We start from the raw sequence: 45,517 nt of genomic DNA on the forward strand, positions 1-45,517 counted from the left end.
ACAATGATAATATTGTTCAGCTTTAATTTATAAATTTAATCCTTTAATAATCTGTATCGGTTATTTAGGACTAGACATATTGATTAGGTTAAACTTTAAAATGCGAATTTAACAAATGTACTTTCATAGCTTTTCTAGATAACAGAACCCCAATAAATAGTGAAATAAAAGCACCCACCCAAACACCAGGGATAAAGTTTATAAATAAGAAAAAGTCGTATGCCCCATGAAATAGAACGGCAAGGAATAATCCTGCTAAATTCAATACTATTTTATGGTTCGAAAATTTGGCTTTTCCCATAAAGTAACCCATTAAAACACCAAACGTCGCATGGGCTGGTACCGCGGTAAAGGCTCTTAAAACTGCAGTTTCCACGCCACCTTCCAGTACATAAAAAATATTTTCGGTAGCCGCAAAACCCATCGATACCATAACGGCGTACACAATGCCATCAAAAGGCTCGTTGAATTCTTTATGTTTTTGCGAATAATAGCGCACAATAAGGTATTTGCTTAATTCTTCGGAAAAACCAACAACAAAAAAAGCTTTTATAAATTGTTGTGCTATACTGGTTTTATTGGTTAAAGGAAGTACAATATCAAACACAAAATACATGATGGTGGTTATAAGGATACTAACTACCGCTCCCAAAAAAAAGTTGAGCAGCAACAAGCGCTTCGGTTCTTTTTCATATTTATCCTTAAAATAAATATAAAGCATGACAATAAGTATGGGAGCAATAGCAAAAAGGAGTAGATTCATTGTTTGAAGTTAAGCTATATGTTTTAGGATATTTTTATAAATTACCTCGTAGTAGGCTTTGTTTGAAGGTACAAAATGATTGCCTATACCTGCGTTTTTAATAAGGTATGCAAGTTCGTGAAAGGATACCAATTTCAAGGCCTCTACTTCTTCTTCTTGTACTTTTAATGTAGAGAGCGGTACTTTAAGTTCGGCTATAAAGGTGTTATGGAATTCATTATCAACTATGCCATTTTCATAGGATTGGAAACATTCAAAAATACCAATGGGCTGTAAATCGTTTTCTGAAATACTTAACCCAATTTCTTCACTGGTTTCCCTGATGGCTGCTTGTTTTGCAGTTTCACCTGCGTCGATATGGCCCGCCACCGAAACATCCCACATAAGCGGACAAATGCTCTTTTTTGCTGAACGTTGCGACAGTAATACATCACCATTTTTTGTATAAAACCAAACATGGGTGGTATGATGGTAATAACCTTTTTGATGGATTACCGATTTTAATTCCGATGTTCCTGTAGGGTTGCCGTGTTTGTCTACGATATCTATGTATTCGTCCATATTTATTGTGAAGTGTTCATTTTAATTAAAGTAGCCTTGCGTTAGGGATTGAAGTGGCATCCTTTTTTGCCATTAAAAGCAAAAAAGATATAGCGGAAAGCCTGACCCTTGTGGTAACGCCCAACTGATTAATATTTAATATCTTTTTTGTCATGAAAAGAGATTCCCGCTTTCGCGGGAATGACAAAGTATTATTTAAAATAACTAAACGTTTCGCCTTCTTTTATGTTAAGCAAACTTTCGTAAATAAGTCTTATAACGTTTTCTACATCTTCTCTATGTACCATTTCTACCGTCGTGTGCATGTAGCGCAGTGGCAATGAAATAAGTGCCGATGCTACACCACCATTACTGTATGCAAACGCATCGGTATCGGTACCTGTAGCACGCGATAGGGCGTTGCGTTGGAATGGTATTTTTTTAGCTTCGGCCGTATCGGTAATTAAATCACGTAACTTTTGTTGTACCGCTGGTGCGTATGCAATTACGGGGCCTTTGCCCAATTCTAAATCGCCTTGGGTTTTCTTTTCAATCATAGGCGTGGTGGTATCGTGCGTTACATCGGTAACAATAGCCACATTTGGTTTTATGGTTTGGGTAATCATTTCGGCACCGCGTAAACCAATTTCTTCCTGTACAGCGTTTACAATGTACAATCCAAAAGGCAAGGTTTTTTTGTTTTCTTTTAGTAAACGCGCTACTTCAGCAATCATAAAACCACCCATGCGGTTATCTAAAGCGCGACATACAAATTTGTCGCCGTTTAAAATATGGAATTCATCTGGGTAGGTGATAACGCAGCCCACATGTACCCCTAATTTTTCAACATCGGCCTTGGTTTTGCAGCCACAATCAATAAAAATATTATCTGGTTTTGGCGCTTCTTCTTTCGATTTATCGCGCGTATGGATAGCTGGCCAGCCAAAAACACCTTTTACAATGCCGTTTTTAGTATGAATATTTACAACTTTACTTGGTGCTATTTGGTGGTCGCTTCCGCCATTTCTAATTACGTAAATCAATCCGTCATCAGAAATGTAATTTACGTACCAAGAAATTTCATCGGCATGTCCTTCAATTACAACTTTGTATTTAGCTTTGGGGTTTATAATACCTACCGCAGTTCCATAGGTATCGGTAATAAATTCATCTACATAAGGTTTTAAATAATCCATCCACAGTTTTTGTCCTGTCCATTCATAGCCTGTTGGCGCTGCATTATTCAAATATGACTCTAAAAAGTCCATAGACTTTTTGTTTAAAATGCTCTTCATCGTTTTGTGTTAAAGTTTTGCACTAAATTAATAATATAAATACAAAAAAAATGTTTTAGACATTGTAATTTGTTAATTTTGAAAGATTATTGCTCCAATAGTTTATGAAGAATTTTATAATATATCTATTTGTACTTATTCCTGTGGTGTTCTATGCTCAAATAAAAGATGAGGAAGAAGATGATTTGGAATATGATTATATATTTGTTGAAGGTGATTCTATACCCCAAAAGGTGGTAAATCTTAACACGATTTATATCCTTAGCGATATGAAGTTTGCCAGTAAGGAAGATAGAATTAGGTATCTGATTTTACGCCGAAAAACGCTTAAAGTATACCCATATGCCAAATTGGCTTCAGAAAGATTGGATTCTTTAAACGCCCGATTGGAATCTATGAAGAAGGCTAGCGATAAGCGTAAATACACCAAAATAATCCAAAAATATATTGAAGGTGAGTTTTCAGATGAATTAAAAAAATTAACACGCACCGAAGGACAAATTCTGGTAAAATTGATACATAGGCAAACCGGTAAAACCACATTTGGTTTGGTAAAAGAACTCCGTAGTGGTTGGCGTGCGTTTTGGTACAATACTACAGCAAGTATGTTTGATATATCGTTAAAGAAACCTTTCGACCCTAAAAACGTGTACGAAGATTATTTAATTGAAGATATTTTACAACGTAGTTTTAAAAGCGGATTGTTGGTAAGACAAAAAGCAGCCGAAGAATATAACTTTTACGATTTAACAGATATCTGGATAGATAAACAGAAAAAAAAGTAAGTTGTCAGTTTATAAACAAACACCATTACAAGAACGATTAAATGCCATTTCGCATACCATTGGTACTATTTTTGGTGTTTTAGGATTGACTACTCTCATTATTTTCGATAGTAATAAAACCGATTGGAGCCTTTTTAGTGTAATTGTGTACGGGATTTCTATTATAACTTTATTTACAGCGTCAGCACTATACCATTCGGTAAATGACGAGGTTAAAAAGCATTATTTCCGTATTATAGACCATATTAGCATTTACTTTCTTATTGCAGGAACATATACCCCGGTATTGTTAATTACATTACATGATAGTTTAGGTTGGACCCTTTTTTACGTTGTTTGGAGCATAGCGGCTTTTGGTGTGATTTTAAAACTATTTTTTACAGGTAGGTTCGAAATATTTTCAATCCTATTGTATTTGGTAATGGGTTGGCTTATTGTTTTCGATTTTACCAACCTATCTAAGTTAATGGATAGTAATGGCATATTGTTGCTATTTTTTGGTGGACTAGCCTATACTGTGGGGATTCTATTTTACGCTATAAAAAAGATACCCTACAACCACGTTATTTGGCATGTATTTGTACTGGCAGGAGCTGTTTTTCACTTTTTTATGATATTTTTTTATGTGATTTAACCTTTTGTCATTCCTGTGGAAACAGGAATCTCATGAATGTAAACTAGGCTTATGATAAAAATTATTCCAGCAACTAAAATTATTGATTTTCAATGTATTTCTAACTTAGCCAATACTATTTGGCACGAACATTACATTACAATAATTAGCTTGGAACAAATTGAATATATGCTTGATAAGTTTAATTCTGTTCAGGCATTAAAAGATCAAGTGCATCAAGGTTATTCGTTTTTTTACATCACTTATGAAACCACTCCAGTTGGCTATATTGGAGTTAAAAAAGAAGCTGATTATTTATTCCTCAGTAAACTGTACGTACTGAAAGATTATAGAGGGAAGAAAATAGGAAAAGCTGCCATGCAACATGTTTTTGATTTAGCCAGTTTTTATCAGTTGAAAAAAGTAAAACTGAATGTAAATAAATTTAATACCAATTCCATTTTAGCTTATGAAAAGTTGGGTTTTGTAAAAACTAAACCCCTTGTTACAGAAATAGGAAAAGGTTTTATAATGGACGATTACGAAATGGAGAAACAATTGACAATTGACAATTAACAATTCAAAATCGTTAATCGTCATTCAAAAATCGTAAATCATTTAATCCTCGATCACATCCTTATATTCTTCAAAAAATGCTTCAAATAAGCTCATTTTTTCATTAAAGAATTCCATCACATCGCGCCATGTGTTTTTATTGTGAATGGATACTTTTTGCTCTAAAGGCACGTAAATTCTAGATATTTCTTTTTCATTTTCAAGTAGGTATGCTTCTTCAAAAATAGCATCCGGTAAAAAATCATCTAAAAGAATCGATTTTAGGGCAGTTAGTTTTTCCCAATATTTAATTCTGAACTCCAAATCGTCTTCCAAATCTAGCGCTACTAAAGCCGACTTGGTATCAAAATGAAATTTAAAACTAAAGCCCTTCAGCTTGGTATCATACAAAATCCATTTCCGTGGAAACGATTTCCCATAACTCGTCCAAAATTCTTGTCGTAATAATCTAGATTCTTCTTTTGAAAACATAAATTAGATATTAGAAAAGAGACAATAGACAAAAGACCTTAAAGGAACAATCTCTATTCTAGCTTCTTTTTTCTTTAATCTCTTTTAAATCATATAAGCCACCGCTACGCCTAATACAATGGATATAAACTTGGATAAATTAAATTTATGTCCTTCTGCACTTTCAAATAAAATGGTGGTCGAAATATGGAAAAAGATACCAATAACAAAGGCATTAATAATTTGCGAATAATCGGCAAGGGCTTCCCAAGTATTACCTATAAAAGTTCCTAAAGGCGTCATAAAAGCAAAAACCAACAAAAATCCAGCAATTTGTGTTTTACTGTATTTAGATTGGAATAAAAACATAGTAATTAACGTTGCAATAGGAATTTTATGTACCAAAACCCCGTAGACCATATCGTTGTGGTCGTGTATAGAAAACCCTTCTAAAAAACTATGGATGCACAAACTAATAAATAACGACCACGGAAATGCCGTTTCATGCTTGTGTATATGCATATGCCCATGTTCGGCACCTTTAGAGAACAACTCCAACACAATTTGAAGCATGATACCGCACATTATGAACAATCCAGAACGTTTCGCATCTAAATGCTCATAAACTTCGGGGAGCAATTCAAAAAGTGTTAATGCTAATAAAAACGAACCACTAAAAGAAAGTAGTAGTTTGGTGTTCCACGATTTTTGATTTTTGGTAATGGTAGCTAAAAAAAAGCCAAGAATAACAGCCAGTATAGGAAACAGAAATTTGTTCATTTAAAAAATAACCTACTTAAAATATAATTAATACTATTTAAAAATCATTACTAAACGCTCCGAAGTTTTCGCACTAAACTTACGCAATTTATAATCGCCAAAAATATCCAATAAATATACACCTGCTTCTTCAAAAAGCGCTTCAAAATCGGCTAAAGTAAAGGCTCTAACGCGCTCTTGAAATTTGTAATCTTCACCATCGGCAGTAAAGCTAATATCTTTTATGATATAACCATCTTCAACATAACGTTTTAGGTTAAAATCTATCCCTTCTACCGTTTTTACTTCTTCGGGCACTAAATTATCAATAACAAATTCACTGTTCATAAAATCAATCACCCCAAAACCTACGTCGTTCAAATCGGTTTTTATAGCCTTAATGGTGTTCAAATTATCTTCATCCTTATCAAAATACCCAAAACTGGTAAACAAGTTAAAAATGGCATCAAACGGTTTATTGAAGGGCTTACACATATCGTGAACCTCAAAATGCAAGGTATCGTTTTCAAACTGTTTGGCGTAACTAATGCTGTTTTCGCTCAAATCGGCACCCGTAACATCAAACCCCAATGAGTTTAAATACACGGCATGTCGCCCACGCCCACAAGCCAAATCCAAAATTTTTCCACCTTCCGGAATATTCAAATAGCCCGTAAGGGTGTCCATAAAATGTTGCGCCTCAGTATCGTCTCTATCTTTGTATAAAATATGGTAAAATGGTGTGTCAAACCAAGAAGTAAACCAAGTAGTTGTGTCTTTATTCATATCAATTTCCTGCGTAGGCAGGAATCTTTTTTTTATTTTTTGGGGTTACCCTGATCCCGATAACTATCGGGAGGGTCAGGCTTTCTGCTATATCTTTTATTTTATCACCTTGAGCGCAGTCGAAAGGTCTTTTTTATACAAAACAAAAGGATAAGTTTATCCTGAGCGCAGTCGAAGGACTGCAATCCTTAACCCATTATCAGCAATTGCTGGTTAATTAACCGCAAAATTACGTTATTTTTGCAATCTATTCGAGATAAAAAATGGAAGAAAATTTTAATATGTTAGCCAAAACCCTATTTGGTTTTGAAGAATTATTAGCAAATGAACTCACACAACTAGGAGCACAAGACGTGAAAACAGGCGTAAGAAGCGTATCGTTTTCGGGCGATAAAGGCTTTATGTACAAGGCCAATTTGGGTTTGCGTACCGCTATAAAAATATTAAAACCCATACAAACATTTACCGTAAATAACGAGCAGGATTTATACAACAAACTGTACCAAATGCCTTGGGAACAGTATGTAAAACCATCGGGAACCATTGCGGTAGATGCTACCATACATTCCGAATTATTTACAAACTCACTATACATAGCACAAAAAACCAAAGATGCGATAGTAGATAAATTTCGCGATACCACAGGCGAACGCCCCAATGTAGATTTAAAATTCCCCGACCTAAAGGTAAATGTGCATGTAGATAGGCACCAATGTACCATTTCGCTAGACTCTTCGGGAGATTCTTTGCATAAACGTGGCTATAAATTAGCCACCAATATTGCACCCATAAATGAAGTGTTGGCAGCTGGATTAATCATGCTTTCGGGTTGGGACGGACAAACCGATTTTATGGATCCCATGTGTGGTTCTGGCACCATGCTTATTGAAGCTGCTATGATAGCCTGCAACATACCACCAAACCTAATGCGTAAAGAATTCGCGTTTGAGCGTTGGAACGATTGGGATGTAGATTTGTTTGAAAAAATAGAAGAATCACTTTTAAATAAAACCCGTGATTTCCATCATAAAATTATAGGTTATGATAAAGCACCAAGTGCCGTAGCCAAAGCCATAGAAAATGTAAAAAATGCCCAATTAGACGATTTTATAGAAGTTAAGCACGAAGATTTCTTTAAAACCCAAAAAGGTGGCGACGAAAAGCTACATATGGTATTTAACCCACCGTACGGCGAGCGTTTAAATATAGATATGCAAGAATTTTACAAAAACATCGGCGATACCTTAAAGCAAAGTTACCCAGGTACCGATGCTTGGTTTATTACCTCTAACCTAGATGCTTTAAAATTTGTTGGTTTACGCCCATCAAGAAAAATACATTTATTTAATGCCAAACTGGAAGCACGTTTGGTTAAATATGTGATGTATGAAGGTAGTAAGAAGGGGAAGTATATGAAGTGATTGCTGCCAGTGTTTGGCACTTAATTTATTCGTTTCTGACGGTGAAATCTGATGTTGCTTTAAGAATGAACTCATTGAATGTGTTTTCAAGGACTTGAAATTCTGGAGTAGTTATAAACGTTTGCCAACAAATATTTAATGCTTGACTTTCATCCGCAGCTAAACCTTCATTGACCATTGCTAGGAATAATGTATGATGATCACTTATATTGAGGCTTGTTTGAATTCTTTGATTTGGATTAGCCTTTAAATAAGCATTTATCAAAAACTTTTCAGGCGCCATATAAGGAAACAAAAACATGCTATGTTCATTCGGATTCTTATGAAATTGAGAATAATAAGGGTCATTTTTATAATCGCCGTCAAAAACACACGCATATCCTATTTTAAGACGCATTTGTTCAAAGTTTCTTTTGTGACGTTCGTAATCATTTTTAACCATATTTGCGGGGCCAGACTCAATTACATTAACTAGTCTATCGAAATATTTATAGGTTTGGTTGAGCTTTATTAATAGATTTTTAAGAATGAAATTGGCAATGTTATCTTCACAATAAAGATGTAAAAGCGGATAAGCCTTAGAGTCCATTTTGGAAAATGCGGCATTTACAGATATTCTGTTTATACATTTTGTATTCCCATCATTTTGAGGTTCAATAAATTTTCTAGATTTAGAGTTAAATGCAGATATTAATGTGGGAGAGTGTGTTGTAATTACAAATTGCTTTTTGTCCCTCCAGCTAACATAATTAATAACATCTGCTATCTTTCGTTGTATAAATGGATGAAATCCTGCTTCAATTTCATCTATTATAATGAACGAATTTTTTGGGCTTTCTATTATCTCCTCTAAAATGTTAAGAACAGATTCTTCGCCAGAAGCTGCATTAAAACTTGAATAATGGTCTCCAGTTGTTTTAAGTAGAAATGCTTTTTTATTTACATGAGAACCTATATCATAAATCTCAATTCCATCAGAGATAGAGAAAATATAACAAAAGGCTTTTTCGATATCACAATTTACTCTTGTTTGTGCACTATGTGATATTTTGCGCAAAAGACTATTTGATATATTCCGAGCAGGAAGTATTCGTTCCAAATCAATAAAGGGAACCTCTCTTTCTTTTATTTGAGCATTTTTTCTTTTTGGATCCTTTGATGCTTTTCCAACCCCACTCCAAGAACGGCTCGTATGAAGTCTTCTTGAATTTCCATTTCTTGGATCGTTGCCAACCCTCCAATCTAAGTGATATTCATAATCTTTGGTTGTATTCTCGTATGAAGTGAATTGCAATACATCTTTCCATGTATGTCTACGTAATGTGCTTGTCGGTTTTGTTGAGTCTACTCTTAAAAAATTGTAATGACTGCAAGCAAGTAATAAAAGAATGCTTGTTTTACCGATTTTATTGGTTCCACTTATAACAGTTACTGGATGCTCGAATAATATTTCAAGCTCTTTTATATGTCTAAATTCTTTAATATACAACCTACTAATAAAGTGAGTAAAGCTATTTTCAGCATTACTAAAAACTGTTGGATCATGGAAGTCCAATTTGTTTTTTATGCTTTTTATGTTTTGTAATTCCATGTAGCTTTTAATTGTGCCTTAATTTATGATATGAATCTATTTCAAAAATTTATATTCACCGATAAGCGAAGTTAGATTTTTCTTACCAAAGTAACAATAAGCAGTTATAAGTAATTATCAACATTTTTCTGTTATAGCGAAGAAGCATGACTAATCTATCTGTTTATATTTTCAATCGATTTGATTTTAGATAAAAATATGTCATCTAAAAAATTAAAATTAAAACAAGATGTTTTAGTTGTTAATTGTGTTTTTGTGAATTCTATATTGGTTTTTTTTTGTTAAGTACATACATAAAGAGTTAATTGATTTACCGATATTTGAAAATCAAATTTTTAAAAGACACTTGTTTTAGTAATTACCAATAAAATTATTTTACATGAAATTAATCAGAATTTTTGCTTTAGTTATAACAGTTACTTTATGTCCACACCAAAATTACTCACAAACTTTAGAGTTTAATAATCCTATTGCGGAACAACGTGCCGACCCATGGGTATATAAAACAGACGATGGGGTGTATTATTTAACTGCAACAGTTCCAGAATATAATCAAATTGTAATAAGAAAATCCAATAGTATAAATGGTTTAAAAGAGGCTCAGGAAAAAGTAGTTTGGCATAAGCACAAACAAGGCGTTATGGGACATCATATTTGGGCGCCAGAATTGCATTGGATAGATGGAAAATGGTATATCTATTTTGCTGCAGGTGGGGCTGAAAATATATGGAATATAAGAATGTGGGCTTTATCGAATTCGTCAAAAGACCCAATGGAAGGTGAATGGACAGAAGAAGGGCAAATAATAACACAAAGAGAGTCCTTCTCATTAGATGCTACTACTTTTCAGCATAAAGGTAAAAGGTACTTAATATGGGCGCAAAATGTAAGGGGAGGAAAACACGGCACCGCTTTAGTTTTATCAGAAATGAAAACTCCAACTAGCTTAACAGGACCTGAAGTAATTTTAACCGAACCAGAATTTAGTTGGGAAAAAATAAAATACCATGTTAATGAAGGTCCAGCTGTAATAAAAAATAATGGAAGAATATTTGTAACCTATTCGGCTAGTGCTACCAATCATAATTATTGTGTTGGTTTGTTATGGATTGATGAAAAAGCAGATTTGTTAGACGCATCAAATTGGCATAAATCACCTGGACCTGTTTTTTATACAGATGAGGATTTACAAAGGTATGGTCCAGGGCATAATTCGTTTACAACTTCAGAAGAAGGAAAAACTACGATAATGATTTACCATGCCCGCGATTATAAGGAAATACTAGGGCATGAGTTATCCGATAAAAACCGTGCTACACGTGCCCGTGTTGTAGAATGGACAGAACGTGGTTTTCCTGATTTTATGCAAAAAAATGCCGATTGACATTAAATTGGACATGAGCTTCAATACCTATACTGTTATGTCATAAATTAGCAATAACCAACTAAAAAATAAATTAAAGAGTAATTAAGAATGATAAAGTTTAAATATTTCCTGTTCATATTATTTATCCTCTCACAAGTTTCTTTTTCTCAAGTAAGAAATGTTAGAGAATTAGATGTTAATTGGAAGTTTCAAAAAGGAGATGTTGAGAATGCCCAACAAGAAAATTTTAACGATTCGAAATGGGAAAAGGTAAACGTTCCTCACGATTGGGCTATTTATGGGCCTTTCGACAAAGAAGTTGATAAACAAACTGTAGCCATTGTACAGAATGGTGAAGAAGAAGCTACCGAAAAAACAGGGAGAACAGGCGCTTTACCACATGTTGGAACTGCCTGGTATAGAAACAACTTTACTATTTCTGAAGAAGATTTAACAAAAAAAACAATCATTCTATTTGAAGGTGCCATGAGCGAACCTCAGGTGTATTTAAATGGAGAAAAAATAGGAAAATGGGCCTACGGTTACAGCTATTTCTATTTTGATATTTCTAAATTTCTTAAAAAAGGGGAGAATACTTTAGCGGTAAAATTAACGAATGAAGCATTTGCTTCTCGTTGGTATCCCGGAGCAGGTTTGTACAGAAATGTGAGTTTGATTACCAAAAACAAAGAGAACATTAATCAATGGGGCACTTTTATCACCACGCCTTTTATTAGTAAAGAAGAAGCCAAAGTAAATGTCAAAACAAAAGTATCTGTCGCAAACGGATCTTTGGTAACTACTATTTTTGATGCTGATGGTAAAACAGTAAGTGTTGATAAAACTACTTTAGAATTTGGGAACGAATTCGATCAAAATATAAAGGTTAAAAATCCATCTTTATGGAGCCCAGAAAATCCTTATTTATACACAGCAGTCACTCAGTTTTTTGTGGGAGAAGATTTAAAAGATGAAGTAACTACTCGTTTTGGAATTAGAGAAATTAAGTACGAAGCTAACAAAGGATTTAGCTTGAACGGAAAAGTAACCAAGTTTAAAGGAGTTTGTTTGCACCACGATTTAGGTCCTTTAGGAACGGCTATTAACAAAGCTGCTTTAAGACGTCAATTGACTATTTTAAAAGAAATGGGATGCAATGCCATTCGTAGTTCTCACAATATGCCTTCTTTTGAGCAATTAGAGTTGTGTGATGAAATGGGATTCATGTTCTTAGCAGAAAGTTTTGATGAATGGGCAAAGGCAAAAGTAAAAAATGGATATCACCGTTTTTTTGATGAATATGCTGAAAAAGATATTGTTAACTTGGTACAGGCTACTAGAAACCATCCATCTATTGTCATGTGGAGCTCAGGAAATGAAGTACCAGATCAACATGGAGAAGCAGGGGTGAAACGTGCTAAATGGTTGCAAGATATTTTTCATAGAGAAGACCCAACTAGACCAGTAACCGTAGGAATGGATCAGGTAAATTCTGTTATGAAATCAGGGTTTGGTGCTTTGTTGGATGTTCCTGGGTTAAATTATAGAGTACATCTATATGAAGAAGCAAATAATAGATTTCCACAAGGATTTATTTTAGGTTCTGAAACAGCATCAACCGTAAGTTCAAGAGGGGTTTATAAGTTTCCTGTTAAACAAGGAAAAAATGTTGAATATGATGATTTTCAATCTTCTTCTTATGATTTAGAAGCTTGTAGTTGGTCTAATGTTCCGGATGAAGATTTTGTATTGCAAGATGATAAAGATTGGGTTATTGGAGAATTTGTTTGGACAGGTTTTGATTATTTAGGAGAACCAACACCGTATGATACAAGTTGGCCGTCACGCAGTTCTTATTTTGGAATTAATGATTTGGCAGGTTTACCAAAAGATAGATATTATTTGTACAGAAGTCGTTGGAATAAAAATGCTGAGACTTTACATATTTTACCTCATTGGAATTGGGAAGGTAGAGAAGGAGAAGTAACGCCTGTTTTTGTATATACCAATTACGATAGTGCTGAACTTTTTATCAATGGAAAAAATATGGGAGTTCAAAAAAAAAATAATAAGACCCCACAAAATAGATATCGTTTGATGTGGATGGATGTTAAATATGAACCAGGAACCGTAAAAGTTGTTGCGTATGATAAAGATGGAAAAGCAGTAGCCGAAAAGGAAATTAAAACAGCAGGCAAGCCCTATCAATTGGTTTTAAATCCGGATAGAAAAACTATCAAAGCGGACGGAAAAGATTTGTCTTATGTTACCGTTTCTGTTGTAGATAAAAACGGAATTCCTTGTCCAACGGCAACCAATCAGCTAAAGTTTAAAGTAAAAGGAAAAGGAACCTACAGAGCAGCTTGTAATGGAGATGCTACTTCTTTAGAACAGTTTCATTTACCAACAATGAAGTTGTTTAGTGGAAAATTAGTAGTCTTGGTACAATCTGAAAAAGAAGCCGGAGAGATAGAATTAACAGTTACTGGAAAAGGACTCAAAAGTGAAAATTTAAAATTAAATTCAATAAATTAAACTTTACACACTCAATGAGATACCACCATTATGTATTTTTTTTCATTTAAAACCATAAAAAACCACTTTGTTTTTTACAAAGTGGTTTTGATTTTTTATAAAATACTGAAGCTGTTTCAGTATAAAATTATATTTGGTTTTTTCTAGACTGTCTATAAATCTAAGCAGTCTAAAAATCTATTTAATCATCTCGTAACTACGTTTAATGAATTTGGTAAGTTCTTCACCTTTTAACAACCCTTGAGATAAACGTGCTAAATCTAAACTTTGGTTGATTAAACGTTCTTGTTTAGGTTTTGTTTTGGTTTCTAAAATCTCGCCAACTAATTTTGAGTTTGTATTTACTACCAAATTGTACATTTCTGGCATACTGCCAAACATACTCATACCGCCACCGCCAGTAGCTTGCATTTCCTTCATACGGCGCATAAATTCTGGTTGTGTAATGATAAATGGCGAAGCATCACTATCCATAGATTCTAATTGTACCATGAATTTTTCAGAAGGAATTACTTCTTTTAAAAGTGTTTCTAATTCTGTTTTTTGTTCTTCGGTCAATTTAGAAATTTTGGTTTCTTCCTTCTTGATTAAATTATCAATATGATCACCATCAACACGAGCAAACGTAATATTTTCTTTAGAAGTTTCTAATTTTTGAATTAAATGTGAAACTATTGGTGAATCTAATAATAATACTTCATACCCTTTTGCCTTGGCTGTTTCTATATAGGCATGTTGCGCATCATTATTTGAGGCATATAAAATAACCAACTTACCATCTTTGTCAGTTTGATTTGCTTTTATTTTGTTGAATAATTCCTCATAGGTATAGTAAGTGCCATCCACAGTTGGGTATAACGCAAAATCATCTGCTTTTTCAAAGAATTTTTCTTCAGAAAGCATACCATATTCAATCACAATTTTAATATCGTTCCATTTTGCTTCAAAATCTTCACGGTTATTGTTAAATAACGATTTTAATTTATCAGCAACTTTACGGGTGATGTAAGATGAAATCTTTTTAACTGCACCATCGGCTTGCAAATAACTACGTGATACGTTTAATGGAATGTCTGGAGAATCGATAACGCCACGAAGCATGGTTAAAAATTCAGGAACAATACCTTCTACATTATCGGTAACATATACTTGGTTTTGGTAAAGTTGAATTTTGTCCTTTTGGATGTTCATATCCTGACCCATTTTAGGGAAATACAAAATACCTGTTAGGTTGAACGGATAATCTACGTTTAAATGGATGTTAAATAAAGGCTCTTCAAATTGCATTGGGTACAACTCGCGGTAAAAGTCTTTATAATCTTTGTCTTCTAAATCTGCAGGTTGTTTTGTCCAAGCAGGAGTCGGGTTGTTGATGATGTTATCAACCGTAATTTTACGTTGTGGTTCTTTTGTTTCCTTGCCATCTTTATCAGTAACAGTTGCAGGTTCGTGCTCTGGGTCGTTAATTTCTTTAGTGCCGAATTTAATAGGAATAGGCATGAATTTGTTATATTTTAATAACAATTCTCTAATTCTACTTTCTTCTAAAAATTCAGTAGAATCATCTGCAATGTGAAGGATGATTTCAGTACCTCTATCTTCTTTTGTACCTTCTTCTAAAGTAAATTCCGGTGAACCATCACAAGACCAATGAGCAGCTGGTGCTCCTGTGTGTGATTTGGTAAGAATCTCTACTTTTTCAGCTACCATGAATGCTGAATAGAAACCAAGACCAAAATGTCCAATAATACCTGAATCTTTAGCAGAATCTTTGTATTTATCTAAAAACTCTTCAGCGCCCGAAAATGCTACTTGGTTGATGTATTTTTCTACTTCTTCAGCAGTCATACCTAAACCTTGGTCAATTACATGAAGTTTTTTGCCTTCTTTATCTATTTTAACTTCAATTTTCGGATTACCATATTCTGATTTAGACTCTCCAATACTTGTAAGATGCTTTAGTTTTAAAGTGGCATCTGTACCGTTACTAATAAGCTCACGTAAAAATATTTCGTGGTCGCTATACAAGAATTTTTTAATGAGTGGAAAAATATTTTCTACCGATACATTAATACTTCCTTTTGTCATAATATAATTGTTTTAATTTTTCATTCCTTCATGTGAAGGGAATCAGATTAATTTATAGTTTTAATTTACTACGAAGTGAATAGTCAAAAAAAGTACCAAGAGTAAAAAGGTGACAAACTGACATTAATTATTTATGAATTACGATATACGATTTACAATTTTGGATTTTTTGAAAAACTATTGATTGATTGATTGATTGATTGATTGATTGATTGGAATTTGGAATTTAAAAATATTGGAATTTTGTTCGAGTTGTTGTACTTTGGAATTTCTTAAACTAAGAGGGATATGTACAATTCAAAAATAATAGGATTAGGTAAATATGTGCCAGATAATGTGGTGACTAATGATGATTTATCTAAGATGATGGATACCAATGACGAATGGATACAGGAGCGAACCGGTATTAAAGAAAGGCGATGGATAAAAGAAGGTTCAAATGATACTTCGGCAATTATGGGAGCAAAAGCGGCAAAAATAGCCATTGAACGCTCTGGATTGATTAAAGATGATATCGATTTTATAGTTTTTGCCACCTTAAGCCCCGATTTTTACTTTCCTGGTTGTGGGGTGCAAATTCAAGATTTGTTAGATATGCGAACCGTTGGCGCTTTAGATGTTAGAAACCAATGTTCGGGGTTTGTGTATGCCATATCGGTGGCAGACCAGTTTATAAAAACCGGCATGTATAAAAATATTTTGGTAATAGGGGCAGAATACCACAGTAACGGATTGGATAAAACAACACGAGGTCGTGGTGTAACTGTTATTTTTGGAGATGGAGCAGGGGCTTGCGTGTTAACCAGAGAAGAAGATAATACTAAAGGGATTTTGTCTACCCATTTACATAGTGAGGGTAAATATGCCGATAAGTTAATTGTAGCCTCACCAAGTATTGCCCATTGGGTTCCCGAAATTGTAGAAGCGGGAGAAGAAGACTTATCATATTTCCCATATATGGATGGTACTTTTGTGTTTAAGCATGCTGTAGTGCGCTTTAGTGAAGTTATTGTTGAAGGTTTACAAAAAAACGGACTTCAAAAAGAAGATATTGATATGTTGATTCCGCATCAAGCTAATTTACGAATAGCTCAATATATTCAAAGTAAATTCAAATTAAGGGACGATCAAGTTTTTAATAATATCATGAAATATGGAAATACCACGGCGGCTTCCGTAATTATTGCGCTTACAGAAGCGTGGGAAGAAGGTAAAATAAAAGCAGGTGATCATGTGGTGTTGGCTGCTTTTGGTAGTGGTTTTACGTGGGGAAGTGCTATTATAAAATGGGCTTAAAATTAGAAATAATTTAAAAATGAAAAGCCCAAAACAGTTAAGTTTTGGGCTTTTCCAGCTATTAATCAACTTCAACTAACACTTACTATTGTGAAGAATCTAGTAATTAGACGAAAAACTTATAAAAATATTGCACCTAATACGCTATTTAACTCATTTTTAACACAATAAAAAAAAACTCGAAAAAAAAGAATTTTCGAGTTTTATATGGTAAATATACAAATCTTTACTACGAAATTTTTTATGCGAAGGTGACTAACTCTTATAATAATTATTCTTTCGTTTGGTTAGATTGTACAGTTCAGTAACGTTTTTATCCTGTATATATTGTGCATTACAGTATTTTTTTATGAAATTTCTATAAAATAGGTATTAGAAAGTAAAAACCCAAAATTTAAAATTTTGGGTTTTCTCATTTAACGGCCTAACATAATACTAACCATCAATTATAATGTAGGATGTTAAAAAAAACTTTAGATGAAACCGCCGCTACCGGATTCAATATTATTATCTCTACTTTTTCTGGATTTTGCACGGAATTTTTCACCGCCAAATCTATAAGACAGTCCAATATTCCAAGTATTGCTTTCCCAATTAAATGCGCCATTTTGAACAAAAGGTTTTGTGCCATTAAAAGCAAATTCCATAGTATCGAAAATGTCGTTATAGTTTAAACTAAAGGTTCCTTTTCCTTGAGCAAAACCAATTCGGGCACCAAGATTTACAAAATACATAGGTTTTCTATCAAATTGTAATGATCTGTTTTTTCCTCTGTAAAAACCAAAGGCTGTAAAGCTTACCGTTTTACTTAGGCTAAAGTTGTTGAACATTCTAAAATTCCATGCAACGTTGTCTATTTCGTCAACATTGGTTTCAATATCATTTATAGTGGCGGTTTCTATGGGTGCCGTTAAATTTTCAGCAATACCTTTTTGTACTTGCGAGTATAAATCGAAACTCGAGTTGATGCTCCACCATTTGGTAGGTTTGTAGTTTGATGACAATTCAAAACCATAAGCAGAGGTATTGTCAAAATTATCATGTGTTAAAATAACACGTCCAGAATTAATATCGGTTCTATCAATAAAAAGAGCTCTATTCATGTCATCATTAATAATGCGGTAGAATATGCCTCCGGTTACAGTTCCTTTTCTATCTTTTAAAGTACGAGTATAATTTGCTTCGATGGAATTTGTAAACTGTGGTTTTAAATTGATGTTTCCGTAAGAAGAAATTAATGGAGAACTCCATTCTTTTATAGGGTTTACTTGACCAATGCCAGGTCTGTCAACACGACGACTATAGCTTAATTGATATGAATTTTTTTCTGACGGAGAAAACGTTAAAAATACCGAAGGGTAAAATTCAAAATAATTATTTTTAAAAGTTTGAGTGCTTTCAGCTTCTGATGATAAAGCTATGGCATCTTCCTGTACACTTTCGGTACGTAAGCCCACTTGGTAGCTCCAATTTTCAAATTGTTTATTATAGTTAGCATACGCTGAATAAATATCTCTTGTATAGTCAAAATCGGTATTTGGTGTAGGTCGTAAAACACCAGAGTTATTGTAGGATTGTCCGGTAGAAGCGTAGGCAATATCAGAATTAAACAAACGGGCTTCTAAACCTAGTTCTAATTTAGATTTTTCTGATAATGGGTTTATATAATCTAAATTGATGGTTGTGCTTTTCCTGCTGGTGTTGTTAAAATCTATATAATCCTCATTTGAGCCTAATAAGAATACAAAATCTACAGGCCTATCATCTTCAAAAATATTATAATCGACCTCTAACTCTATGTTGTGACCTTCTTTTGAAAAGTCATGTTTATAATCAAAATTGTATTGTGATGATAAATTATCACTTATGGAGTTAACCACTTGAAATTGATTGAATGAGGCATCGTTGAAGAAAAAAGCTTGTGTTTCACCATAATCGCTACTTTCAGAAGTATTTTGTGTTGTAAAAACTGATAAGGTGTTTTTTTCGTCTAAATAAAAATCAACACCCACTTTATATAAATGAGATTGTCTGTTATCTAAAAACTTAAATACTTGTTCCGAATTGTTTTCAGGTCTTTTAACCAATCCGTTATTTCGGTTTTTTGAAATATTGTTGCTATAGCTACCATAGAAATTGAATTTACCGTTGCGGTAATTCATGTCTAGCGAACTGTTGAATTTTGCCTCTATTTCGTGTGTCAATCCAAGGCTTATATTACCATTAAAGCCTTGCATGGTATTTTTATGAAGTATAATGTTGATAATACCGCTCATTCCTTCAGGATTGTATTTTGCTGAAGGATTGGTGATTAGTTCTATAGATTTTATAGCTGTTGAAGGAATTTGTTTTAATAATTGTGCGGTTGGAATGTTTGATAATTTGCCATCTACCATCACGCGTACATTTTGGTTTCCGCGTAAGCTAATATCGCCTGTTTGAGCATCTACACCTACCGATGGAATACCAACCATCAATTCGGAAGCGCTTCCTGTGGCGGCTAAATCTTTGCCTATAGTAATTACTTTTCTATCAACTTTTTGCTGAATGGTTGAGGTCTCGGCTATTACGGTAACTTCGTCCAAACCTTCGGCTGCTTCTTCTAAAAAAATACTGCCCAAATTTATGTCTAGGTTATTTTTGCCTATGGTAATTTCTTTTCTAACTGTTTTGTAGCCTATGTATTGAATGCTAACAATAAGTTTGCCTTCCTCAATTTTTTCAATTTTAAAAGAGCCGTCTTCTGAAGTAATTCCACCTGTTAAAACTTCTTCTTTAATATTTTTTATTATGATATTTACGTACGGTAAGGGTTGCTTTAAAGTAGCGTCTAATACTTTTCCGGTAATGGTGCCAGTTTTGTCATCAGGTGATTTTGGATTGGCTGCATGAATATTATTTGTTATAGAAAACAACAAAATATATACAATAAATAGTTTTTTCATTTGATTGGTTATTTTTTTGATTGATTATTATGATAGACGACAAGTTTTGTATTATGTTACCATTTTTTATAAATTATTAACATTTTTTAACATTATGAATAAAAAAACATTGGTAATAGGGGCATCTTTAAACCCGAGTAGATATTCGAATTTTGTAATTCAAAAACTGGTAAGTCAAAATATAGAAACGGTGGCTATCGGTTTAAAAGAAGGTGAAGTTGCTGGAGTACCTATTCATGCAGATATCTATCCTTTTGAAGGTGTACATACGGTAACATTGTATCTTAATGCTAAAAACCAAAAGGAGTATTATGATTATATCGTTTCATTAAAACCGAAGCGTGTTATTTTCAATCCTGGAACCGAAAACCCAGAATTATATAGAATTTTAAAAGAAAATCACATTCCTTTTGAATCAGCCTGTTCTTTGGTGTTACTTTCTACGAACCAGTATTAAGCCTAAAAATGTTAGTAGTCCATTTAAAATTAGAATAAAGAATCCGAATTCAAAACCAAACCATTTCAAACTATTTACGCTAATGATATAAGATAGAATAGGAGATAGAATTGCAACCACAGGCACTAATTTGTCCTTCACCTGCCATTTTGTAAAGAGCCCAAAACTATAAAGACCTAAAAGTGGTCCGTAGGTGTATCCCGCAAAAACAAAGAGTTTCGCAATAACACTTTCGTCTTTAATAATATATTTAAAAGCCACAATAACCAATATCAAAGCAAGTGAAATTAGGATATGAATGCGTTTTCTAATGGCAATTTGTTTTGCTTTATCGTGTTTTTTTTCGATATCTAAAATATCAATACTAAAGGATGTTGTTAAGGCAGTTAAAGCGCTATCGGCACTACTATAAGCCGCTGCAATTAAGCCAATGATAAAGAAAATAAAAACACCAATTCCCAAATGGTTTTTAGCCAGTAACGGGAATAATTCATCTTTGTGGGCATCAATCCCAAGTTTTTGTGCATAAACAGTTAAAAGCAAACCTAAACTTAAAAAGATAAAATTAACAATGGTTAAAACAATAGTAAACCAAAACATGTTTTTTTGTGCGTCTTTAAGCGATTTGCAGGTTAAGTTTTTCTGCATCATATCTTGGTCCAATCCCGTCATAACGATGGCTATAAATGTACCCGAAATAAATTGTTTCCAAAAGTAGTTGCCAGATTTAAAATCATCAAAAAAGAAAGTTTTAGATAAATCGCTGTCTAAAACATAGCCCAAAAGATTACCGCCGCTTATACCCAAATCGGTACTTACATAATAAATGGATACTCCTACGGCAATAAGCATAAATAAAGTTTGTAGGGAATCGGTCCAAATAATGGTTTTTATCCCAGACTTGAAGGTGTACAGCCAAATGAGTGCTACAGTAATAGTTACCGTTTGCCAAAACTCGATGCCTAATTCGTCAAAAAGTATGATTTGCAACACATTGGCAACCAAATACAACCTAAAACTAGCACCAACCACACGGGAAATCAGGAAAAATGACGCTCCAGTTTTATACGAATAGTTTCCAAAACGTTCTTCTAAATAGGTGTAAATAGAAGTTAGATTAAGCTTGTAATATAAAGGAAGTAAAACAGTTCCAATAACAAAATATCCCACAATATAGCCTAAAACCACTTGCATATAGCTAAATTGTGAAGCTTCAATCCAACCTGGAACAGAAATAAAAGTAACTCCCGATAAGGAAGCTCCAATCATTCCAAAAGCTACTAAATACCATGGAGCCGATTTGTTTGCTTTAAAAAAAGCGTCGTTTGAATCTTCTTTTCCAGTGAAATACGATATGATTATCAACATTCCAAAATAAGCAGCAATAAGTAGGATGATTTGTGTAGCAGTCATGTCTTTAGTTTATGTAGCCAAAATACAAAATTAGTTTACAGTCTATAAGTTTAGTAAAGAGATTTTATTCTTTCACTCAGTATTCTTCAAGTTGTAGCAAAAAGTATTAAATTCGCAGCTATGGAATTTTCATCTAAGCTTTTAGAACGTGCTGTTAACGAAATGTCGCAATTACCAGGTATAGGTAAGCGTACCGCGTTGCGTTTGGTTTTGCATATGTTGAAACAGCCCAAGGAGCAAACTACGGCGCTGTCGGAAGCTTTACAAATCATGAGAAACGATGTGAAGTTTTGTAAATCCTGCCATAATATTAGTGATGTAGATTTATGTGAAATTTGCTCTAACCCCAACAGGGATGAAACCCTTGTTTGTGTGGTAGAAGATATTCGCGATGTGATGGCTATTGAAAATACCAGTTCCTTTAAAGGTTTGTACCATGTTTTAGGAGGAAAAATTTCACCAATGGATGGTGTGGGCCCTCATGATTTGAATATTCAATCTTTAGTAGATAAAGTAAAGGAAGGTAAAATAAAAGAGCTCATATTCGCATTAAGTTCTACCATGGAAGGCGATACCACCAATTTTTATATTTTCAAGCAAATTCAAGATTATAAGGTGTTTACATCTACCATTGCCAGAGGTATTTCGGTGGGCGATGAATTGGAATACGCCGATGAAATAACCTTGGGAAGAAGCATTATTAACCGCGTACCGTTTGAATCTTCCTTAAAACTATAATTGCTTTTGAAGTTATCCGTTGTCATACTGAACTATAATGTGCGTTACTTTTTGGAACTCTGTTTAAAAAGTGTGCAAGCGGCTATTTCTAACATTGATGCAGAAATTATTGTGGTTGATAATGATTCTGAAGACGATAGTTGCCAAATGGTGAAAGAATTGTTTCCAGAAGTCATTCTCATAGAAAACAAAGAAAATTTCGGTTTTTCAAAAGGAAATAACATAGGTGTTGCTCAAGCTAAAGGAGAATTTTTGTGCATTTTGAACCCAGATACAGTTGTTGCAGAAGATACGTTTACTACACTTTTGAATTTCGCTTCACATAAAGAAAAACTAGGTATTGTAGGCTGTAAGCTTATTGATGGAGTTGGAGTTTTTCTGCCAGAAAGTAAACGCAATATACCGTATGTAGGTGCTGCTTTTAAAAAAATATATGGAAATTCAGAAGCTTATTATGCCAATCATTTAACTAAAAACCAAACGGGTAAAGTAGATATATTGGTAGGTGCTTTTATGTTGATGAAACGAGAGGTGTATGATAAGGTAAATGGTTTTGACGAGGATTACTTTATGTATGGTGAAGACATCGATTTGTCTTATAAAGTATTAAAATCCGGCTATGACAATTATTACTACAGTGCAATTTCGGTGATTCATTATAAAGGAGAAAGTACATTAAGGGATAAACATTATGCACGCCGTTTTTACGGAGCCATGCAAATATTCTATAAAAAGCATTTCAAGAAAAATGTATTGTTCGATATGTTTGTTTGGGTTGGAATACGGCTTGTTTATTTATTAAGAAAACCTTCTGAAAGCAAAAAAAAGCAAGTAAGCGAATATGTTTTTATTTCAGATAAAATGAATGATGCTTTACAAGCAGTTTTGCAAAAAAGAGTAAGGCTTCAGGTAAATTTGAATAACCTAGAAAACAATACAGAAGTTATTTTTGATGCTAATAAGTTTAGTTACAATAAAATTATAGCAATGATGGAAAATGTTGAAAAAGATAAATCTATTACTTACAAGATATTACCACAAAATGCTAATTTTATACTTGGAAGTGATAATACTATAAGCAGAGGTGAAGTTGTGATTTTAAACTAGTTTATTGTAAAAAATTTAAAGAAATCAATGTTTTTTGAGTAATTTTGCAAGCATAAATTAAAAAAGAAGTATTACGTTATTGATATGGCAAAGTTTGAACTAAAATTACCCAAAATGGGAGAAAGTGTTGCTGAGGCAACCATTACATCTTGGTTAAAAGAGGTTGGTGATACTATAGAATTGGACGAGGCGGTATTGGAAATAGCAACCGATAAGGTTGATAGCGAAGTGCCAAGTGAGGTTGATGGTATTCTAGTCGAAAAATTTTTCAATGTAGATGATATCGTTCAAGTTGGGCAAACCATAGCTATTATTGAGACAGAGGGCGATGACAATGATTCTGAAGACAAAACCAATGACCTTATTTCAAACGATGCATCTGTAGAAGAAGAAAAAGCGGCAGAAATAGTTAGTCAAACCATTGCAATTGCAAAGGAAACCGTTGCATCTGTAACTTCAACCGAAGACCGGTTTTACTCACCTTTAGTTAAAAATATAGCCAAAGAAGAGGGGGTGTCTCAACAGGAATTAGATAGTATTGTTGGAACAGGAATCGATAATCGTGTGACTAAAAATGATATTTTAGATTATATTCAAAATAAAGGAAACAATAACGAAGTTACAGCATCTAAAGTAGAAGTTCCAACCATAAAAGCAACCCAACCGGAAAAACCAAAACAAGCTCCTGCACCCGTTGTGGTTAGTGGTGAAGATGAAATTATTGAAATGACCAGAATGGGCAAGCTTATTGCACATCATATGGTAGAATCGGTGCAAACTTCGGCACATGTACAAAGTTTTATTGAGGCTGATGTAACTAAAATCTGGAATTGGAGAAATAAAGTTAAAGATGCTTTTCAGAAGCGAGAAGGTGAAAATTTAACCTTTACACCCATTTTTATGGAAGCTGTAGCCAAAGCACTTCGTGAATTCCCAATGATGAACATTTCGTTACAAGGCGATACCATTGTTAAAAAGAAAAATATCAATTTAGGAATGGCAGCATCACTGGCCGATGGTAATTTAATTGTGCCTGTTATTAAAAATGCAGATCAACTTAATTTGGTAGGTATGACTAAGCAGGTAAACGATTTGGCAAATCGTGCCAGAGCAAATCAACTAAAACCAGACGATATACAAGGAGGAACCTACACCGTTACCAACGTAGGAACCTTTGGTAGCATCATGGGAACGCCTATTATAAACCAACCGCAAGTTGGTATTTTGGCACTCGGTGCCATACGAAAAGTGCCAGCAGTTATTGAAACCAGTGAAGGCGATTTTATAGGCATTCGTTATCGCATGTTCTTATCGCATTCTTACGACCATCGTGTTGTAAATGGTGCGTTAGGAGGCCAATTTGTAAAAGCAGTAAAAGATTATTTGGAAGCTTGGGATAGTAATAGGGAAATATAATATTTATTCACAAAGTAGATTGTAGTCATCAATTAATTCTATAATATTTTGTTCATAGTACAAATCATTATTTAAGTATTTTATAATATTAGCACAGTCTGAGAAATATTTTTTAGCAGCATAAATAAATGATTTTGACAGTGCGTTACTTTTAATTAAGCCAGTTGCATAGTCTTCATTATCTCTAATTACAAAAAACTCACTTTCTGTATCTGTTGTAACCACGCGATTGGGCATGTTAGGCATGTTTGGATTATTAGAAAAACCATTATATGTACTTGAAAATATTTTTTTCGTTCTGGTATATAATTTTACTTTTCCAACAACAATCAATTTCATGATGGTTTTCTTGTTTTTCTTAATGGGAACATATTCATAATAGCCAGTCTTCTCATCTGATAAACCATCAAAGTAGATTTTTTGTATTAAATCTTCGTTAAATTTTTCTGTTTTTGAATTGTAATTTTTTTTATAAAACACCTTTTGTTTTCCTAAATCAAGAGGATGATTAGATTCCATTTGTATTTCGATTAATCCTTTTAATCGAATATTATTGTTTAAGAGAATTTCACCATAACTCCAATCATATTGTCCATAGCAAAATGAAAAGGAAAGAAATATGAAGAAGAAAATAAATTTGTTGAGCATTATAAATCTTTGAAGTCAGTCATTTTAATTCTTATTCTAAAATCATCATAAGAAGCAAATTTAAATAAATATATAAAAGTATATTTGCAAAAATCACTTTTATGAATTTAAATCTCACAAAACCCATTTGTTTTTTCGACCTAGAAACAACAGGTGTCAATATAACAACCGATAGAATAGTTGAAATAGCTATTTTAAAAGTACATCCTAACGGAAAGGAAGAAAGTAAAACATGGTTGGTTAACCCAGAAATGACTATTCCAAAGGAAGTTATTGCCATTCATGGTATAAGCAATGAAGATGTAGCCGATAAGCCAACTTTTAAGGAAGTTGCCAAAGATGTTTATAACATGATTAAGGATTCCGATTTAGGAGGTTTTAACTCTAACAGGTTTGATATTCCTTTATTGGCAGAAGAACTGTTGCGTGCAGAGGTGGATTTCGATATGAAAAACCGCGTTGCGGTTGATGTACAGACTATTTTCCATAAAATGGAACAACGTACTTTAAGCGCCGCTTATAAGTTTTATTGCAATACAGAATTGGAAGGCGCGCATGGAGCAGAAGCAGATACCAGAGCAACTTATGAAGTATTAAAAGCACAAATAGCTAAGTACGACGAAATAGAAAACAACACGAAGTTTTTAGCTGAATTTAGCTCTAGAAAACAATTTGCAGATTTTGCTGGCTTTATTGTTTACAATAAAAAAGGGGAAGAATGTTTTTCTTTCGGAAAGCATAAAGGCAAATTAGTAACCGAAGTTATAGAAAGCGAACCCGGTTATTTTGGATGGTTGCTAAATGCCGATTTTCCATTATACACTAAAAAAGTATTAACGGCCATTAAGCTAAGAAGTTTTAATAATAAATTAGGGTAGTTTGTCATTCCTGCGAAGGCAGGAATCCATAAATAAAAGTAATAATTAAATAGATTCCTGCTTTCGCAGGAATGACAAAAAGAATGAAAATCATCTGCATCGGTAGAAATTACACCGAACACATCAAAGAATTAGAAAACGAAAAACCAACGGATCCGGTCGTGTTTTTAAAACCAGATACGTCTATTCTGCTTAAAAAACAACCGTTTTTCATTCCCGATTTTTCAAACGATGTGCATTATGAAGTTGAGATTTTGGTTAAAATAAATAGGATAGGGAAGCATATCGATAAAAAATTTGCCCATAAATATTATGATGAAATTGGTTTGGGAATCGATTTTACTGCCCGCGATTTGCAAAGCGAATTAAAAGCAAAAGGATTGCCTTGGGAGAAAGCAAAATCGTTTGATGGTGCAGCTGTAGTAGGTAAATGGTTGCCGGTTTCAGACTTTAAAAATGTAAATGCGATTGAATTTTCCTTAAAAAAAAATGATAATATTGTACAATTAGGAAATACAAGCCACATGCTTTGGAAAATTGATGAATTAATAGAATATGTGTCAAAATATTTCACATTAAAGATAGGAGATATTATATTTACGGGAACTCCAGCAGGTGTAGGCAAAGTAAATGTAAATGATAAACTTAAAGGATTTATAGAAGACAGAGAGATGTTTTCAATAACAGTTAAATAAGATGGAACAACATTACAAACTATTTAGAGTACGTGAGTTAGCCGATAATGACGAAGACTTTATCGCAACTTTGGCCGAAGCCTTTTTGGAAGAAGTACCAGAAGATGCTGAACGTCTAAAAAAGGCGGTTGCCGAAAAAGATTATTATAATGCCTACCAAGCGGCTCATAAAATGAAACCAACCATCGATTTATTCGAATTGGGTGTGCTTGATGTTTTAATTGAAGTACAAGATTGGGGTAAATTTGAAAAAAGAGATTTAGATATTTCTTCTCAATTGGAAATTGTGCTTTTAGCGGTTGAAAACACGGTTGCAGAGTTAAAGTCAGATTTTAATTTATAAATGTTAGCAGAAATAATCACTATTGGAGATGAACTTCTTATTGGTCAAGTTATTGATACCAATTCTGCGTTTATAGCAAAGCATCTCAATAAAATTGGGGTATCGGTATATCAAATAACGTCCGTTCAAGACGATAAAGCGCATATACTTAAAGCCTTAAAAGATGCCGAGAGTCATGTAGATATCATCATTCTTACAGGTGGTTTAGGGCCAACAAAAGACGATATTACCAAAAAAACCATTGCCGAATATTTTAATGATGCGCTAGTTCGTGACGATTCTGTATTAAAGAATATCGAAGAACTCTGGAAACATTACACAGGTGGTTTACTCCTTCAGGTGAATAGAGACCAAGCACTTGTGCCTTCAAAGGCAAAAGTACTCATGAACAAATTGGGTACAGCGCCCGGGATGTGGATGGAAAAAGAAAATAAAGTATTTATCTCCCTTCCAGGTGTGCCTTATGAAATGAATGCTTTAATTGAAGAATTGGTTATTCCAAAATTAAAAGAAAAATACAATTGCCCTTATATTTTACATAAAACCTTATTGGTATATGGTATTGGTGAAAGTGCGTTGGCTGAACGTATTGAAGCTTGGGAAGATGCTTTACCAACACACATTAAATTAGCTTATTTACCAAGTTTGGGTATGATGAGGTTGCGTTTGTCGTCAAAAGGACTTAATGTTAAAGAGGTTCAAGATGGCGTTCAAAAAGAAATTAATAAAGTGCTTCCATTAATAAAAGAAGAGTTTGCTGGTTTTGAAGATGAAGAAGGCTCGGTAGAAATTGTTATAGCCAAACAATTAAGTAAACTGGGAAAAACATTAGCAATTGCAGAAAGTTGCACGGGCGGTATGATTGCAGAACAATTTACAACCCATCCAGGCGCTTCAGCTTATTTTAAAGGCGGTGTTGTAACCTATTCAACCGAATCGAAAATAAACGTTTTAGGAGTTTCTAAAACAGATATTGAAGCGTTTTCGGTGGTAAGTTCACAGGTTGTAGAGTCAATGGCTAGTAATGCGATGCGGCTATTTCAATCAGATTACGCTGTTGCAACCACAGGAAATGCAGGTCCAACTAAAGGCGATTCAGAAGCTGAGGTGGGTACCGTTTATATTGCAATTGCTACAAAAAACAGTGTGTATTCCCAAAAATTCATGTTAGGAAATCATCGTATAAAAGTGATAAATAAGGCGGTAAATAAGGCCTTGGAAATGCTTCTGAAAGAAATTTTTAAAAATTGATAAAAAATAGGTTGTTGTAATGCAAAGAATTTGTATATTTGCACCTCGATTTTAAGCAACAAAGAATTTTAAAGTTATAAATAATGTCAAGAGTTTGTGAACTTACAGGTAAGAAGGCAATGGTTGGAAACAACGTGTCTCATGCAATGAATAAAACTAAACGCAAATTTAATGCGAATTTAGTAAAGAAACGTTTTTACATTCCAGAAGAAGACAGCTGGATAACTTTAAAAGTTTCTACATCTGCTTTAAAAACTATCAACAAAATAGGTATTACTGCAGCAATTAAGGATGCAAAATCTAAAGGATTTTTAAAATAATAGCTGTATTTAATAAGTAAAAGAAATGGCAAAGAAAGGTAATAGAATACAAGTAATTTTAGAGTGTACTGAGCACAAAGAGTCTGGACAACCAGGAACTTCACGTTACGTTACTAAAAAAAATAAAAAGAATACGCCAGATAGAATGGAAATTAAAAAATTCAACCCTATCCTTAAGCGTATGACAGTTCATAAAGAGATAAAATAATAAGTCATGGCAAAGAAAACAGTAGCATCGTTACAAACATCTTCTAAAAGATTAACTAAAGCGATTAAAATGGTAAAGTCACCTAAAACAGGTGCTTACATGTTTGTTGAATCAATCATGTCTCCAGAATTTGCAGACGACTTTTTCAACAAAAAGTAAAAAATAGCTTTTTAAAATATACAAAGCTGCTTTCTTTATGGGAAGCAGCTTTTTTATGTTTATATTTGTTTTTAATTAGTTTAGGCGTTTGTTGTACAGTCGTTTAGTTGGTGTACAACTTAACAACATACAACTCAACAACAACCAACATACAACCAAACAATGAGTTTTTTTAAAAAAATATTTTCCTCAGAAAAAAAGGAAACCCTAGATAAAGGTTTAGAAAAAACCAAAACCACTTTTTTTGGTAAATTAAGTAAAGCCGTAGCAGGAAAATCTAAAGTAGATGATGAGGTTTTAGATAATCTTGAAGAAGTTCTAGTGTCTAGTGACGTAGGAGTAAATACTACCCTTAAAATTATCGAGCGCATTGAAGCACGTGTTTCAAAAGATAAATATTTAGGAACCGATGAACTTAATGCCATTTTACGTGAGGAAATTGCAGGTTTATTAAGTGAAACTAATACTGGCAACGATTCTGAATTTACAGTTCCACAAGATAAAAAACCGTATGTAATAATGGTTGTTGGTGTAAATGGCGTTGGTAAAACAACTACCATTGGCAAGTTGGCATATCAATTTAAAAAACAAGGATTGAATGTGGTTTTAGGAGCCGCCGATACCTTTAGAGCCGCAGCCATAGACCAACTACAAGTTTGGGCAGACCGTGTAGGAGTGCCGTTGGTAAAACAATCTATGGGAAGTGATTCAGCATCGGTAGCATTTGATACCTTAAAAAGTGCAGTAACTCAAAATGCCGATGTAGTTATAATCGATACTGCAGGCCGTTTGCACAACAAAGTAAACTTAATGAATGAGCTTACTAAAGTAAAACGCGTGATGCAAAAAGTGGTAGACAATACCCCTAACGATGTATTATTGGTTTTAGATGGCTCAACAGGTCAAAACGCATTTGAGCAAGCCAAACAGTTTACAGCTGCAACCGAGGTTACTTCGTTAGCCGTTACAAAGCTTGATGGAACAGCCAAAGGTGGTGTGGTTATTGGTATTTCAGACCAGTTTAAAATTCCGGTAAAATATATAGGTGTAGGCGAAGGTATCGAAGATTTACAGGTATTTAATAAATTCGAGTTTGTTGATTCGTTTTTTAAGTAAAATTACTGACTTTCAACTTTCGCTCAAGATAAGCTTCGTTAGGAATCTCATTTAAACTTATGTGCTAGAAGAAGAATGGTGTGTTGATTATTGATCAATATATTAATTTACTTCTGGAAGAAATCCAAATAATTGGAGACATTAAATTTTATGGACAATAATTTGGCGGGGATTTTCTTCCATAGAACTCGCAATTCTAAAATCCTAATTCAAAAACCGTAAATCCACAATCATTCCGTATCTTTGCACACTTAAATTTTGGTATGAGAACGAAATCGCTTAAAAAGAATAAAATCAATGTAGTAACCCTTGGTTGCAGTAAAAATGTTTACGACAGTGAGGTGTTAATGGGGCAGCTAAAAGCCAGTGGAAAAGATGTAGTTCATGAAGAAGAAGGCAACATTGTTGTAATTAATACCTGCGGATTTATTAATAACGCCAAAGAAGAAAGCATCAATACCATTTTGGAATTTATGCAGAAAAAGGAAGATGGCGAAGTGGATAAAGTATTTGTTACAGGCTGTTTAAGTGAACGTTACAAGCCAGATTTACAAAAGGAAATTCCGAATGTTGATGAATATTTTGGAACTACGGAATTGCCAGGATTATTAAAAGCTTTAGGAGCCGATTACAAGCACGAGCTAATAGGTGAACGTTTAACCACCACACCAAAAAATTACGCCTATTTAAAAATAGCAGAAGGTTGCGATAGACCTTGTAGTTTTTGTGCCATCCCATTAATGCGTGGAAAACACAAGAGTACACCTATTGAAGATATTATTATTGAAGCGGAAAAATTAGCAGCCAAAGGTGTTAAAGAACTCATTTTAATAGCACAAGATTTAACTTATTACGGACTCGACTTGTACAAAAAACGAAACCTTGCCGAATTATTGGAAGCTTTAGTAAAAGTGGAAGGCATTGAGTGGATTCGTTTGCATTATGCATTCCCAACAGGATTCCCGATGGATGTGTTGGAAGTGATGAACCGCGAACCTAAAATTTGTAATTATTTAGATATTCCATTACAGCATATTTCAGATTCTATTTTGAAAAGTATGCGTCGTGGTACTACCAAAGAAAAAACCACGCAGTTGCTTAAAGATTTTAGAGCTGCTGTACCAAATATGACCATTAGGACCACGTTGATTGTTGGTTATCCTGGAGAGACAGAAGAAGATTACCAAATATTGAAACAGTGGGTTAAAGAGATGCGTTTTGAGCGTTTGGGTTGCTTCACGTATTCGCATGAAGAAAACACGCATGCTTATAATTTAGAGGATGATGTGCCGGAAGAAGTGAAACAAGCACGTGCAAATGAGATTATGGAGATTCAATCGCAGATTTCTTGGGAATTGAACCAGGCAAAAATAGGGGAGACCTTTAAAGTGGTTATCGATAGAAAGGAGGGTAACTATTTTGTGGGACGTACCGAATTTGATTCACCCGATGTTGATAACGAAGTGTTGATTGATGCCAGCAAAACTTATTTAAAAACAGGGGAGTTTGCAACCGTTAAAATTACCGAAGCCGCTGATTTTGATTTATTTGCCGAGGTTGTTGCGTAATTAAATCAGAGTATCATTAGATACCATATCTTGTAACAACGAAAAGTCGTAAATTTTACGGTCCAATAAGTGGGAAGGCGATACATTTTGTAGTGCATTCATCATAACAGAGGTTCTATCTGGGAAATCGGTTTCCCAATGGGCTATCATTTCCTTAACCTTTTTACGTTGTAAATTCTCTTGAGAACCACATAAATTACAAGGTATGATGGGGAAATTCATGTGTTGGGAATATACTTCAATATCTTCTTCTTTGCATAAAGCCAAAGGTCTTAGTATCACTAAATCGCCCGCATCGTTTTTGAACTTAGGAGGCATGGTTTCCAGTTTTCCAGCAAAAAAGAAGTTCAACAAAAACGTTTCTACAATATCGTTTCTATGATGACCCAAAGCGAGCTTGTTGCAATTTAGATTTTTGGCAGCTTCATAAAGAGTGCCACGACGTAACCTAGAGCAAAGGCTACACGTTGTTTTGCCTTCGGGTGTTTTTTCCATCACCACTTTATAGGTGTTCTTTTCTATAATTTTATAGTCAACACCTAATTTACTTAAATAATTTGGCAGAACCTCCACAGGAAAACCGGGTTGTTTTTGATCAAGATTTACAGCAATAATTTCAAATGAAATAGGCGCTACTTTTTGGAAATGTAATAGCATATGAAGCATGGTATAGCTGTCTTTTCCACCAGATAGGCAAACCATAATGCGGTCGCCTGTATCTATCATCGAAAATTGTTCCAACGCTTCTCCTGTAGCCCGATGTAATTTTTTTGTAATCTGTTCTAAACTCTCCATTGGTGCAAAAGTAATATTTTAATGCTTTTCAATGCACACTTTTATAGTGAGTCCGCCAAATTTTTAAGATTTCTTAGACGTAGAAAAGGGTTTTGCGGTTTAGAAGCTGAAAAAAAATGTTGTTTGAACTTATTTTTAATTCATCCACTTCATTAAAAATTGTTGCAAGTTATTAAATTTTGAGTGGTAGAAAGTAAACCAAACTAATATCCAAAACATCAATCCTAAAAAGAAAAACACACCTGCTTGTGTGTCATAAAGAGAGATTAAGAGACTCAAAATAATTCCCAAAGCCAAGTTAAGAAATACGGCATTTTTAATGCTTGAAGGAATGATGCCCGTTAAAAAATTCCAACCTTTTAATTTATTGGTCATTACAACGCTTTCAGGATTGGAAAAATCGACCAAAACCTTCTGGGAAAATTCCATGTCGATAATCAGCGCCTTGTCACGCTTTTCATAATTATAATCAAACTTTTTCAAAAAATCTTCTGCAGTTTCAAGTTTCATAATTTCAAAGTTTTGGTTGTTCAATAAATTTAAAGTTTATTTCAGCCTTAATAATTATTTGAATGTTAACATATTGTAATGATTTTCTAAGGTTTCAATTCATATTTAATAATTTCTTTTAGTGCTTTTTTATATGACGAAATATTAAATCAACTTGCTTATTTTTGATGAAACCCTTTTTACGTGCAGCCAACAAATTTCCCCAATTTTCTCTTAAAGATTAGTAAAACGCCTCTTCGTGTGTTGGATGCTTGTATTCCAAATTCAAGTTATATTGCTTTAGATCTATCGGAAAACAATAAAGAATTGCAAGCTATAGATGTATCTTCATCATCCAAATTAGAAACTTATATTACCAATTACATAAGTAAGCACGATGGTAAAATTGCTTTTGGTGGTTATAATGAAGTACGAACTATTTATAAACGCAGCCATTATTTTAACGAAGAAACGGCTAAAGAACGCAATATTCATATTGGAATGGATTTATGGTGCGATGCAAACACACCAATATTTGCACCATTAGATGCTACGGTGCATAGTTTTAAAAATAACACCAATTTTGGCGATTACGGACCTACCATTATTTTAAAACATCATGTTAAAGATGTTGAATTTTATACACTTTATGGTCATTTAAGTTTGGCCTCAATTGAAAATTTGAAAGTCAATCAGGTTTTTAAACAAGGTGAACCGTTGGGTTTTTTAGGTGATGCTACCGTAAATGGCGATTATCCACCGCATTTGCATTTTCAAATTATAAAAGATTTAGAGGGTTTTAGTGGCGACTATCCCGGAGTTTGTAATAAAGCTGATCTGTATTTTTATTTGAACAATTGCCCTGACCCCAACCTGTTATTAAAGTTGGATTTTTAACGTCTTTTCATTTTTAATTAACCAAGTTAAAACAACTGACTTTTCAAGTAAGTGGTAATTCTATAACACAATTAAAAATTCATGTAATTCCTTTTGTTGTAGTTGGTTGTATCTTGCACCTATATTAATCTTAAATCAAACAAAATGAAAAAAGGAACATTAATACTCGGAAATTTTATAAGTTTTGCCATTTTCGCTACTATAATTTTATTGGCTTTTACAAGCTGTAGAGAAGAGAAATCAAAAACGGAAACTGTTATTATAGAAAAGCCAGTTGAAGCTCCTAAAGCGGAGGAAAGCGAAGGTACATCACTTAAAGTAGATAGTGATGGAGTAGAATTTTCAACCAAAGACGGAAAGAAAAAAACTGAAATAACTATTAATGATTAAATAGTATATAAAATTAGAAACAAAAAAACCGACGTGATTGTCGGTTTTTTCGTGTTTGAAAAGGAGATGATTTTTCTTGGTTTCCATTACTAATTATATAAATAGCACAATGTTTTGGAATTTCAATCAGAATCAATTTTAAGAGAAGTCATTGTTAGCGATCCACCAACTGGTTTGTCGTTAAATATAGATACTGTTTCGTTCTTTTCTTTTAATGCCAAGGTGTATATGAGTGGCAAATAATGTTCTGGGGTAGGTATGGCTAAATCAAAAGCTTTTCCCTCATTTCTAAAATGAATTAGATTTTGATGGTTATCATCTAAAATATATTGCTTCATTTTTTCATTAGCTTCGGTTGCCCAGTCGAAGGCAAAAGTATCGTTTAGTTTGTTCCAAGCTACAAGCCTTAAATTATGTACCATGTTGCCACTACCAATAATAAGTACGCCTTTTTGCCTTAAACCGGCTAGTTCTCTAGCTAGTTTATAATGGTATTGTGGTGGCTTTGAATAGTCAATACTCATTTGAATAACAGGAATATCGGCATTTGGGTATAGGTGCTTAATAACACTCCAAGCACCGTGATCCAACCCCCATTTATCATCGAACTCTACTACTGTTTTAGTGATGATACTTTTGGTCTCTTTGGCTAATTCTGGACTTCCAGGAGCTGGATATTGCACATCAAACAAGGCTTGGGGAAACCCTCCAAAATCATGAATGGTTGGTGGGTTTTGCATAGCGGTTACAAAAGTACCTTTAGTTTCCCAATGTGCCGATATGCAAAGTATGGCGTTGGGTTTTACAAGATCTTTGCCCAATTGCCTAAATGATGCCACAAATTCGTTTTCTTCAATAGCATTCATTGGGCTACCATGACCTAAAAACAATACAGGCATTTTCTTAGTATTGCTTAAGGTAGAGGTCATTTTGTTTAAATCTTTTAAAGTCATACTCAAAGGTATTATAGGCAATAATGCTAACGATTTTAGAAAATTTATTTGAAAAACCTAATTATAAAACGTCATGTACAGAGGTTTCCATTGCGGTTGTAGGCCTTCCTATTAAGGTAGATAATTTACGATCATTATCAAATAAATCATTTTTAGAAGCAGACACATCCCAACTTGCTAAACCTTTAGCTAGTATTTCAGGTAGACCAACCTGTAATAAAATGCCAGCATAGGTGTCTTCAGGTAAATTGTTATAAGGAATATCTTTTCCTGTTTGTTTTGATATTTCTTTAGCTAAATCTGTTAAAGTATAACTGTTATCGCCTGCTAGCTCAAATGTTTGCCCTTTATTTTGTTCATTTGTAATTACGACGGCTAGGGCTTCGGCATAATCCAATCGTGCTGCCGAAGAAATTTTACCGTTTCCCGCACTACCTATAAAAGCACCGTTTTTAATGGCACTAGGTATGGATGCGGTATAGTTTTCTGTATACCATCCATTGCGTAAAATGGTATAATCAATATTCGAAGCTTTTAATTCTTGTTCTGTCGCTAAATGTTCTCCAGCTAAATTTACTGAAGACGTGTCTGCTTTAAGAAGACTTGTGTAAACAATCCAGTTAACATTTGATTTTTTGGCAGCCTCTATTACATTTTTATGCTGACGGACTCTTTGGCCTATTTCATTAGCAGAAATAAACACCAAACGATCAATACCTTGTAATCCTTTTTCTAGGCTTTTTTGGTTATCATAATCAAACTCGCGAGTTTCAATTTCTAAATCTTCAGCTTTTTCAGTGGAACGTACCAAAGCCACAAGATGGTTATTATATCCTCTTTTTTTAAGTTCGTTTACTACTAATCTGCCTAATTGGCCAGTAGCGCCTGTTATTCCTATTTTCATAATATTTGTTTGTTAAAGTTTCTATTGTATATTTGATTATTAAAAGTTTTTAACTTACTTTTAGTTAGTCAAAGATAATGATTAAGTATCTTTAAAACAAGAAGTTACAAATATGTGACTAGCTGATGTATAGGTTAGTTTTATTGAAAATCAATGTATTATGAAAAAAGAAATTGAAAATAAATATACAGAACCGGCACATTGTCCGGTTAGAAATGTTTTAGATCGTATAGGTGATAAATGGTCTATGTTGGTATTGTTACTTTTAGAAGAAAAAGGCTTATTGCGTTTTAATGAAATAGATAAGCATATTGAAAGCATTTCTCAAAAAATGCTTTCGGTGACTTTAAAAGGTTTGGAGGCCGATGGTTTGGTGAAACGAACTATTTATCCGCAGGTGCCACCAAAAGTAGAGTATGAGTTAACAGAACTAGGTCAAAGCTTAATACCACATTTAAACACTTTGGTAGACTGGGCTAAAGCTAATATGCAAAAGATAGAAACTTCTAGATTGCAGTATCAAAATTAAAAAATCCCGATAGAAACCTATCGGGATTTTAATATTATTAGATTTCCGCTTTCGCAGAAAGTGGTTTAATGTTCAATGATAACCCAATCGCCTTTAGCCAATAATGGTTCGGCCTGTTTATACTTAAGGGTTTTGCTTTCACCATTAATAACATGTTTAATGGTTACTTGGTCGTTACGCCCAATTTTTGGTCTGTCGCGTACAATGGTTTCTACCACTTGTTGTTGCTGTTGGGTGTTACCCGCAGCTCTACTTTGCGCAGAACGTTCATCTAAATTAGGAATTTCATCTTTTTGCACATTCAGTTTTTCCTGTTTGCGCTCTCTAGCTTCGTGAATGGTGTTTTGTGTTTCTTGAGGCAATTCTCCTTTAAATAAGAACGAAATTACATCTTTATTCACTTCATCAATCATGCCTTTAAACAATTCAAACGCTTCAAACTTATAAATAAGTAACGGGTCTTTTTGTTCGTGTACCGCTAATTGTACCGATTGTTTCAACTCATCCATTTTACGTAAATGGGTTTTCCAAGCATCATCAATAATGGCAAGGGTGATGTTCTTTTCAAAATCGGTGATTAATTGTTTACCTCCGGTTTCGTAAGCTTTTTGAAGATCGGTAACCACATTTAGGGTTTTAATACCGTCGGTAAAAGGCACTACAATACGTTTGAATTTATCCCGCTGCGTTTCGTATACATTTTTAATAACTGGGAATGCTATATCGGCATTACGCGTCATTTTTTCTTTATAATGTTCGAAGGCTGCACGGTATATTTTACCTGTAATTTCTTGTGCTGAAAGTTTTCCAAATTCCGCTTCGGTAATAGGCGAACTCATAGAGAAATAGCGAATCAACTCAAATTCGAAATTTTTAAAGTCGTTTGCAGTTTTGTTGGTTTCAACAATACCTTCAGACGTATCATAAATCATATTTGCTAAATCCACACGTAAACGCTCACCAAATAAGGCGTGGTGGCGACGTTTGTAAACCACTTCACGTTGCGCGTTCATAACATCATCATACTCCAATAAACGCTTACGAACACCAAAGTTGTTTTCTTCTACTTTTTTCTGTGCTCTTTCAATAGATTTTGAAATCATGGAATGCTGAATCACTTCACCTTCCTTCAAGCCCATGCGATCCATCATTTTAGCAATACGTTCGCTACCAAACAAACGCATTAAGTTATCTTCTAAAGACACATAGAATTGCGAACTACCAACATCTCCTTGACGACCTGCACGACCACGTAACTGGCGGTCAACACGACGCGAATCATGACGCTCTGTACCTACAATGGCCAAACCACCGGCTTTTTTAACGTCGTCACTCAACTTAATATCGGTACCACGACCTGCCATATTGGTAGCGATGGTTACTTGCCCCGATTTACCCGCTTGGTCTACAATTTCGGCCTCTTTTTTGTGTTGTTTTGCATTTAAAACGTTGTGCGGTATTTTGCGAATGGTAAGCATTTTACCAAGCAACTCACTAATTTCAACCGAGGTTGTACCAATAAGTACGGGTCTACCTGCTTGTGAAAGTGCTGTTACATCATCAATAACCGCATTGTATTTTTCGCGCTTCGTTTTATAAACTAAATCTTCCTTATCATCTCTAGCAATGGGTTTGTTGGTTGGAATTTCAACCACATCCAATTTGTAAATTTCCCAAAACTCGCCAGCTTCTGTTACCGCAGTACCCGTCATACCAGACAGTTTGCGGTACATTCTAAAGTAATTTTGAAGGGTTACGGTAGCAAAAGTTTGTGTAGCATCTTCAATTTTTACATTCTCTTTCGCTTCAATGGCTTGGTGTAATCCGTCTGAATAACGGCGTCCATCCATAATACGCCCCGTTTGCTCATCAACAATCATTACTTTATTGTCCATGACCACATATTGAATGTCTTTTTCAAATAATGCGTAGGCTTTAAGTAATTGGTTAAGCGTATGGATGCGTTCCGATTTCACACCAAAATCTTTATATAACTCTTCTTTTAACTTCGCTTCTTCAGCTAGAGGTAAATTTTGGTTTTCAATTTTGGCAATTTCAATACCTATTTCAGGCATGATGAAAAAGTCTGGGTCGTCTTTTCCAGAAATGTATTCAACCCCTTTATCGGTAAGTTCAATTTGATTGTTTTTTTCTTCAATTACATAGTATAATTCGGCATCAACCTTTGGCATTTCGCGGTTGTTGTCCTGCATGTAGAAATTTTCGGTTTTTTGAAGCAGTTGTTTTACGCCTTCTTCACTTAAAAATTTAATAAGCGCTTTGTTTTTAGGCATCCCACGATATACACGTAGTAATTGAAACCCACCTTCTTTAGTATCACCAGCTGTAATTAATTTTTTAGCTTCCGCCAAAACACCTGTTAAATACTTGCGTTGTACCGCAACAATATCATCTACTTTAGGCTTCAATTCGTTAAACTCGTGGCGTTCACCTTGTGGAATTGGACCTGATATAATTAATGGGGTACGAGCATCATCTACTAATACCGAATCCACCTCATCTACAATGGCGTAGTGGTGCGGACGTTGTACCAAATCATTTGGCGAGTGTGCCATATTATCACGTAGGTAATCGAAACCAAACTCGTTGTTGGTACCATAGGTAATATCGGCATTGTAAGCTTTTTTACGTGCCTCGCTGTTTGGTTGATGGTAATCAATACAATCAATAGTCAACCCGTGGAATTGAAAAATAGGAGCCATCCACGCGCTATCACGTTTTGCCAAATAATCATTTACGGTTACTAAATGCACGCCTTTTCCAGCAAGCGCATTTAAGTATACAGGAAGCGTAGCTACCAAAGTTTTACCTTCACCCGTTTGCATTTCGGCAATTTTACCTTGGTGCATGGCAATACCACCAATAAGCTGTACATCGTAATGCACCATGTCCCAAGTAATAGGTTTACCTGCAGCATCCCATGAGTTAGACCAAATGGCTTTATCATTGTCTAAAGTAACATAATCCTTTTCGCCTGATAATTCCCTATCATAGGCATTTGCTGTAACCGTTATGCTGGTATTATTTTTAAAACGTTTTGCTGTTTCTTTAACCACCGCAAAGGCTTCAGGTAAAATGTTGTTTAAAACATCTTCGGTAGTTTTGTAAGCATCATCTTTTAGTTTGTCAATCTCCAGATAAATGTCTTCACGTTTGTCAATATCTTCGGTGTTTTCAGCTTCTTCAAGAAGTTTTGCTATTTGGTCGTTTATCGGCTGTATGGCTTGTGCAATGGTAGCCTTAAATTGTGCTGTTTTTGCCCTAAGTTCGTCGTTCGATAATCCTTCTAAAGCAGCTTCAAAAGCCTTAATTTTAGTTACAATAGGCATAATGGCCTTTACATCTTGTTTGGATTTGTCGCCAACAAATACTTTAAGTACAGAATTTAAAAAACTCATGTGTATATATGTTATGTGTTAACTAGGAATTTCCTAGTGGTAAATTATTTTGTTTTTGCTGCTTTAAAAGCAATCAAAGATACATTTTGTTATATGTTTTATAAAGATTATGAACAAAAAAAAAGTCTCAAACCGAGACTTTTTAACTTTTCTTTATGCTTTATTAATATTCATCCTCATTCCAAAGGTAATCTTCATCTGTTGGATAATCAGACCATATTTCGTCAATAGAGTCGTAGGCATCGCCTTCGTCTTCAATAGACTGTAAGTTTTCAACAACCTCCAAAGGAGCTCCGGTTCTAATAGCGTAATCTATCAACTCGTCTTTTGTTGCTGGCCAAGGCGCATCACTTAAATAGGATGCTAATTCTAAAGTCCAATACATTTTTTGTGCGTTTTAATTTTGTGCAAAAATAATTTTTTAGTTTAAACACACAAGAAAAAAATGAATTATTTAATTATTATTTTTAAGAACGTATTGTTTTTAGTTGTAAACACCTTTAATAGAGTGTTTTATTTAATCCGTCAGTTCGCTATCGCTTGTGTGGCGTTACCCACCCTTCGTCTCCGCTCAGGGCAAGTGGTCGGGCTTTCCGCGCTACACGGTAGCTAGCTTTAAATGCTCAGCATTCACGATTTCTAATACAACATTAATCGAATGAGTAATCCCTAACGCAAATCACGTTTTCATAAAAAAATCACTGCTTTTCAGGAATCCATTTAATCTCGTTTGCTTGCAAGTCGTAAGTCAACTTTCGTGCCAACACAAAAAGATAGTCAGAAAGGCGGTTTAAGTACATAATAGTATGCACATCAATTGGCTCCATATCATTAAGCGCTGTAGCTAAGCGTTCTGCTCTGCGGCATACACAGCGCGCAATATGACAGAATGACACGGTTTGGTGTCCACCGGGAAGCACAAAATGCGTCATGGGGGGTAAGGCCTCGTTCATAGTATCCATTTCGTGCTCCAGGCGTTCAATATCTCTATTGGAAATTTTAGGAATGTTCAATCGTTCTTTGCCATTTTTTAAAATGGCCTTTTCAGGGTCGGTCGCCAAAATAGCGCCAACCGTAAACAATCTGTCTTGAATATGAATGAGTATGTCCTTATAATGGTTATCAATATCTTGGTCACGAATCAACCCTAAATGTGAGTTTAATTCATCAACCGTTCCGTAGCTTTCAATTCTTATATGGTGTTTTGGCACGCGTGTACCTCCAAATAATGCTGTGGTACCATTGTCGCCTGTTTTTGTGTATATTTTCATGTAACAAAGTTAAAAGTTAAAAGTTAAAAGTTAAAAGTTTTTACTACTAATTCGATGTGACATGTTGTTAAATCAATTATCTAAAAAAAAGTTGGGTATCGAATTGGTAAAAAAGTAATTGTTCAGCATCATAATTGTGTAATTAATAGTTGGGTATTAGTAAAATTGGATATTTAATAAAAGGGAAATGGTTTAGGTGTATTTCGTCTATTTATAATAATTTTCTTTGTTTCTTTTATAAGAAAACATATACATTTGCATCATATAAATTTTTAACTAACCAAGAAATTATGAAAAAAATTACGTTTTTATTTTTATTCGTGATAAGTTCTGTGTGTGTTGAAGCACAATCTTATATCGGATTTCTTACTGATAATTATAGCGGTGTAAACAGTGTTATTTCCAATCCTGCGAACATAACAGATTCTCGTTTTAAAACCGATATAAATCTTGTAGGAGCGAGCATTTTTGCTGGTAATGATTATTATGGCGTTAACGTAATGGATGCCCTAAAAGATGATTATGATTTTGATTTAGACGCTAAAAAATCACCATCTAATAACAATAATATGGGTACAAATTTTGATGTTATGGGACCTTCTTTTATGTTCAATTTAAATAAAAATAGCTCTATTGCTGTTTTTACAAGAGCTAGGTCTATTGTTAATATTAATAAAATTAACGGAAACACCGTAGATGCTTTAGATGATGATACTACCGATGACTTTAATGTAAACGAAGGTGATTTTAATATTTTCGGACAAGCTTGGGCCGAGGTTGGTTTAACTTATGCTAGAGTGTTAATGAACAAAGAACAGCACTTTTTAAAAGGAGGGCTTTCTTTAAAATATTTACAAGGAGCAGGTAGTGGTTATATTTATGGTAAAAATGTGACTATAAATTATGATGCAGATGGAACCGATTTAGGAGGTGGAGAAACTACTGGAAGTATAGATTCTACTGGTGAATTAACATATGGTCGTTTTGATAATTTTGATAATGATAATTATGATTACGAACTTCCTGATGCAACTGGTTTTGGAGTAGATTTAGGTTTTGTGTACGAGTGGAGACCTAATCATGCGGACTATACCAAAACAAATGCAAATGGGGATTCCTATACTTTAAAGCATAAAAACAAGTATAAGTTGAAGTTAGGTTTATCCATTACCGATTTAGGTTCTATAAACTATAAAGAGGGTTCACAAGAGGTTTACGACATCAATAATACAAATGTTAGTGAGCAGGATTTTGAAGATGCCGAGGACATTGAAGAAATTTTAAATAGTTTATATACCTTAACCAGTTCAACTACAGGATACAAAACTAAATTGCCAACCGCACTTCATTTAAATGTCGATTGGAATTTTAGCGGTAAGTTTTATTTAAATTTAAATACAGATTATTCGCTTACTAAAAAAGGAAAAGAGCATACAAGTAGTATAACTAACATTGCCTCTTTAACGCCTCGTTTTGAGAGCAGATGGTTTAGTTTTTACGTACCACTTAGTGTGGTGGAGTACAACGGGTTTCAAGCTGGTGCAGGTTTAAGAGCAGGACCCTTATATATTGGCTCAGGTTCTGTACTTACGGCTTTAACTAGCGATAATACTAAAGGCGCTGATGTATATGCCGGTTTAAAAATACCTATCTATCAAAGAAGTCCAAGAGATAGAGACGAAGATGGCGTTATTGATAAATTAGATGCCTGTCCAAAAGTAGCAGGTCCAGTAGAAAATAATGGTTGCCCTTGGGGAGACAAAGATGAAGATGGTATTTTAGACAATGTAGATGCTTGTCCAGAAACAGCAGGCCCTCAAGAAAACAACGGATGCCCATGGGGAGATGCAGATGCAGATACCGTGTTGGATCATGTTGATGCATGCCCAGAAACAGCAGGTCCAGTTGAAAATAATGGTTGTCCTTGGAAAGATTCAGATAACGATGGTGTTTTAGATAAAGACGATAATTGTGTTGATGTACCTGGTACGGTTGCAAACAACGGATGCCCTGAAGTTATAGAGCCAGAAGTAACCCAAGAGGTTCAAAAAACATTGAATGCCTACGCGAAAACTATTTTGTTCGATTCTGGTAAAGCAACTATTAAGTCGGTTTCTAATGGTGTTTTGGATGACATTGTTACTATTTTAGGAAAATATCCAAGTGCTAAGTTCTCTATTGAAGGCCATACTGATAGTGTAGGGAGTGATGCCTTAAACCAAAAACTATCGGAAGAACGTGCAAGTGCTGTAATGACTTATTTAATAGAAAAAGGTGTGGCGTCAAGCAGACTAACAGCAACAGGTTTTGGAGAGAGCAAGCCCATTGCAGATAACGCAACAAAAGCAGGTCAAGCTCAAAACAGACGTGTTGAAATTAATTTAGTGAAATAAGAAGTTTTGGTTTAGGCTAAAAATTAGCTTATCAATTACTATTTATTATAAAGACCTCACAGGTTTTCAAAACCTGTGAGGTCTTGTTTGTTTAGAAGGTTTTCAATTTTATAAAAACAATATGATTTAGAGTAGAAATCTTAGTTTGAAGAAATAGTTGTTTGAATATATGAATGCGTGGAAACTTCAAAAGTGGATTAGCTACGCTGAATCTTCGATTTCCTGCCTTACTTATTGATTCAATTTTTATATACTGTATTCGTGAATCTTTGATTTCGCAGGGATGACAATAGAGAGATTATAGGATAAAGTGGATTAGCTACGCTGAATCTTCGATTTCCTGTCTTACTCATTGATTCAATTTTTAAATGCTGTATTCGTGAATCTTTGATTTCGCAGGAATGATAAGGTGGTGCGTTTAGGATGACACGGTGGTGGGTTGGGTGTGTAGTGCATGGTTAGTGATTACGGGTTAAAGTGGATTAGCTACGCTGAATCTTCGATTTCCTGTCTTGCTTATTGATTCAATTTTTAATGCTGTATTCGTGAATCTTTAGATTTCAAAGTGGATCCCTGCCTACGCAGGGATGACAATAGAGTGATTGTTGGTTAAAGTGGATCCCTGCTTTCGCAGGAATGACAATTAAAGTCTAATTCTATGTTATATGGAACCTTTAGAAATATATTAACTTAGTTGGAACCAATATCGGTTTCGACAGGCTCAACCTGACAAATTGAATTTAAGAATTTCTAATAACATCAAAGAGGATTAGCTACGCTGAATCTTCGATTTCCTGTCTGCTTAGGAATGATAAGGTGGTGCGTTTAGGATGAGATCCTGAAACGAGTTCAGGATGACACGGTGGTGGGTTGGGTGTGTAGTGAATGGTTATTGGTCAAAATGGATTAGCTACGCTGAATCTTTGATTTCCTGCCTTACTCATTGATTCAATTTTTAAATACTGTATTCGTGAATCTTTGATTTCAAAGTGGATTAGCTACGCTGAATCTTCGATTTCCTGTCTTGCTTATTGATTCAATTTTTAAATACTGTATTCGTGAATCTTTAGATTTCAAAGTGGATCCCTGCCTTCGCAGGGATGACAATAGAGAGATTATAGGATAAAGTGGATTAGCTACGCTGAATCTTTGATTTCCTGCTTTACTCATTGATTCAATTTTTAAATGCTGTATTCGTGAATCTTTGATTTCAAAGTGGATCCCTGCCTACGCAGGGATGACAATAGAGTGATTGTTGGTTAAAGTGGATTAGATACGCTGAATCTTCGATTTCCTGCCTTACTTATTGATTCAATTTTTAAATGCTGTATTCGTGAATTTTTGATTTCAA

The 45,517-nt window shown here is 34.3% G+C and carries 42 protein-coding genes; 24 read left to right on the top strand and 18 right to left on the bottom strand.

Going from position 1 to position 45,517, the window contains the following annotated elements; genetic code table 11:
- Positions 1-88 precede the first annotated feature (88 nt).
- The 3 genes from ACGK9U_RS14565 to ACGK9U_RS14575 form a co-directional block, all read right to left on the bottom strand.
- Entirely contained in the window at positions 89-763 is a 675-nt protein-coding gene (locus ACGK9U_RS14565; protein ID WP_209653970.1) for a PrsW family intramembrane metalloprotease, read from the bottom strand.
- Between the two features lie 9 nt (positions 764-772).
- Complete coding sequence (locus tag ACGK9U_RS14570; protein WP_394467210.1) at positions 773-1,324, bottom strand: NUDIX domain-containing protein; 552 nt, start codon at positions 1,322-1,324, stop codon at positions 773-775.
- Positions 1,325-1,515: 191 nt separating this feature from the next.
- Positions 1,516-2,598, bottom strand: a complete 1,083-nt coding sequence (locus tag ACGK9U_RS14575) for a M42 family metallopeptidase (protein WP_394467212.1) — start codon at positions 2,596-2,598, stop codon at positions 1,516-1,518.
- A gap of 104 nt (positions 2,599-2,702) precedes the next feature.
- Here ACGK9U_RS14575 and ACGK9U_RS14580 point away from each other — a divergent pair, with 104 nt between their 5' ends.
- Genes ACGK9U_RS14580 through ACGK9U_RS14590 form a run of 3 tightly spaced genes read left to right on the top strand, consistent with a single transcriptional unit; the run spans position 2,703 to position 4,572 of the window.
- Complete coding sequence (locus ACGK9U_RS14580; RefSeq protein WP_394467214.1) at positions 2,703-3,383, top strand: DUF4294 domain-containing protein; 681 nt, start codon at positions 2,703-2,705, stop codon at positions 3,381-3,383.
- Between the two features lies 1 nt (position 3,384).
- Positions 3,385-4,017, top strand: a complete 633-nt coding sequence (locus tag ACGK9U_RS14585; RefSeq protein ID WP_394467216.1) for a hemolysin III family protein — start codon at positions 3,385-3,387, stop codon at positions 4,015-4,017.
- A 51-nt stretch (positions 4,018-4,068) separates the two neighbouring features.
- Positions 4,069-4,572, top strand: a complete 504-nt coding sequence (locus ACGK9U_RS14590; RefSeq protein ID WP_394467217.1) for a GNAT family N-acetyltransferase — start codon at positions 4,069-4,071, stop codon at positions 4,570-4,572.
- A gap of 42 nt (positions 4,573-4,614) precedes the next feature.
- Here the strand turns inward: ACGK9U_RS14590 and ACGK9U_RS14595 are convergent, their stop codons facing one another.
- The 3 genes from ACGK9U_RS14595 to ACGK9U_RS14605 all read right to left on the bottom strand — a co-directional run bounded on the left by ACGK9U_RS14595 (position 4,615) and on the right by ACGK9U_RS14605 (position 6,567).
- Positions 4,615-5,043 carry a DUF4268 domain-containing protein gene (locus ACGK9U_RS14595; protein WP_394467219.1) on the bottom strand — a complete coding sequence of 143 codons (429 nt, stop codon included), beginning with the start codon at positions 5,041-5,043 and terminating at the stop codon, positions 4,615-4,617.
- A gap of 84 nt (positions 5,044-5,127) precedes the next feature.
- Positions 5,128-5,802, bottom strand: a complete 675-nt coding sequence (locus ACGK9U_RS14600) for a ZIP family metal transporter (RefSeq protein ID WP_394467221.1) — start codon at positions 5,800-5,802, stop codon at positions 5,128-5,130.
- Positions 5,803-5,835: 33 nt separating this feature from the next.
- Entirely contained in the window at positions 5,836-6,567 is a 732-nt protein-coding gene (locus ACGK9U_RS14605) for an SAM-dependent methyltransferase (protein WP_394467223.1), read from the bottom strand.
- Positions 6,568-6,830: 263 nt separating this feature from the next.
- Between ACGK9U_RS14605 and ACGK9U_RS14610 the strand changes: the two genes are divergently transcribed.
- Entirely contained in the window at positions 6,831-7,988 is a 1,158-nt protein-coding gene (locus tag ACGK9U_RS14610) for a class I SAM-dependent RNA methyltransferase (protein ID WP_394467225.1), read from the top strand.
- Positions 7,989-8,013: 25 nt separating this feature from the next.
- Here the strand turns inward: ACGK9U_RS14610 and ACGK9U_RS14615 are convergent, their stop codons facing one another.
- Positions 8,014-9,579 (bottom strand): AAA family ATPase, encoded by a 1,566-nt coding sequence (locus ACGK9U_RS14615; RefSeq protein ID WP_394467227.1) that lies wholly within the window; start codon positions 9,577-9,579, stop codon positions 8,014-8,016.
- A gap of 379 nt (positions 9,580-9,958) precedes the next feature.
- Here ACGK9U_RS14615 and ACGK9U_RS14620 point away from each other — a divergent pair, with 379 nt between their 5' ends.
- Both ACGK9U_RS14620 and galB read left to right on the top strand, forming a co-directional pair.
- Positions 9,959-10,963, top strand: a complete 1,005-nt coding sequence (locus ACGK9U_RS14620) for a family 43 glycosylhydrolase (RefSeq protein ID WP_394467229.1) — start codon at positions 9,959-9,961, stop codon at positions 10,961-10,963.
- 90 nt (positions 10,964-11,053) lie between these two features.
- Positions 11,054-13,480, top strand: a complete 2,427-nt coding sequence (galB, locus tag ACGK9U_RS14625; protein ID WP_394467231.1) for a beta-galactosidase GalB — start codon at positions 11,054-11,056, stop codon at positions 13,478-13,480.
- A gap of 177 nt (positions 13,481-13,657) precedes the next feature.
- Here galB and htpG read toward each other — a convergent pair whose 3' ends face one another.
- On the bottom strand, positions 13,658-15,568 hold the full coding sequence (gene htpG, locus ACGK9U_RS14630; protein WP_394467233.1) for a molecular chaperone HtpG: 1,911 nt from the start codon (positions 15,566-15,568) through the stop codon (positions 13,658-13,660).
- A 288-nt stretch (positions 15,569-15,856) separates the two neighbouring features.
- Here htpG and ACGK9U_RS14635 point away from each other — a divergent pair, with 288 nt between their 5' ends.
- Positions 15,857-16,864: a 3-oxoacyl-ACP synthase III family protein gene (locus tag ACGK9U_RS14635; protein ID WP_394467235.1), complete on the top strand. Its 1,008-nt coding sequence runs from the start codon at positions 15,857-15,859 to the stop codon at positions 16,862-16,864.
- Positions 16,865-17,337: 473 nt separating this feature from the next.
- Here ACGK9U_RS14635 and ACGK9U_RS14640 read toward each other — a convergent pair whose 3' ends face one another.
- Positions 17,338-19,809, bottom strand: coding sequence for a TonB-dependent receptor domain-containing protein (locus ACGK9U_RS14640; protein WP_394467236.1), 2,472 nt, complete (start codon positions 19,807-19,809; stop codon positions 17,338-17,340).
- 94 nt (positions 19,810-19,903) lie between these two features.
- Here ACGK9U_RS14640 and ACGK9U_RS14645 point away from each other — a divergent pair, with 94 nt between their 5' ends.
- The gene (locus ACGK9U_RS14645) at positions 19,904-20,266 is read left to right on the top strand and encodes a CoA-binding protein (protein WP_394467237.1); all 363 of its coding nucleotides are present in this window, start codon (positions 19,904-19,906) and stop codon (positions 20,264-20,266) included.
- Here ACGK9U_RS14645 and ACGK9U_RS14650 read toward each other — a convergent pair.
- A complete protein-coding gene (locus ACGK9U_RS14650) occupies positions 20,243-21,679 on the bottom strand; it encodes a sodium:solute symporter (RefSeq protein WP_394467238.1) in 1,437 nt (478 codons plus the stop codon). The two genes, ACGK9U_RS14645 and ACGK9U_RS14650, sit on opposite strands and share 24 nt — an antisense overlap.
- 120 nt (positions 21,680-21,799) lie before the next feature.
- On the opposite strand from ACGK9U_RS14650, the gene recR reads away from it, so the two are divergent.
- From recR to ACGK9U_RS14665, 3 genes are all read left to right on the top strand, one after another.
- A complete protein-coding gene (gene recR / locus ACGK9U_RS14655) occupies positions 21,800-22,417 on the top strand; it encodes a recombination mediator RecR (protein ID WP_394467240.1) in 618 nt (205 codons plus the stop codon).
- Positions 22,418-22,423: 6 nt separating this feature from the next.
- Positions 22,424-23,524, top strand: coding sequence for a glycosyltransferase family 2 protein (locus tag ACGK9U_RS14660; protein ID WP_394467241.1), 1,101 nt, complete (start codon positions 22,424-22,426; stop codon positions 23,522-23,524).
- Between the two features lie 84 nt (positions 23,525-23,608).
- Positions 23,609-24,940 carry a dihydrolipoamide acetyltransferase family protein gene (locus ACGK9U_RS14665; RefSeq protein ID WP_394467242.1) on the top strand — a complete coding sequence of 444 codons (1,332 nt, stop codon included), beginning with the start codon at positions 23,609-23,611 and terminating at the stop codon, positions 24,938-24,940.
- A 3-nt stretch (positions 24,941-24,943) separates the two neighbouring features.
- On the opposite strand, the gene ACGK9U_RS14670 is transcribed toward ACGK9U_RS14665, so the two are convergent.
- A complete protein-coding gene (locus ACGK9U_RS14670) occupies positions 24,944-25,459 on the bottom strand; it encodes a hypothetical protein (protein WP_394467243.1) in 516 nt (171 codons plus the stop codon).
- A 230-nt stretch (positions 25,460-25,689) separates the two neighbouring features.
- Between ACGK9U_RS14670 and ACGK9U_RS14675 the strand changes: the two genes are divergently transcribed.
- From ACGK9U_RS14675 to rimO, 9 genes are all read left to right on the top strand, one after another.
- The gene (locus ACGK9U_RS14675; RefSeq protein ID WP_394467244.1) at positions 25,690-26,466 is read left to right on the top strand and encodes an exonuclease domain-containing protein; all 777 of its coding nucleotides are present in this window, start codon (positions 25,690-25,692) and stop codon (positions 26,464-26,466) included.
- A gap of 83 nt (positions 26,467-26,549) precedes the next feature.
- Positions 26,550-27,161: a fumarylacetoacetate hydrolase family protein gene (locus ACGK9U_RS14680; protein WP_394467245.1), complete on the top strand. Its 612-nt coding sequence runs from the start codon at positions 26,550-26,552 to the stop codon at positions 27,159-27,161.
- Position 27,162: 1 nt separating this feature from the next.
- The gene (locus tag ACGK9U_RS14685) at positions 27,163-27,504 is read left to right on the top strand and encodes an Hpt domain-containing protein (protein WP_394467246.1); all 342 of its coding nucleotides are present in this window, start codon (positions 27,163-27,165) and stop codon (positions 27,502-27,504) included.
- Positions 27,505-28,755, top strand: a complete 1,251-nt coding sequence (locus ACGK9U_RS14690) for a competence/damage-inducible protein A (RefSeq protein WP_394467248.1) — start codon at positions 27,505-27,507, stop codon at positions 28,753-28,755. It begins immediately after the preceding gene.
- Between the two features lie 83 nt (positions 28,756-28,838).
- The gene (gene rpmB / locus ACGK9U_RS14695) at positions 28,839-29,075 is read left to right on the top strand and encodes a 50S ribosomal protein L28 (RefSeq protein ID WP_111309066.1); all 237 of its coding nucleotides are present in this window, start codon (positions 28,839-28,841) and stop codon (positions 29,073-29,075) included.
- A gap of 25 nt (positions 29,076-29,100) precedes the next feature.
- The gene (rpmG, locus tag ACGK9U_RS14700; protein ID WP_132218687.1) at positions 29,101-29,283 is read left to right on the top strand and encodes a 50S ribosomal protein L33; all 183 of its coding nucleotides are present in this window, start codon (positions 29,101-29,103) and stop codon (positions 29,281-29,283) included.
- A 6-nt stretch (positions 29,284-29,289) separates the two neighbouring features.
- Positions 29,290-29,442 (top strand): DUF4295 domain-containing protein, encoded by a 153-nt coding sequence (locus ACGK9U_RS14705; RefSeq protein ID WP_117176235.1) that lies wholly within the window; start codon positions 29,290-29,292, stop codon positions 29,440-29,442.
- A gap of 162 nt (positions 29,443-29,604) precedes the next feature.
- Positions 29,605-30,558 (top strand): signal recognition particle-docking protein FtsY, encoded by a 954-nt coding sequence (gene ftsY, locus ACGK9U_RS14710; protein ID WP_394467250.1) that lies wholly within the window; start codon positions 29,605-29,607, stop codon positions 30,556-30,558.
- Between the two features lie 263 nt (positions 30,559-30,821).
- A complete protein-coding gene (gene rimO, locus ACGK9U_RS14715) occupies positions 30,822-32,126 on the top strand; it encodes a 30S ribosomal protein S12 methylthiotransferase RimO (RefSeq protein WP_394467251.1) in 1,305 nt (434 codons plus the stop codon).
- Here rimO and ttcA read toward each other — a convergent pair whose 3' ends face one another.
- Both ttcA and ACGK9U_RS14725 read right to left on the bottom strand, forming a co-directional pair.
- Positions 32,127-32,921, bottom strand: a complete 795-nt coding sequence (ttcA, locus tag ACGK9U_RS14720) for a tRNA 2-thiocytidine(32) synthetase TtcA (RefSeq protein ID WP_394467252.1) — start codon at positions 32,919-32,921, stop codon at positions 32,127-32,129.
- A gap of 135 nt (positions 32,922-33,056) precedes the next feature.
- Positions 33,057-33,431, bottom strand: a complete 375-nt coding sequence (locus ACGK9U_RS14725) for a hypothetical protein (protein ID WP_394467254.1) — start codon at positions 33,429-33,431, stop codon at positions 33,057-33,059.
- 183 nt (positions 33,432-33,614) lie between these two features.
- Here ACGK9U_RS14725 and ACGK9U_RS14730 point away from each other — a divergent pair, with 183 nt between their 5' ends.
- Together ACGK9U_RS14730 and ACGK9U_RS14735 are read left to right on the top strand one after the other, a co-directional pair.
- Positions 33,615-34,307: a peptidoglycan DD-metalloendopeptidase family protein gene (locus ACGK9U_RS14730; protein ID WP_394467255.1), complete on the top strand. Its 693-nt coding sequence runs from the start codon at positions 33,615-33,617 to the stop codon at positions 34,305-34,307.
- A 144-nt stretch (positions 34,308-34,451) separates the two neighbouring features.
- Entirely contained in the window at positions 34,452-34,697 is a 246-nt protein-coding gene (locus ACGK9U_RS14735) for a hypothetical protein (RefSeq protein WP_394467256.1), read from the top strand.
- Between the two features lie 122 nt (positions 34,698-34,819).
- Here the strand turns inward: ACGK9U_RS14735 and ygiD are convergent, their stop codons facing one another.
- A complete protein-coding gene (gene ygiD / locus ACGK9U_RS14740; protein WP_394467257.1) occupies positions 34,820-35,650 on the bottom strand; it encodes a 4,5-DOPA dioxygenase extradiol in 831 nt (276 codons plus the stop codon).
- A gap of 61 nt (positions 35,651-35,711) precedes the next feature.
- Positions 35,712-36,554, bottom strand: coding sequence for an SDR family oxidoreductase (locus ACGK9U_RS14745; RefSeq protein WP_394467258.1), 843 nt, complete (start codon positions 36,552-36,554; stop codon positions 35,712-35,714).
- 160 nt (positions 36,555-36,714) lie between these two features.
- Here ACGK9U_RS14745 and ACGK9U_RS14750 point away from each other — a divergent pair, with 160 nt between their 5' ends.
- Positions 36,715-37,083: a winged helix-turn-helix transcriptional regulator gene (locus ACGK9U_RS14750; protein WP_394467260.1), complete on the top strand. Its 369-nt coding sequence runs from the start codon at positions 36,715-36,717 to the stop codon at positions 37,081-37,083.
- A gap of 65 nt (positions 37,084-37,148) precedes the next feature.
- On the opposite strand, the gene secA is transcribed toward ACGK9U_RS14750, so the two are convergent.
- The 3 genes from secA to ACGK9U_RS14765 form a co-directional block, all read right to left on the bottom strand.
- Positions 37,149-40,502 (bottom strand): preprotein translocase subunit SecA, encoded by a 3,354-nt coding sequence (gene secA, locus ACGK9U_RS14755; protein WP_394467261.1) that lies wholly within the window; start codon positions 40,500-40,502, stop codon positions 37,149-37,151.
- Positions 40,503-40,665: 163 nt separating this feature from the next.
- On the bottom strand, positions 40,666-40,887 hold the full coding sequence (locus ACGK9U_RS14760; protein ID WP_044638512.1) for a DUF2795 domain-containing protein: 222 nt from the start codon (positions 40,885-40,887) through the stop codon (positions 40,666-40,668).
- Positions 40,888-41,200: 313 nt separating this feature from the next.
- Positions 41,201-41,773, bottom strand: coding sequence for a cob(I)yrinic acid a,c-diamide adenosyltransferase (locus ACGK9U_RS14765; protein ID WP_394467262.1), 573 nt, complete (start codon positions 41,771-41,773; stop codon positions 41,201-41,203).
- Between the two features lie 290 nt (positions 41,774-42,063).
- Between ACGK9U_RS14765 and ACGK9U_RS14770 the strand changes: the two genes are divergently transcribed.
- Positions 42,064-44,166 (top strand): DUF5723 family protein, encoded by a 2,103-nt coding sequence (locus ACGK9U_RS14770; protein ID WP_394467263.1) that lies wholly within the window; start codon positions 42,064-42,066, stop codon positions 44,164-44,166.
- Positions 44,167-45,517 lie beyond the last annotated feature (1,351 nt).

The sequence above is a fragment of the Mariniflexile sp. HNIBRBA6329 genome (assembly GCF_043558645.1).
Lineage (GTDB): Bacteria > Bacteroidota > Bacteroidia > Flavobacteriales > Flavobacteriaceae > Mariniflexile.

Excerpts from the sequence above, each read along its gene's own strand:
- ACGK9U_RS14685 (WP_394467246.1), top strand. The coding sequence starts at position 27,163 with ATGGAACAACATTACAAACTATTTAGAGTACGTGAGTTAGCCGATAAT.
- ACGK9U_RS14590 (WP_394467217.1), top strand. The coding sequence starts at position 4,069 with ATGATAAAAATTATTCCAGCAACTAAAATTATTGATTTTCAATGTATT.
- ACGK9U_RS14610 (WP_394467225.1), top strand. The coding sequence starts at position 6,831 with ATGGAAGAAAATTTTAATATGTTAGCCAAAACCCTATTTGGTTTTGAA.
- ACGK9U_RS14565 (WP_209653970.1), bottom strand. The coding sequence starts at position 763 with ATGAATCTACTCCTTTTTGCTATTGCTCCCATACTTATTGTCATGCTT.
- ACGK9U_RS14595 (WP_394467219.1), bottom strand. The coding sequence starts at position 5,043 with ATGTTTTCAAAAGAAGAATCTAGATTATTACGACAAGAATTTTGGACG.
- ACGK9U_RS14675 (WP_394467244.1), top strand. The coding sequence starts at position 25,690 with ATGAATTTAAATCTCACAAAACCCATTTGTTTTTTCGACCTAGAAACA.
- ACGK9U_RS14690 (WP_394467248.1), top strand. The coding sequence starts at position 27,505 with ATGTTAGCAGAAATAATCACTATTGGAGATGAACTTCTTATTGGTCAA.
- secA (WP_394467261.1), bottom strand. The coding sequence starts at position 40,502 with ATGAGTTTTTTAAATTCTGTACTTAAAGTATTTGTTGGCGACAAATCC.
- ACGK9U_RS14735 (WP_394467256.1), top strand. The coding sequence starts at position 34,452 with ATGAAAAAAGGAACATTAATACTCGGAAATTTTATAAGTTTTGCCATT.
- ACGK9U_RS14580 (WP_394467214.1), top strand. The coding sequence starts at position 2,703 with ATGAAGAATTTTATAATATATCTATTTGTACTTATTCCTGTGGTGTTC.
- ACGK9U_RS14620 (WP_394467229.1), top strand. The coding sequence starts at position 9,959 with ATGAAATTAATCAGAATTTTTGCTTTAGTTATAACAGTTACTTTATGT.
- ACGK9U_RS14635 (WP_394467235.1), top strand. The coding sequence starts at position 15,857 with ATGTACAATTCAAAAATAATAGGATTAGGTAAATATGTGCCAGATAAT.
- ACGK9U_RS14670 (WP_394467243.1), bottom strand. The coding sequence starts at position 25,459 with ATGGAATCTAATCATCCTCTTGATTTAGGAAAACAAAAGGTGTTTTAT.
- ACGK9U_RS14765 (WP_394467262.1), bottom strand. The coding sequence starts at position 41,773 with ATGAAAATATACACAAAAACAGGCGACAATGGTACCACAGCATTATTT.
- ACGK9U_RS14575 (WP_394467212.1), bottom strand. The coding sequence starts at position 2,598 with ATGAAGAGCATTTTAAACAAAAAGTCTATGGACTTTTTAGAGTCATAT.
- ACGK9U_RS14760 (WP_044638512.1), bottom strand. The coding sequence starts at position 40,887 with ATGTATTGGACTTTAGAATTAGCATCCTATTTAAGTGATGCGCCTTGG.
- ACGK9U_RS14570 (WP_394467210.1), bottom strand. The coding sequence starts at position 1,324 with ATGGACGAATACATAGATATCGTAGACAAACACGGCAACCCTACAGGA.
- rpmB (WP_111309066.1), top strand. The coding sequence starts at position 28,839 with ATGTCAAGAGTTTGTGAACTTACAGGTAAGAAGGCAATGGTTGGAAAC.
- galB (WP_394467231.1), top strand. The coding sequence starts at position 11,054 with ATGATAAAGTTTAAATATTTCCTGTTCATATTATTTATCCTCTCACAA.
- rimO (WP_394467251.1), top strand. The coding sequence starts at position 30,822 with ATGAGAACGAAATCGCTTAAAAAGAATAAAATCAATGTAGTAACCCTT.
- ACGK9U_RS14615 (WP_394467227.1), bottom strand. The coding sequence starts at position 9,579 with ATGGAATTACAAAACATAAAAAGCATAAAAAACAAATTGGACTTCCAT.
- ACGK9U_RS14645 (WP_394467237.1), top strand. The coding sequence starts at position 19,904 with ATGAATAAAAAAACATTGGTAATAGGGGCATCTTTAAACCCGAGTAGA.
- ACGK9U_RS14770 (WP_394467263.1), top strand. The coding sequence starts at position 42,064 with ATGAAAAAAATTACGTTTTTATTTTTATTCGTGATAAGTTCTGTGTGT.
- ACGK9U_RS14600 (WP_394467221.1), bottom strand. The coding sequence starts at position 5,802 with ATGAACAAATTTCTGTTTCCTATACTGGCTGTTATTCTTGGCTTTTTT.
- ACGK9U_RS14665 (WP_394467242.1), top strand. The coding sequence starts at position 23,609 with ATGGCAAAGTTTGAACTAAAATTACCCAAAATGGGAGAAAGTGTTGCT.
- rpmG (WP_132218687.1), top strand. The coding sequence starts at position 29,101 with ATGGCAAAGAAAGGTAATAGAATACAAGTAATTTTAGAGTGTACTGAG.
- ttcA (WP_394467252.1), bottom strand. The coding sequence starts at position 32,921 with ATGGAGAGTTTAGAACAGATTACAAAAAAATTACATCGGGCTACAGGA.
- ACGK9U_RS14725 (WP_394467254.1), bottom strand. The coding sequence starts at position 33,431 with ATGAAACTTGAAACTGCAGAAGATTTTTTGAAAAAGTTTGATTATAAT.
- ygiD (WP_394467257.1), bottom strand. The coding sequence starts at position 35,650 with ATGACTTTAAAAGATTTAAACAAAATGACCTCTACCTTAAGCAATACT.
- ACGK9U_RS14750 (WP_394467260.1), top strand. The coding sequence starts at position 36,715 with ATGAAAAAAGAAATTGAAAATAAATATACAGAACCGGCACATTGTCCG.
- ACGK9U_RS14650 (WP_394467238.1), bottom strand. The coding sequence starts at position 21,679 with ATGACTGCTACACAAATCATCCTACTTATTGCTGCTTATTTTGGAATG.
- htpG (WP_394467233.1), bottom strand. The coding sequence starts at position 15,568 with ATGACAAAAGGAAGTATTAATGTATCGGTAGAAAATATTTTTCCACTC.
- ACGK9U_RS14745 (WP_394467258.1), bottom strand. The coding sequence starts at position 36,554 with ATGAAAATAGGAATAACAGGCGCTACTGGCCAATTAGGCAGATTAGTA.
- ACGK9U_RS14705 (WP_117176235.1), top strand. The coding sequence starts at position 29,290 with ATGGCAAAGAAAACAGTAGCATCGTTACAAACATCTTCTAAAAGATTA.
- ACGK9U_RS14605 (WP_394467223.1), bottom strand. The coding sequence starts at position 6,567 with ATGAATAAAGACACAACTACTTGGTTTACTTCTTGGTTTGACACACCA.
- ACGK9U_RS14640 (WP_394467236.1), bottom strand. The coding sequence starts at position 19,809 with ATGAAAAAACTATTTATTGTATATATTTTGTTGTTTTCTATAACAAAT.
- ACGK9U_RS14680 (WP_394467245.1), top strand. The coding sequence starts at position 26,550 with ATGAAAATCATCTGCATCGGTAGAAATTACACCGAACACATCAAAGAA.
- ftsY (WP_394467250.1), top strand. The coding sequence starts at position 29,605 with ATGAGTTTTTTTAAAAAAATATTTTCCTCAGAAAAAAAGGAAACCCTA.
- recR (WP_394467240.1), top strand. The coding sequence starts at position 21,800 with ATGGAATTTTCATCTAAGCTTTTAGAACGTGCTGTTAACGAAATGTCG.